49 protein-coding genes (2 of these 49 cut by a window edge) are annotated in these 57671 nt (G+C 63.5%); 26 read left to right on the forward strand and 23 right to left on the reverse strand.

Features of this window, described 5'->3' with window-relative positions; genetic code table 11:
• On the reverse strand, positions 1–2518 hold the 5' portion of the coding sequence (gene leuS, locus A4R29_RS27595) for a leucine--tRNA ligase (protein WP_063173291.1). 107 nt of this gene lie to the left of the window's left edge; only the first 2518 of its 2625 coding nucleotides appear in the window; the start codon lies at positions 2516–2518; its stop codon lies off the left edge, out of view.
• 155 nt (positions 2519–2673) lie between these two features.
• On the opposite strand from leuS, the gene A4R29_RS27600 reads away from it, so the two are divergent.
• Both A4R29_RS27600 and A4R29_RS27605 read left to right on the forward strand, forming a co-directional pair.
• Complete coding sequence (locus A4R29_RS27600; RefSeq protein ID WP_063173292.1) at positions 2674–3336, forward strand: YggS family pyridoxal phosphate-dependent enzyme; 663 nt, start codon at positions 2674–2676, stop codon at positions 3334–3336.
• A 110-nt stretch (positions 3337–3446) separates the two neighbouring features.
• Positions 3447–4496, forward strand: a complete 1050-nt coding sequence (locus A4R29_RS27605) for an aldo/keto reductase (protein ID WP_063173293.1) — start codon at positions 3447–3449, stop codon at positions 4494–4496.
• 44 nt (positions 4497–4540) lie between these two features.
• Here A4R29_RS27605 and A4R29_RS27610 read toward each other — a convergent pair whose 3' ends face one another.
• Positions 4541–5443 (reverse strand): LysR family transcriptional regulator, encoded by a 903-nt coding sequence (locus tag A4R29_RS27610; protein WP_063173294.1) that lies wholly within the window; start codon positions 5441–5443, stop codon positions 4541–4543.
• A gap of 119 nt (positions 5444–5562) precedes the next feature.
• Between A4R29_RS27610 and A4R29_RS27615 the strand changes: the two genes are divergently transcribed.
• Positions 5563–6744 (forward strand): MFS transporter, encoded by a 1182-nt coding sequence (locus A4R29_RS27615; RefSeq protein ID WP_024504216.1) that lies wholly within the window; start codon positions 5563–5565, stop codon positions 6742–6744.
• Positions 6745–6795: 51 nt separating this feature from the next.
• Complete coding sequence (locus tag A4R29_RS27620) at positions 6796–7830, forward strand: aldo/keto reductase (RefSeq protein WP_024504215.1); 1035 nt, start codon at positions 6796–6798, stop codon at positions 7828–7830.
• A gap of 242 nt (positions 7831–8072) precedes the next feature.
• Here the strand turns inward: A4R29_RS27620 and A4R29_RS27625 are convergent, their stop codons facing one another.
• Positions 8073–8345 (reverse strand): usg protein, encoded by a 273-nt coding sequence (locus A4R29_RS27625; RefSeq protein WP_013529022.1) that lies wholly within the window; start codon positions 8343–8345, stop codon positions 8073–8075.
• A gap of 302 nt (positions 8346–8647) precedes the next feature.
• On the opposite strand from A4R29_RS27625, the gene acs reads away from it, so the two are divergent.
• Positions 8648–10603 carry an acetate--CoA ligase gene (gene acs, locus A4R29_RS27630; protein WP_063173295.1) on the forward strand — a complete coding sequence of 652 codons (1956 nt, stop codon included), beginning with the start codon at positions 8648–8650 and terminating at the stop codon, positions 10601–10603.
• Complete coding sequence (locus A4R29_RS27635) at positions 10603–11346, forward strand: MOSC domain-containing protein (protein ID WP_024504213.1); 744 nt, start codon at positions 10603–10605, stop codon at positions 11344–11346. The genes acs and A4R29_RS27635 overlap by 1 nt, the downstream gene beginning before the upstream one ends.
• Before the next feature lies 1 nt (position 11347).
• Here A4R29_RS27635 and A4R29_RS27640 read toward each other — a convergent pair whose 3' ends face one another.
• The 3 genes from A4R29_RS27640 to A4R29_RS27650 form a co-directional block, all read right to left on the reverse strand.
• On the reverse strand, positions 11348–12616 hold the full coding sequence (locus tag A4R29_RS27640) for an SAM-dependent methyltransferase (RefSeq protein WP_027163681.1): 1269 nt from the start codon (positions 12614–12616) through the stop codon (positions 11348–11350).
• Between the two features lie 364 nt (positions 12617–12980).
• Entirely contained in the window at positions 12981–14459 is a 1479-nt protein-coding gene (locus A4R29_RS27645; RefSeq protein ID WP_027163682.1) for a TadE/TadG family type IV pilus assembly protein, read from the reverse strand.
• A 523-nt stretch (positions 14460–14982) separates the two neighbouring features.
• A complete protein-coding gene (locus A4R29_RS27650) occupies positions 14983–15852 on the reverse strand; it encodes a transglutaminase-like domain-containing protein (protein WP_013529017.1) in 870 nt (289 codons plus the stop codon).
• A 165-nt stretch (positions 15853–16017) separates the two neighbouring features.
• Between A4R29_RS27650 and A4R29_RS27655 the strand changes: the two genes are divergently transcribed.
• Positions 16018–16683, forward strand: a complete 666-nt coding sequence (locus A4R29_RS27655; protein WP_027163683.1) for an HAD-IA family hydrolase — start codon at positions 16018–16020, stop codon at positions 16681–16683.
• 7 nt (positions 16684–16690) lie between these two features.
• Here the strand turns inward: A4R29_RS27655 and A4R29_RS27660 are convergent, their stop codons facing one another.
• Complete coding sequence (locus A4R29_RS27660) at positions 16691–16912, reverse strand: DUF1674 domain-containing protein (protein WP_013529015.1); 222 nt, start codon at positions 16910–16912, stop codon at positions 16691–16693.
• Positions 16913–17017: 105 nt separating this feature from the next.
• On the opposite strand from A4R29_RS27660, the gene htpX reads away from it, so the two are divergent.
• The 4 genes from htpX (at position 17018) to purH (ending at position 22997) form a co-directional block, all read left to right on the forward strand.
• Positions 17018–18037, forward strand: a complete 1020-nt coding sequence (gene htpX / locus A4R29_RS27665) for a zinc metalloprotease HtpX (protein WP_027163684.1) — start codon at positions 17018–17020, stop codon at positions 18035–18037.
• Entirely contained in the window at positions 17995–19422 is a 1428-nt protein-coding gene (locus A4R29_RS27670; protein WP_063173296.1) for an RsmB/NOP family class I SAM-dependent RNA methyltransferase, read from the forward strand. Before htpX ends, A4R29_RS27670 begins: the two co-directional genes overlap by 43 nt.
• 147 nt (positions 19423–19569) lie before the next feature.
• A complete protein-coding gene (locus A4R29_RS27675; RefSeq protein WP_013529012.1) occupies positions 19570–21294 on the forward strand; it encodes a heparinase II/III family protein in 1725 nt (574 codons plus the stop codon).
• A gap of 86 nt (positions 21295–21380) precedes the next feature.
• Positions 21381–22997 (forward strand): bifunctional phosphoribosylaminoimidazolecarboxamide formyltransferase/IMP cyclohydrolase, encoded by a 1617-nt coding sequence (gene purH, locus A4R29_RS27680; protein ID WP_063173297.1) that lies wholly within the window; start codon positions 21381–21383, stop codon positions 22995–22997.
• Positions 22998–23247: 250 nt separating this feature from the next.
• On the opposite strand, the gene A4R29_RS27685 is transcribed toward purH, so the two are convergent.
• A complete protein-coding gene (locus A4R29_RS27685; protein WP_027163687.1) occupies positions 23248–24624 on the reverse strand; it encodes an MFS transporter in 1377 nt (458 codons plus the stop codon).
• Between the two features lie 352 nt (positions 24625–24976).
• On the opposite strand from A4R29_RS27685, the gene A4R29_RS27690 reads away from it, so the two are divergent.
• Entirely contained in the window at positions 24977–27121 is a 2145-nt protein-coding gene (locus tag A4R29_RS27690) for a TonB-dependent siderophore receptor (protein ID WP_063173298.1), read from the forward strand.
• 80 nt (positions 27122–27201) lie between these two features.
• Here the strand turns inward: A4R29_RS27690 and A4R29_RS27695 are convergent, their stop codons facing one another.
• Positions 27202–32016 carry an NAD-glutamate dehydrogenase gene (locus tag A4R29_RS27695; RefSeq protein ID WP_063173299.1) on the reverse strand — a complete coding sequence of 1605 codons (4815 nt, stop codon included), beginning with the start codon at positions 32014–32016 and terminating at the stop codon, positions 27202–27204.
• A 136-nt stretch (positions 32017–32152) separates the two neighbouring features.
• On the opposite strand from A4R29_RS27695, the gene A4R29_RS27700 reads away from it, so the two are divergent.
• Both A4R29_RS27700 and A4R29_RS27705 read left to right on the forward strand, forming a co-directional pair.
• Positions 32153–32716: a peroxidase-related enzyme gene (locus A4R29_RS27700; RefSeq protein ID WP_013529007.1), complete on the forward strand. Its 564-nt coding sequence runs from the start codon at positions 32153–32155 to the stop codon at positions 32714–32716.
• Between the two features lie 138 nt (positions 32717–32854).
• A complete protein-coding gene (locus A4R29_RS27705) occupies positions 32855–33178 on the forward strand; it encodes a YciI family protein (RefSeq protein WP_013529006.1) in 324 nt (107 codons plus the stop codon).
• Positions 33179–33187: 9 nt separating this feature from the next.
• Here the strand turns inward: A4R29_RS27705 and A4R29_RS27710 are convergent, their stop codons facing one another.
• Positions 33188–33802: a LysE family translocator gene (locus A4R29_RS27710; RefSeq protein ID WP_063173300.1), complete on the reverse strand. Its 615-nt coding sequence runs from the start codon at positions 33800–33802 to the stop codon at positions 33188–33190.
• Positions 33803–34195: 393 nt separating this feature from the next.
• Here A4R29_RS27710 and A4R29_RS27715 point away from each other — a divergent pair, with 393 nt between their 5' ends.
• Complete coding sequence (locus tag A4R29_RS27715; protein WP_063173301.1) at positions 34196–34822, forward strand: DUF1062 domain-containing protein; 627 nt, start codon at positions 34196–34198, stop codon at positions 34820–34822.
• Positions 34823–34883: 61 nt separating this feature from the next.
• On the opposite strand, the gene typA is transcribed toward A4R29_RS27715, so the two are convergent.
• Complete coding sequence (gene typA, locus A4R29_RS27720) at positions 34884–36713, reverse strand: translational GTPase TypA (protein WP_013529003.1); 1830 nt, start codon at positions 36711–36713, stop codon at positions 34884–34886.
• Between the two features lie 197 nt (positions 36714–36910).
• Between typA and A4R29_RS27725 the strand changes: the two genes are divergently transcribed.
• Positions 36911–37192: a hypothetical protein gene (locus tag A4R29_RS27725; protein WP_244506871.1), complete on the forward strand. Its 282-nt coding sequence runs from the start codon at positions 36911–36913 to the stop codon at positions 37190–37192.
• A 46-nt stretch (positions 37193–37238) separates the two neighbouring features.
• Here A4R29_RS27725 and A4R29_RS27730 read toward each other — a convergent pair whose 3' ends face one another.
• Positions 37239–38798 carry an alkaline phosphatase D family protein gene (locus A4R29_RS27730; protein WP_395316715.1) on the reverse strand — a complete coding sequence of 520 codons (1560 nt, stop codon included), beginning with the start codon at positions 38796–38798 and terminating at the stop codon, positions 37239–37241.
• A gap of 195 nt (positions 38799–38993) precedes the next feature.
• Positions 38994–40277 carry an MFS transporter gene (locus A4R29_RS27735; RefSeq protein ID WP_024504198.1) on the reverse strand — a complete coding sequence of 428 codons (1284 nt, stop codon included), beginning with the start codon at positions 40275–40277 and terminating at the stop codon, positions 38994–38996.
• A gap of 74 nt (positions 40278–40351) precedes the next feature.
• On the opposite strand from A4R29_RS27735, the gene A4R29_RS27740 reads away from it, so the two are divergent.
• Positions 40352–40969 (forward strand): TetR/AcrR family transcriptional regulator, encoded by a 618-nt coding sequence (locus tag A4R29_RS27740; protein WP_013528999.1) that lies wholly within the window; start codon positions 40352–40354, stop codon positions 40967–40969.
• A gap of 45 nt (positions 40970–41014) precedes the next feature.
• Positions 41015–41608, forward strand: coding sequence for a hypothetical protein (locus tag A4R29_RS27745; protein WP_063173303.1), 594 nt, complete (start codon positions 41015–41017; stop codon positions 41606–41608).
• Between the two features lie 9 nt (positions 41609–41617).
• Here A4R29_RS27745 and ppa read toward each other — a convergent pair whose 3' ends face one another.
• The 6 genes from ppa to A4R29_RS27775 form a co-directional block, all read right to left on the reverse strand.
• Positions 41618–42151, reverse strand: coding sequence for an inorganic diphosphatase (gene ppa, locus A4R29_RS27750; protein ID WP_013528997.1), 534 nt, complete (start codon positions 42149–42151; stop codon positions 41618–41620).
• Between the two features lie 112 nt (positions 42152–42263).
• Positions 42264–42770 carry a GNAT family N-acetyltransferase gene (locus A4R29_RS27755; protein WP_013528996.1) on the reverse strand — a complete coding sequence of 169 codons (507 nt, stop codon included), beginning with the start codon at positions 42768–42770 and terminating at the stop codon, positions 42264–42266.
• Positions 42771–42888: 118 nt separating this feature from the next.
• Positions 42889–43527: a TPM domain-containing protein gene (locus A4R29_RS27760; RefSeq protein ID WP_063173304.1), complete on the reverse strand. Its 639-nt coding sequence runs from the start codon at positions 43525–43527 to the stop codon at positions 42889–42891.
• Between the two features lie 8 nt (positions 43528–43535).
• Positions 43536–44414 carry a TPM domain-containing protein gene (locus tag A4R29_RS27765; RefSeq protein WP_063173305.1) on the reverse strand — a complete coding sequence of 293 codons (879 nt, stop codon included), beginning with the start codon at positions 44412–44414 and terminating at the stop codon, positions 43536–43538.
• 4 nt (positions 44415–44418) lie between these two features.
• A complete protein-coding gene (locus A4R29_RS27770) occupies positions 44419–45270 on the reverse strand; it encodes a TPM domain-containing protein (protein ID WP_063173306.1) in 852 nt (283 codons plus the stop codon).
• 177 nt (positions 45271–45447) lie between these two features.
• On the reverse strand, positions 45448–46086 hold the full coding sequence (locus A4R29_RS27775; RefSeq protein ID WP_024504707.1) for a LemA family protein: 639 nt from the start codon (positions 46084–46086) through the stop codon (positions 45448–45450).
• A gap of 161 nt (positions 46087–46247) precedes the next feature.
• Here A4R29_RS27775 and A4R29_RS27780 point away from each other — a divergent pair, with 161 nt between their 5' ends.
• The 6 genes from A4R29_RS27780 to A4R29_RS27805 all read left to right on the forward strand — a co-directional run bounded on the left by A4R29_RS27780 (position 46248) and on the right by A4R29_RS27805 (position 51539).
• Positions 46248–46499 (forward strand): hypothetical protein, encoded by a 252-nt coding sequence (locus tag A4R29_RS27780; RefSeq protein ID WP_024504708.1) that lies wholly within the window; start codon positions 46248–46250, stop codon positions 46497–46499.
• A 13-nt stretch (positions 46500–46512) separates the two neighbouring features.
• Positions 46513–47397 carry a pyridoxal kinase PdxY gene (pdxY, locus tag A4R29_RS27785; protein ID WP_063173307.1) on the forward strand — a complete coding sequence of 295 codons (885 nt, stop codon included), beginning with the start codon at positions 46513–46515 and terminating at the stop codon, positions 47395–47397.
• Entirely contained in the window at positions 47394–48164 is a 771-nt protein-coding gene (locus A4R29_RS27790; RefSeq protein WP_027163001.1) for a DUF429 domain-containing protein, read from the forward strand. Before pdxY ends, A4R29_RS27790 begins: the two co-directional genes overlap by 4 nt.
• 148 nt (positions 48165–48312) lie before the next feature.
• Positions 48313–48957 carry a carbonic anhydrase gene (locus tag A4R29_RS27795; RefSeq protein ID WP_027037320.1) on the forward strand — a complete coding sequence of 215 codons (645 nt, stop codon included), beginning with the start codon at positions 48313–48315 and terminating at the stop codon, positions 48955–48957.
• A complete protein-coding gene (locus A4R29_RS27800) occupies positions 48954–49388 on the forward strand; it encodes a hypothetical protein (RefSeq protein ID WP_013528987.1) in 435 nt (144 codons plus the stop codon). Before A4R29_RS27795 ends, A4R29_RS27800 begins: the two co-directional genes overlap by 4 nt.
• A 96-nt stretch (positions 49389–49484) precedes the next feature.
• A complete protein-coding gene (locus A4R29_RS27805) occupies positions 49485–51539 on the forward strand; it encodes a M3 family metallopeptidase (RefSeq protein ID WP_063173308.1) in 2055 nt (684 codons plus the stop codon).
• A gap of 164 nt (positions 51540–51703) precedes the next feature.
• On the opposite strand, the gene A4R29_RS27810 is transcribed toward A4R29_RS27805, so the two are convergent.
• The 4 genes from A4R29_RS27810 to A4R29_RS27825 all read right to left on the reverse strand — a co-directional run bounded on the left by A4R29_RS27810 (position 51704) and on the right by A4R29_RS27825 (position 56617).
• Entirely contained in the window at positions 51704–53179 is a 1476-nt protein-coding gene (locus A4R29_RS27810; RefSeq protein WP_063173309.1) for a M81 family metallopeptidase, read from the reverse strand.
• Positions 53180–53203: 24 nt separating this feature from the next.
• Positions 53204–54028, reverse strand: a complete 825-nt coding sequence (locus A4R29_RS27815) for a carbohydrate ABC transporter permease (protein WP_013528984.1) — start codon at positions 54026–54028, stop codon at positions 53204–53206.
• Entirely contained in the window at positions 54025–54894 is an 870-nt protein-coding gene (locus A4R29_RS27820) for a carbohydrate ABC transporter permease (protein ID WP_013528983.1), read from the reverse strand. The genes A4R29_RS27815 and A4R29_RS27820 overlap by 4 nt, the downstream gene beginning before the upstream one ends.
• 490 nt (positions 54895–55384) lie before the next feature.
• Positions 55385–56617: an ABC transporter substrate-binding protein gene (locus tag A4R29_RS27825; protein WP_013528982.1), complete on the reverse strand. Its 1233-nt coding sequence runs from the start codon at positions 56615–56617 to the stop codon at positions 55385–55387.
• A 183-nt stretch (positions 56618–56800) separates the two neighbouring features.
• Between A4R29_RS27825 and A4R29_RS27830 the strand changes: the two genes are divergently transcribed.
• Both A4R29_RS27830 and A4R29_RS27835 read left to right on the forward strand, forming a co-directional pair.
• Positions 56801–57589 (forward strand): SDR family oxidoreductase, encoded by a 789-nt coding sequence (locus A4R29_RS27830; protein WP_063173310.1) that lies wholly within the window; start codon positions 56801–56803, stop codon positions 57587–57589.
• Positions 57590–57591: 2 nt separating this feature from the next.
• Positions 57592–57671, forward strand: the start of a protein-coding gene (locus A4R29_RS27835; protein WP_013528980.1) for an ABC transporter ATP-binding protein. Its footprint extends 988 nt past the window's final position; the window shows 80 of its 1068 coding nt (coding positions 1–80); it begins with the start codon at positions 57592–57594; the stop codon falls past the right edge of the window.

Genomic DNA, 57671 nt, shown 5'->3' on the forward strand with positions numbered 1-57671 from the left:
CCGCACCTTGGTCCGCGTCGCGGGCAATTGTCAAATCCCCCCGCTTCTTGCCGTTGACCTGTACCGGATAGGTGACTTCGTTGTCGACGACCAGCGCCGGATCGAAGACCGGCCAGGGCCGTTCGGCAACGAGATCGGTGCCGCCGAGCGTTGCCCAGCACTCCTCGGCCAGATGCGGCATGACCGGCGCGATCAGATGCACGAGAATCTCCACCGCCTGCCGGCATGCGCCTTTCAGCGCTGCATCGGCCTTGCCTTCGGCCACCTCGTTAAGCGGCGTGGTCAGCGCGTTGGCCAGTTCGTAGATGCGGGCGATGGCGCGGTTGAAAGCGAGCTTCTCGATATCCTCTCCGACCGCCTTGAGGATCTTGTGCGCGGCCTTGGAAACCACCGCGGCCTCGCCGCTGCTGGCCGCCACGGGCTTGATGCCGGCCAGTGTTTCGGCCGCCGTCGACACCAGGCGCCAGATGCGCTGGATGAAGCGATGCGCGCCGGCGGCGCCATCGTCGGTCCACTCGACATCGCGCTCGGGAGGCGAATCCGACAGCATGAACCAGCGCGCCGTATCGGCGCCGTAGCCATCGGTGATGTCTTCCGGGCTCACCGTGTTCTTCTTCGACTTCGACATCTTTTCCAGCGGGCCGATGGAGACGGTCTCGCCGGTGGCGATCTCGATGGCGCTGCGCTTGCCGTCGACGTCCTCCAGCCGAACTTCGGTGGGCGCCAGCCAGCGGCCGTTCGATGCCGAGCCAACGCGATAGGTTTCGTGCACCACCATGCCTTGCGTGAACAGGCCCTTGAACGGCTCGGCCAGATCGACATGGCCGGCTTCGCGCATGGCGCGGGTGAAGAAGCGCGAATAGAGCAGATGCAGGATCGCGTGCTCGATGCCGCCAATATACTGGTCGACCGGCAGCCATTCGTTGGCCGCCTTGGGATCGGTCGGTTCATGTGCCCACGGCGCGGTGAAGCGGGCAAAATACCACGACGAATCGACGAACGTGTCCATCGTGTCGGTTTCGCGCCGCGCATCCCTGCCGCATTGCGGACATTTCACATGCCGCCATGTCGGATGACGGTCGAGCGGATTGCCCGGGCGGTCGAAATCGACATCGTCGGGCAGCTTCACCGGCAGGTCCGCCTTCGGCACCGGCACCACGCCGCAAGCCTCGCAATGGATCATCGGGATAGGGCAGCCCCAGTAGCGCTGGCGCGAAATGCCCCAATCGCGCAGACGGAAATTCACCTTGCGCTCGGCCATCGGCCGGTTGCCGATCGTCTTCTGCTCCAGCAGTTTGGCGACTTCGTCGAAAGCCTGATCCGGCTTCAAGCCGTTGAGAAAGCGCGAATTGATCATCACGCCGTCATCGACATAGGCTTCATCGATGATCTGGAACGTCGCCGGATTCTCGCCTTCCGGCATCACCACCGGAATCACCGGCAGGCCGTATTTGTTGGCGAAGTCGAGGTCGCGCTGGTCGCCGGACGGGCAGCCGAAAATGGCGCCGGTGCCGTATTCCATCAGCACGAAATTGGCGACATAGACAGGCAGCGTCCAGTTGTCGTCAAACGGATGGACGACGCGGAGGCCGGTGTCAAAACCCTTCTTCTCAGCTGTCTCCAGCGCCGCCACCGAGGTGCCCATATGGCCGATATCCTCGATGAACTTCGCCAGTGCCGGATTGTGCGCAGCGGCCTTCTTGGCCAACGGATGATCGGCGGCGACAGCCATGAAGGAAGCGCCGAAGATGGTGTCGGGCCTTGTCGTATAGACTTCCAGCTCATGCTCGCCATCAGAGGCGTCGGCCAGAGGCCAACGGATCAGCAGGCCTTCCGAGCGGCCGATCCAGTTCTGCTGCATCAGCTTCACTTTTTCCGGCCATTCGTCGAGGCCTTCGAGCGAATCCAGCAGATCCTGGGCGAAGTCGGTGATCCTGAAGAACCACTGCGTCAGTTCGCGCTGTTCGACCAGCGCGCCCGAGCGCCAGCCGCGCCCGTCGATGACCTGCTCGTTGGCAAGCACCGTCATGTCCTCCGGATCCCAGTTGACCTTGGAGGATTTGCGCGTCACCAGCCCCTTCTCGACAAAGTCGAGGAACAGCATCTGCTGGCGGTGGTAGTAATCGACGTCGCAGGTGGCGAATTCGCGCGCCCAGTCCAGCGACAGCCCCATGACCTTGAGCTGCTCGCGCATGGTGGCGATGTTCTGGTAGGTCCACTCCTTGGGGTGGACCTTGTTCTGCATCGCCGCGTTTTCGGCCGGCATGCCGAAGGCGTCCCAGCCCATCGGGTGCAGCACGTTGAAGCCCTTGGCCCGCTTGTAGCGCGCCACCACGTCGCCCATCGTGTAATTGCGGGTATGACCGATATGGATGCGCCCCGACGGATAGGGGAACATCTCCAGCACGTAGTATTTCGGGCGCGGATCGTCATTGTGCGCTTCGAACAGCTTCTTGGCGTCCCAGGCCTTCTGCCATTTGGGCTCTGACGCGCGCGGATTGTATCGTTCGGTTGCCATGGGACGTTTTTCACTTAAAATCATGCGCGAACTGCGGGCGATGGCTCGGCAGTTCAGGGAATGTGGTCCGGGTGTTCACCATGGTTTGGCAAACCCGTCAACCATATGGGTACCGCGTCTGACAAAAACGCCGGTCAAAACAGCAGGATTTGCATATGGGTGACGCCGTTCAGCAATTTTTCGCGGTCAAGGCGAAGATCGCCGCCGCCGAACGCGAGGCCGGCCGCGAAGCCGGCGCCGTGACCCTGGTCGCGGTCTCAAAGACCTTTGATGCCGCCGACATCGGCCCGGTCATCGAAGCCGGCCAGCGCGTCTTCGGCGAGAACCGGGTGCAGGAGGCGCAAGCCAAATGGCCTGATCTGAAGGACGCATTTCCCGACATCGAACTGCATCTGATCGGCCCGCTGCAATCCAACAAGGCTAGGGAAGCGGTAGCACTGTTCGACGTCATCGAGACGGTCGATCGCGAGAAGATCGCCGCCGAACTCGCCAAGGAGATCGCCAAACAGGGCCGCGCGCCAAAACTCTATGTCCAGGTCAACACCGGCTCCGAGCCGCAGAAGGCCGGCATCGAGCCCCGCGACGCCGTGGCCTTCGTCGCCCGCTGCCGCGAGGTGCATGGCCTCGCCATCGAAGGCCTGATGTGCATCCCGCCGGCCGATGAGAACCCCGGTCCGCATTTTGCGCTGTTGGAGAAGCTTAGCAAGGAAGCCGACGTCGCCAAACTCTCAATGGGCATGTCCGGCGACTACGAAACAGCAATCGCCTTCGGCGCCACCAGCGTCCGCGTCGGTTCGGCGATCTTCGGCACTCGCTGAGACGCAACGGCCTTTGGGCCAATCCGACAGGCTCGTTGCTCCAGGACTGGAAACGAAACGTACCGTTCCTATTTGCTTTGCGTCATCACAAACGCTCTGGAGCCGCCACCATGCGCTACAACCAGCTTGGAAATACGGGGATGTTCGTCTCCGAACTGTGCCTCGGCACCATGACCTTCGGCGCCGCCGGTCAGAATGCCCAATGGGGCCTGATCGCCAGCCTCGACCAGAAGGACGTCAACGAGATCGTTGCCCATTCGCTTGCCGCCGGCGTCAATTTCTTCGATACGGCCGACGTCTACTCCTTTGGCGAATCCGAACGGTTGCTCGGCCAGTCGCTCAGGGATCTCAAGATCAACAGGCAGAATGTGGTCATCGCCACCAAGGCGCATGGCGCCATGGGTGAAGGCCCCAACCAGCGCGGCTCGTCACGCGGCCACATCATGGATTCGGTCGATGCCAGCTTGGAGCGGCTGCAGCTCGACCATATCGATCTCTATCAATTGCACGGCACCGACACGGTGACGCCGATCGACGAGACGCTGCGAGCGCTCGACGATCTGGTTGCCAGCGGTAAGGTCCGCTATGTCGGCGTCTCCAACTGGGCGGCATGGCGCATCGCCAAGGCGCTCGGCATCGCCGAGCGCAAGGGTTTCGCCCGTTTCGAGACCGTGCAGTCCTATTATTCGATCGCCGGCCGCGATCTCGAGCGCGAAATCGTGCCGCTGCTCAATGAGGAGAAGCTCGGCCTGATGGTGTGGTCGCCGATGGCCGGTGGCCTGCTCTCCGGCAAATATGGCCCCGGCGCACCCGGCAATGGCGAAGGCCGCCGCGCGTCCTTCAACTTCCCGCCGGTCAATGAGGACCGCGCCTGGGCGGCCGTTGCCGTCATGCGCGACATAGCCAAAAAACATGATGTGAGCGTCGCCACGGTGGCGCTCGGCTATGTCCTGGCCAAGCCCTTCGTGATGAGCGTCATCATCGGCGCCAGCCGCATGGAGCAGCTGGAGCAGAACCTTGCCGCCACTGAGGTGAAGCTCGACACCGACGATCTGGTTCGTCTCGACGAGGTCAGCGCCCTGCCGTCCGAATATCCAGGCTGGATGCTGGAGCGCCAGGCAGCGGGCCGCCGTCCGGCGGCGTTCACGCCGAAAGCATAAATACAGCCCACGCTGACATCTCGGGAGCCGTGGCTCCGGAGATGTCAGGTCAGCCGGACGCTCTCGCCCAGAAAATCGAGAAAGGCCCGCACTCTGGCCGGCAGGTGCTTGCCGTGGCCGACATAAACGGCATGTGTCGGTTCGACATCGCCAGGGTTGAAGTCTTCCAGCACCGGCACCAGCCGGCCGGCGGCAATATCGGGCTGGACATGCCAGCGCGCCAGCCGGGCAATGCCCGCACCCGCAATCGTCATCAGCCGCATCGCTTCGCCATCGCTGGCCATCGCATTGCCGCTGACGGGAACCGTGAAGGATGTACCGTCCGCGAACGGCCAGCCGTCGCTGTAGCGGGCAAAGCCGAAGGCAAGCCGATTATGACGGTCGAGTTCGGCAGGCAGGCGCGGTGTCCCACGCGCTCCAAGATAGGACGGGGCGGCAACCACCACCATCCGGCTTTGGCCGAGCTTGCGCGCCACCAGCCGTGACTCGCCGAGTTGCCCGGCCCGGATGGCGACATCGGCACGCTCCGCCATCAAATCGATGACGCTGTCGGTCAGCACCAGATCGACCGAGATTTCGGGGTAGCGTTCGAGGAAGCGCGGCAAAAGCGGGATCAGCCGGTGCACGCCGAAGGGCACGTAGGTGTTGACGCGCAGCCGCCCGCGCGGCGCCGCACCCGCCGCAGCCTCGCGCTCGGCCGCCGCCATGTCGGCCAGGATGCGCAGCCCGCTCTCGTAGAATGCGCTGCCTTCCGGCGTCAGTTGCAGCTTGCGCGTCGAGCGGCTGACCAGCCGCGCGCCAAGCCGGGCCTCCAGCCGCGCGATCAGCTTGCTCACCGCCGACGGCGTCATGCGCAACGCGCGTGCCGCGGAGGAGAAACTGCCTTCCTCGACGACGCGCACGAACACTTCGATCTCGCCGGAGCGATTGATGTCGGGCCTGGCCATTTATGAATCTATTTCACAGAAAATATGCCCAAGGCAAGTCTGGTTCACAATGCAGGGAAGCACGATCTCAGGGGTCGGGGCGCGGGACGGCGCTCTTCGCATCGAAGTGGAAAACCGCCATGCCTCTTGCTCTCTACGCCCTCGCCGCCGGTGCCTTCGGCATCGGCGTCACCGAATTCGTCATTATGGGTTTGCTGCTCGATGTCAGCAAGGATCTCGGCGTTTCGATCTCGGCTGCCGGCCAGCTCATTTCGGGCTATGCGCTTGGCGTCGTCATCGGCGCGCCGTTGCTGACCATCGCCACCGGCAACTGGCCGCGCAAGACCGTGCTTCTGGCGCTGATGGCGATCTTCACGCTCGGCAATCTCGCCTGCGCGTTGGCGCCCGACTACTGGACGCTGATGGGCGCCCGCATCATCACCGCCTTTGCCCACGGCACTTTCTTCGGCGTCGGCTCGGTGGTCGCCACCGGCTTGGTCGCGCCCAACAGACAAGCCTCGGCGATCGCGCTGATGTTCACCGGCCTGACCATCGCCAACATCCTCGGCGTGCCCTTCGGCACATGGCTCGGCCAGGCCTTCGGCTGGCGCGCGACCTTCTGGGCCGTGACAGTGGTCGGTGTGGCCGCCTTCGCCGTCATCCTGGCTCTGGTGCCACGCAGCCGGACGGCGCCCGAAAAGAGCGACCTGCGCGCCGATCTCGCCGTTTTGCGCCGCACCCCCGTCCTGCTCGGCCTCGCCACCACCGTGCTCGGCTATGCCGGCGTCTTCGCCGTCTTCACTTATATCGCTCCGTTGCTGACCGAGATAAGCGGCTTCAAGGAAGCAGCCGTGTCGCCGATCCTGCTCGTCTTCGGCGGCGGTCTCATCGCCGGCAATTTGCTTGGCGGCAAGGTCGCCGACCGCTGGCTTGTGCCGGCCGTGCTGGGCAGCCTCGTGGTGCTGGCCCTGGTGCTCGCAACGATGACCTTCGCCATCCACAGCCAGGTGATGGCCGTCATCTATGTCGGCCTGCTCGGTGCCGCCGCCTTTGCTACCGTGGCGCCGCTGCAGATGTGGGTGCTGGACAAGGCGCAAGGTGCCGGCCAGAGCCTCGCCTCGTCCTTCAACATCGCCGCTTTCAATCTCGGCAACGCCGCAGGCGCCTGGCTTGGCGGCGCGGTGATTGCCCAAGGGCTTGGCCTGGGTGCTCTGACCTGGGTCGCCGCCTTGCTGCCGCTCACGGCGCTCGGCGTGGCCGGACTGGCGCTGCGTCTCGATCGTACCCCGGCGCTCGGCGCACCTGCCTCCATCCGCTCGTGACTACCCTCGGCAAACCCTTCCGACACCCTTCATACCACCAGGAGTAAAAAGATGGATTATCGACGTCTCGGTGCATCGGGCTTGAAAGTGCCCGCACTCTCATTCGGTGCGGGAACCTTTGGCGGTTCCGGCCCGCTGTTCGGCGCCTGGGGCAACAGCGACGCCAGGGAAGCGCGGCGGCTGATCGACATCTGCCTGGAGGCTGGTGTCAATTTGTTCGACACGGCCGACGTCTATTCGAACGGCGCTTCTGAACAGGTGCTTGGCGACGCGATAAAAGGCCGCCGCGATGCCGTGCTGATCTCGACCAAGACCGCGCTGCCGATGGGCGATGGGCCGGGCGATTACGGCTCGTCACGTTCGCGGCTGATCAGATCCGTGGATGATGCGCTGAGGCGCCTCGGCACCGACTACATCGACCTTTTGCAGCTACACGCCTTCGATGCCGGCACGCCGATCGAGGAGGTGCTGTCGACGCTGGACAACCTGATCCGTGCCGGCAAGCTGCGCTATGTCGGCGTCTCCAACTTCTCCGGATGGCAAGTGATGAAGTCGTTGGCGCAAGCCGACAGCCAAGGCTATCCGCGCTATGTCGCCCATCAGGTCTACTATTCGCTGGTCGGCCGCGACTATGAGTGGGAGCTGATGCCGCTCGGCCTCGACCAGGGCGTCGGTGCATTGGTGTGGAGCCCGCTTGGCTGGGGCCGCCTGACCGGCAAGATCCGCCGTGGCCAGCTCCTGCCGGAACAGAGCCGGCTGCACGACACGGCAAGCTTCGGTCCGCCGGTCGAGGACGAGCATCTCTATCGAGTGATGGATGCCCTCGATGTCGTGGCCGAAGAAACCGGCAAGACCGTGCCGCAGATCGCCATCAACTGGCTGCTGCAGCGCCCGACCGTATCGTCGGTCATCATCGGCGCCCGCAACGAGGAGCAGTTGCGCCAGAACCTCGGTGCCGTCGGCTGGACCTTGACGCCGGAGCAGATAAGGCAGCTCGACGCGGCAAGCGAAGTCACCGCGCCCTACCCGTACTTCCCGTATCGGCGGCAGGAAGGCTTTGCCCGGTTGAACCCGCCGGTGGTTTGAGCGCATCGGGCCGTCATGGCGCAAGGTTCGCGGGCCAGCGCCCCCCTCTGGCCTGCCGGCCATCTCCCCCTCAAGGGGGGAGATCGGATGTCGCGGCGACTTTCGCCAATCGCAGGCGTAACAAGGGGCGGCGTTGTCGGTGGAGCTGCCAATCTGCCCACTTGAGGGGGAGATGTCCGGCAGGACAGAGGGGGGCGTCGTAGAACGCCGACCTCAAGAAGCCGTTGCTGCGAAACTTGCCCCTAGTGCAGCACAAACTCCCCATCCACCTTGCGCCATTCGTTCGGCGCGATCAGCTTCTGATGCGTATAGCTGATCGAATGCAGCGGCCCGTCCAGCTTGGCCTTCCAGAATTCGATGAACTTGATCAGCACCGGAAACTTCGGCGCGAGATCGTAGTCCTGCCAGATGAAGCTCTGCAGCAGATGCGGGTGATCGGGAAAGTGATAAAGAATCTTGGCAGTGGTCAAGCCATAGCCTTTGAGCATCAGGTCCATTTCGGCATGGTCGCGCATGACGGTCCCCAGGTTGATTCGCCTGTCCTCCCACGGCTGATTGTGCGCGCCGCTGATTAACCGTCTATTGATTTTTTCTTCATCTGAACCGGCTTTAGCATGCGAAAACATGCAGTTAGCAGCGCACCTCTTCGAGTGCTGACAGCCCTGGAGAAGCCCCCTGCGGCATCCCGCCGCGCGAATCCAACGTCTAATGTTGCCGTAACGGCGGAACTGGTAATAATGCCGCCGAATTCGCGGCCGTGTCGCCGCGATCCCGCCGGCATTTCAAGCCGGCGATTGGTTCGGGAGGAAAGTCAGGAATGTCCGAGGTTCATGTCCATCGCGTCCAGCCGGCGTGGAAGAAAAACGCGCTGATCGACAATGACACCTACCTGAAATGGTATGCCGACAGCGTCAAGAACCCGGACAAATTCTGGGGCAAGCACGGCAAGCGCATCGACTGGTTCAAGCCGTTCAGCAAGGTCAAGAACACCTCCTTCGACGGCAAGGTCTCGATTAAATGGTTCGAGGACGGACTGACCAACGTTTCCTACAACTGCATCGACCGGCATCTGAAGAAGCGCGGCAACCAGACCGCCATCATTTGGGAAGGCGACAATCCCTACGACGACAAGAAGGTCACCTATAACGAGCTCTACGAGCATGTCTGCCGGCTCGCCAATGTGATGAAGAAACACGGCGTCAAGAAAGGCGATCGAGTCACCATCTACATGCCGATGATCCCGGAAGCCGCCTATGCGATGCTGGCCTGCACGCGCATCGGCGCCGTCCATTCGATCGTCTTCGGCGGTTTCTCGCCGGATGCGCTGGCCGGCCGCATCGACGACTGCAAGTCGACCTTCGTTATCACGGCTGACGAAGGCCTGCGCGGCGGCAAGCCGATCCCTTTGAAGGAAAACACCGACAGGGCGATCGAGATCGCCGCGAAAGCCGGAACGAAAGTCGAAAAGGTGGTGGTCGTGCGCCGCACCGGCGGCAAGACCGGCTGGGTTTCAGCCCGCGACGTCTGGTATCACGACGAGATCGCGACGGTGAAAGCCGAATGCAAGCCCGAGAAGATGAAGGCCGAGGACCCGCTGTTCATTCTCTACACGTCGGGTTCGACCGGCAAGCCGAAGGGCGTGCTGCACACCACCGCCGGCTATCTCGTCTACGTCTCGATGACCCACCAATATGTCTTCGACTACCATGACGGCGACATCTACTGGTGCACCGCCGATGTCGGCTGGGTAACCGGCCACAGCTACATCGTCTACGGCCCGCTCGCCAACGGCGCCACCACGCTGATGTTCGAAGGCGTGCCGAACTATCCGTCGCAGTCGCGCTTCTGGGAAGTCATCGACAAGCACAAGGTCAATATCTTCTACACCGCGCCGACGGCGTTGCGCGCGCTGATGGGCGCCGGCGATGCGCACGTGAAGAAGACGTCGCGCAAATCGCTGCGCGTGCTGGGTTCGGTCGGCGAGCCGATCAACCCGGAAGCCTGGGAGTGGTATTTCAACGTCGTCGGCAACGGCAAGGTGCCGATCGTCGACACCTGGTGGCAGACCGAGACCGGCGGCATCCTGATCACGCCGCTGCCAGGTGCGACCGACCTCAAGGCGGGTTCGGCGACGCGGCCTTTCTTCGGCATCAAGCCGCAGCTGGTCGACGGCGAGGGCAAGGTGCTGGAAGGTGCGGCCGACGGCAATCTGTGCATCACAGATTCCTGGCCGGGCCAGATGCGCACCGTCTATGGCGATCACGACCGCTTCGTGCAGACCTATTTTTCGACCTACAAGGGCAAGTACTTCACCGGTGACGGCTGCCGCCGCGACGCCGACGGCTATTACTGGATCACCGGCCGCGTCGACGACGTCATCAACGTCTCCGGCCACCGCATGGGCACGGCCGAAGTCGAATCGGCGCTGGTCAGCCATGAGAAGGTTTCCGAGGCCGCGGTCGTGGGCTATCCGCACGACATCAAGGGCCAGGGCATCTACAGCTACGTCACCTTGATGAAGGGTGCCGAACCGACCGAAGAGCTGCGCAAGGAGCTTGTTGCCCATGTCCGCAAGGAGATCGGCGCCATCGCTTCGCCCGACAAGATCCAGTTCGCGCCGGGCCTGCCGAAGACGCGTTCCGGCAAGATCATGCGTCGCATCCTGCGCAAGATCGCCGAGGACGATTTTTCTGCCCTGGGTGACACCTCGACGCTGGCCGACCCGGCCGTCGTCGATGATCTGGTCGCCAACCGGCAGAACAAGAAGAGCTGATGCAGGCCGCGCTGGGCACTGTCAGCGAACTCTGGCGCTATCCGGCGAGTTCGCTTGCCGGCGAGCGCCTGAAAACAATCTCGGTCGACGTCGAGAGCATCGACGGCGACCGCCTGTTCGGCCTTGTCGACGTGTCCGACAACGAGATCGCACGACCGGACCGCGACGCGAAATGGCACAAGGTGCCGCGCATCCGCACCCGGCTGTCGCCGACCCTGGAACTCGAGATTGCCGTTCCCGAGGGCGACTGGCTGGCCGCGCCAAGCATCGAGAGCGACCGCGCGGTGTCGGCCTATCTCGGCTTCGAGGCCTCGCTCCGTCCGTTTCGCCGCGAGAATACCGGGCCTGACTATGCCGGCCCGCTGACCGCGGAGCGCTACCGCAAGGCGCCGATTCATCTATTGACCACGGCTTCGCTGGCACGCCTGAAAGCATTGCACCCGGAAGGGGTCGCCGACCCGCGCCGCTTCCGCCCCAACATCGTTGTCGACATGGCGGCGATCGAAGGCTCGTTTCCCGAAACGGAATGGATCGGCCGCAAGCTTGCCGTCGGCGATCTCCTGCTGACCATCTCGGAACCCTGCCGCCGCTGCGGTTTCACCATTGTCGCCCAGGATGGCTTCGACCATGATCCGGCGATCCTGCGCAACCTGGTCCGTCACAACGCCCATAACCTCGGCGTCTATTGCACGGTCGACAGGCCGGCGCGCGTCGAAGTCGGCGACGCGATGCGCTTCCTGTAAGCTATCGATACAGATCCGCCCGTGTCGGCGGCAGGCCGCTTGGACCGCGCGCGCGCTTGGTCACGACGGTCTGGAAAATCTGTGCCGATGCGCGCTCGAAGGTGATCGAACAGCCCGTCAGGTAAAGCAGCCATAGCCGCGCCCTGGCCTCGCCCACGTCGGCGATTGCCTCATCGAAGCGGGCCTGCAGCCGCTCGGCCCACAGCCTGCAGGTGCGGGCATAGTGCTCGCGCAGGTTCTCGACATCGTAGACGAGAAAACCATGCGCCTCGAGATTGCCTGTTGTCATGCCGATGGTGTCGAGTTCGCCGCCGGGAAAGATATATTTGAGCAGCGCCTTGAACTCCGGCCCCTTGCGCAAGGTCTTCTTGATGTCGCCCTTGCTGCGCCGGGTGATGGCGTGGTGCAGATAGATGCCGCCCGGCTTCAGCAGGCGATGAATGGTCTTGAAATAAGTCGCATGGTTGGCGAGCCCGAGATGTTCGAACATGCCGATCGACGAGATCTTGTCGAAGCTGCCGGTGAGTTCCGCATAGGATTTGATCTCGATGGTGATGCGGTCCTCCAGCCCCTCGGCGCGAATGCGTTCGCGGGCCAGCTCGGTCTGCGCCTGCGACAGCGACACACCGTGGCCGACGACGCCGTAGTTCTTCGCCGCATGGATCAGCATGGCGCCCCAGCCGCAACCGATGTCGAGCAGTCGTTCGCCCGGTTTCAGCCGGAGCTTGCGGCAGATGTGGTCGAGCTTGTCGACCTGCGCCTGGTCGATGCCATTGGCGAAATCCTTGAAGTAGCCGCAGCTATAGACCATGCGCTCGTCGAGAAAGAGCCGGTAGAAGGCGTTCGAGATGTCATAGTGATGCTGGATCGCCTCCTGGCTCGAACCGCTGACATAGGGATTGCGCCCCGACAGATCGGTCCGCGCGCTCATCTGCTTGCGTGCCAAAAGCACGGAAGGCAGGTCGCGCAGGATCGCCATTTTCGGCAGCGACTTGAGCTTGGTTCTGAGCTTGCCTTGCGACGGCAGGGCATAAAAATCGAAGATCGTCCCGTCTTCGATGTCGATGGTCTTGGAAATCCACATCTCGATCAGCGTCGACAGGGACGGTCGCTTCACGATCTGCCAGACGATGTCCTGGTCGTTGATGGTGAGCACCGGACCAGTGGCGGGGCCTATCCGCTCCCCGGTCCACAGCCTGACCGCAAAACCCGGCTTCAATGTTTCGATCACCGTTCGAACGATGCGAGCGGCCTTTTCGGCTGCCTCCATGCGATTCCTCCGAATGCTGGCTCCGGGGCAGAAGTTTGCCCGGTCGGCCTGGCAATCGCAAGCCGGCCCGCACCAGGCCCGCCCGTTGGTTAATTTCAGACCTGCACCTTGTCTTTTGCTGCAATGCACCCCATCATGAGTATGTGTTCAACAAATCGAAAGGAGGTGATCCGATGTCGAGTGATTTCGTTTTCCAGAACGTGGCCTCAGCGGATTGCACTTTCGGGAAGCAGTCTTCCCGTTAAGGCGCGAAATGCGCGGCGGCTGACCTGATAGGTCATCGCTATGGGCCGCGCCACGGACGGAAACACGGAAGGCCGCCGGCTTCGAAAGAAGCGGCGGCCTTTTCCGTTTGCGGACCAGACTACTGGGTCAATGCGACCTTTTCGGTGTTGCGAATGATTTCCTGAAAGGCGTCGTCCAATTCGGCTCCGGTGGACACGTCGAAGAAATGCCTCTTGGCGGCGGAGGTATCCTTCGACGAACAATCCTTCAGCACCGCCTTTGCCTGGTCCCGCTCGGTTGTCGACATATCCTTGTCGTCCAGATCGAAGCCGATGGTGAAAATCTCGATGCCGTCGTTTTTCATGTTGTCGCACAGCGTTTCGGCGTTGCCGCGCGCAAGGGTGCCCTGCCTGTTGTAGCTGTCCCCAGCACCGGCGAAGGCCGTATTGAACTGGCCATCGGTCATCAGGATCGCGACCTTGGCGATCTTCTTCGGATCGGCATCCGAGGCACCCTTGCCAAGACCGGCATTCCTGATCGCAGTGCGCCATTGCGGCGACAGCATATAATAGGTCCACTGAATGGCGATCGCGCCGGCCGTAAACCCATTGGCCCGGAAGTCCTCGATCGATCCAAGCAAGGCATCGGAATCGGCGGTCAGCGGGATCACTTTCGCATCAGGACACCTGTTCATGTCCCCGTCACCGAGATGATCGTCCCGGTTGACCAGGGCATAGTATTTCTTGCCGTTCCCGTCGGTGCGGACAGTATCCGGGCCGTCGGCGCTCATATCCGCGTTGCCGTTCTTGTCCTTGCGCTCGGTGGCGCAATTGTCGGGGCGTGGCATCGCCGCGCCGACAATGGAGATGTAGTCGCTGAAGGACGGCAGCAGATTTTTGCCCGTCTTGGCGACGAGAAGCGGACTGCCGGCGACGGGTGGGAGCTCAGTGCTGGCTTGTTTTTCGGCATAGACGTTTTCCGCCAGCTTGCCGGCGTTGACGCCAGATGCGTAAGGCACAATCGCGACGCGGATGCGGGGGTTCTGCGGATCCTGTTTCTGCAGCATCGTCTGGACGGCGTTTTTTGCAGCTGTTTTCAGATCGCCGATTTTGTCGACCTTGCCGCGCTTGGCCATCGACCCCGTTATGTCGAGCATCATCGCCACTTCGACGGTCTTGTCCGAATAGAGCGCCGTCGTGGAGGCGGCGACGCGTTTCATGTCGCCCGTGCCAAAAATCGGGAAATACAGCCCGACATCGACATGGGCGTCAGCCTGGACCGTCTTGGCGGTCCTGTTGACGATCAGCCTGTCGAGTACGATCTGGTCGGCCTGCAGAATGCCTGCCTGGCTGTTGGCGTCGAGAAAGGCCTGCACCGATTTGTTGGCATCGGCTTCCTTGATGGCGCCGGTCGTTAGGTCGCGTGCCGTCGATGTGACCGCGGCGTCGACGACGCCTTGGAGGCTCGATCTGGCATTGTAGAGCTGCGATACGTTGACCGAGAAGCCAACAGCCAGCGCCAAGACCGAGGCGCTGAGGCCGAACAGGATTGCGAAATTTCCACCGCGATCCCTGGCGAACCCGCCGACCGCGTGAACAAGACCCCCGTAATTCCGCATCCTACAGCCTCCATTCGCCTCGGCCTCGTCGCCGCGGACAGGGCAATGCAGGATTCCCGCCGGATGACGCCGCTGGCTGGCAAAAGGCCGGCCGCTTGCCGCCAAATCATTGTTTTTGTTCGGCTTCAAGCTCCGCAAAGGTGAATGACTGGTAAACAGAAAAGCGCGGCCGCGGCTGCGTTTACGAGCCGGTTACCATGCTCAAGACGAAGCAATCACGGAATCCCGATGACGTCCTGTTGCGGGACAGGGTCCGTGTGCCGAAGCGGGCCAGTTGTCCCGAGACTGCAAGGCGCGAAATGATCGGATCCAACGCCTCCGGCCATCGAAAGACCAAAGCGCCATCACGTTTGAAAACCAGGGCCGCTTTTGGCCGCGCCCCAAGGGGTGTTGAGATTCAGGTAAGGCCAGGTCGAAAATGATGGCTTTCGAGAACCGGAGCGGAGCGGACATTTGGTCCGTGAGCACCGGAAGCTCAGAAAGCCGTCATTTGCAGACCGGCCTCACCTGAATCGACATACCTTTAGGCCAGCATCTGTGCGCCGACGGTCCTGTCGATACCGTGGTAGGGCGGGTTGAACAGATTGCCTTCCTGTTCATAGGTCCATACCTTGAACAGGCTGAGCCGGTGGGCGCCGAAACTATGCAGCAGCGGCACGTCGGTGGCGTCGCGGCCGCGGGCGATGACGATGCGGCCGATTCTTGGCGTGTTGTGGCGAGGATCGAACGTGTACCATTTGCCGTCGAGGAACACTTCCAGCCACGCCGAAAAGTCCATCGGTGCCGGATCGGCTGGCACGCCGATATCACCGAGATAGCCGTTCACATAGCGTGCCGGAATATTCATGCAGCGGCAAAGCGTGATCGCCAGATGAGCGAAGTCGCGGCAGACCCCGACGCGTTCCTCATGCGCCTGAGCCGCCGTGCGGGTCGAGCGCGCATAGCCATAGCCGAACGACAGCCGGTTGTGGACATAGTCGACGATAGCCTGCACGCGCGCCCAACCGGACGGAATGTCGCCGAAGAGCTGCCAGGCCAGGCTGCTCAGATGATCCGTCTCGCAATAGCGGCTGCCCAGGAGATAACCGAGAACTTCGTCCGGCAGGTCCGCCACCGGCACTTCCCTGGCCAGCGTGTTTACCTCGTCCGTCTCGCCGCTGTCCTCGACGACCGCGTCGTACAGGATGCGAAAACCACCGGCGGGCGCTGTGAAGCGCCGGCAGGCATTGCCATGCAGATCGTGGTACAGCCTTGTCGGCACCGCGGGCGAGGTCAGCACCCGCGTCTGCCGCTTGATATCAGCCTGCCTGTCCCGATGGATCTCGAGCACTGAAATCACCGGCGTGGCGGCTACGCATTCGATGGCGATTTCATAGCCGAGCCGGATCAGCATCGTTGGTCCCCCCTTCGATCTTGTGAGAAGCAGTCCTTCCCAAACGCCCGGAGGATACCGTGGTTCCCTGGGCCGATCGAAAAGCCCACCCCGTGTCTTCCCCTGCCGCGGTCGAGACGTTAGGTTCGGCAACCCCACCAGCGCTCCCCGGACTCAAGGAAAATCATGTATTCAGGCAGAAAATTCGCGGCCTTCCTCTTCGACATGGACGGCACGCTCATCAACTCCATCGCCTCGGCGGAACGGGTGTGGAGCGATTGGGCACGCCGCCAGGGCCTTAACGTCGCTGCCTTCCTGCCGACGATCCATGGCGTACGCGCGATCGAGACCATCACCGGCCTGGCACTGCCGGGCGTTGACCCGGCACACGAGGCTGATCTGCTGCTGAAGGCCGAGGCGGCCGATCTCGATGGCATTATCCAGATCGCCGGCGCCGTGGCATTTCTCGACTCGCTGCCGCCCGAACGCTGGGCGATCGTAACCTCCGCCCCACGTGAGCTGGCGCTGTTGCGCATGAAGGCCGCCGGCATCCCCGTCCCGGCGGTCATCGTCGCAGCGGAAGATGTCTCCCGCGGCAAGCCGGCGCCCGATTGCTTCCGGCTTGGTGCGGAACGGCTCGGCTTCGACGCGCGCGACTGCCTCGTGTTCGAGGATGCCCCGGCCGGCATAGCGGCAGCCGAAGCGGCGGGCGCGGCGGTCATGGTCATCAGCGCCACGCACAAGCACCCCTTGCCAACGCAACACGCCGCGATCGCGGGCTACGACATGGTGGGCATCACCGTCGACGAGCGTGGCTGGATCGCGCTCGAGCCGCAGCGCAACGCCGCCTAGGCGGCGTCTAGAAATCGCTGGTCAGGCCCTTTACCTCCCAGTCGCCGTAGCGCCCTGGCTCCTTGCCGCCGCGGCCGCCGATTTCCTTCGGCGCCGAGGCTTCCTTTTCCAGGTACTTTGCACGCCTTGCTTCGGCTTCCGCGAGCGCACGTCTGGCTTCCGGCGTCAGCGCCTTTGGCTCGACATCATGGGCAAGCTCGGCATCGGTTTTACTGGCTTCGTCGTTCATGCGATATTTCCAGCGGATTGAAACGGGAACTGGTGTTTCCCATCATATAGCGATGAGACGAAGCGGATCGACCCCTTTTCGCTATCACCTGGACAGGAGCAGACGATGAACACACTTCGCACCGCCATGCTTCTTGCCGCGATGACCGCGCTGTTCATGGGCGTCGGCTTTTTGATCGGCGGAACCGGCGGCATGATGATCGCGCTGCTGATCGCCGCCGGCACCAATCTGTTCAGCTACTGGAATGCCGACAAGATGGTGCTGTCGATGAACCGTGCCGTCGAGGTCGACGAGAAGAACGCGCCCGAATATTACGCCATCGTCCAGTCGCTCGCCAAACAGGCCGGCCTGCCCATGCCGAAGACCTACCTGATCGACAATCCGCAGCCGAACGCCTTTGCCACCGGCCGCAACCCGCAGAACGCGGCGGTCGCTGCCTCCACCGGCCTGTTGCAGGCGCTGACGCCTGAAGAGGTCGCAGCCGTCATGGCGCACGAACTCGCCCATGTGCAGCACCGCGACACGCTGACCATGACGATCGTCGCCACCTTTGCCGGTGCCATTTCGATGCTCGGCAATTTCGCCTTCTTTTTCAGTGGCAATCGCGACAACAATCCGTTCGGCTTTGTCGGCGTGCTGGCGGCGATGATCGTAGCGCCCTTTGCCGCGATGGTCGTGCAGATGGCGGTCAGCCGCACCCGCGAATACGAGGCCGACCGACGTGGCGCCGAAATCTGTGGACACCCGCTCTGGCTGGCATCGGCGCTTGACAAGATCGCCCGCGGCGCCGAACGCATCCGCAACCCCGATGCCGAGCGCAATCCCGCGACCGCGCATCTCTTCATCATCAATCCCCTTCACGGCGAGCGCATGGACAGCCTGTTCTCCACCCACCCCGCCACTGAGAACCGCATTGCAGCCTTGCAGGCGATGGCGCGCGACATGGCCGGCAGCGAAAGCCGGGCTGCACCGCGCCAGGCCCCAACGCCACGCCAGGCGGACGAACTGCGGCCATCCGGCCCGTGGGATCAGACAGCACGGCCCGAGCAGCCGGCGGAGCCCGCCAAGCCCAAATCCAACCCATGGGGTCGCAATCCGACCGGGCCCAGGGGCCGGTGGTCGTGAGCGTGGCGGACAGAGGACCTCGACGCACGGTTTCAGGTGATCAGGAACACAGGGACGGCGGCGACTTCGTCGCCGGTCTCGCCGCGCGCAAGGCAGCGGCCCGCCTGCTTGCCGCCGTCATCGATGCCAGGACACCGCTTGACGGGCTGACCGATCACGAGAACGGCCACCCGCAATACAAGGCGCTCGATTTGCGCGATCGCGGCCTTGTCCGCGCCATTCTGGTCACCGCGCTGCGCTATCGCATGACCATATCGGGGCTCTTGGCGCGGCGCCTGGAAAAGCCGCTGCCGCCCAATGCCACGGCGCTGTCGCACATATTGCATGTGGCGGCCGCACAGATCCTGTTCCTCGATATTCCCGACAGCGCCGCCGTCGACATTGCGGTGACCCATGCCAAGTCCGATCCGCGCACGGTGCGGTTCTCCGGCCTCGTCAATGGCGTGCTGCGCACACTGGCACGGGCCAAGGAAACGGAATTGCCTGCCGCCCTTGCCGCCACCGACGAGGCGCCCAAATGGTTTTCCGACAGGCTGAAGACTACCTACGGCAACGAAAAGGCCAGACAGATCCTCGAAGCGCATCGCATTGAGGCGCCGGTCGACTTCTCGGTCAAGGCCGATCCCGGACTCTGGGCCGAAAAACTCGGCGGCATCGTCCTGCCGACCGGCACGGTGCGGGTCGAGAATCTTGTCGGTCCTGTCACCGAATTGCCTGGCTTTGCCGAGGGCGCCTGGTGGGTCCAGGACGCCGCGGCCAGCCTGCCCGCCCGACTGTTCGGCGATGTCACGGGATTGCGGGTTGCCGATCTCTGCGCCGCGCCCGGCGGCAAGACCGCGCAGCTGATCGTTGCCGGCGCGAAGGTCACCGCCGTCGACACGTCAAAAAACCGGCTTGCGCGGCTGACGCGGAATCTCGAGCGCCTCGGCCTGTCCGCCGAGATCGTCCAGGCCGACCTGCTCAAATTCGAGCCGAAGGAATTGTTCGACGCCGTTCTCCTCGACGCGCCCTGCTCGTCGACCGGCACGGTGCGGCGGCACCCCGACGTGCCATGGACCAAGACTTCGGCCGATGTCGAAAAACTGGCCGACCTGCAGCGCAGGCTGCTCGCCCGCACTGTGACGCTGGTGAAGCCCGGCGGCAGGATCGTCTTTTCCAACTGTTCGCTCGATCCGCTCGAAGGCGAGGATCTCTGTCGCGCCTTTCTCGCCGGCACGCCTGAAATCACCAATGATCCGCTGCTGCAAGGCGAGATCGCCGGCATCGATCCATTCCTGACGCCGCAAGGCACGCTGCGCACCACGCCCGCCGACCTGGACCTCGGCGCGCCGGAACGCTCAGGCCTCGACGGCTTCTTCGCCGCTCGCATGCGGCGAGCCGGCTAGGGCTTGAACTGCCGGATTTGCTGCCTTTTTTAGGCAGGACCGGGGGCAGAAGCAGGTGAACCGGCCCGGGCTCGTGGAATTCGCCTTCGCACGAATCGTGCAATCATGTAGACTCGGCGCCGGGGTAGAGGACGATCAGGAGGGGTTTTGGCACTGGCTGCCAGCAGCACGACGCGTCTGTGGACGCTTGTCGCGAAGGAGTTCTGGCGCAAAACGCGCCGGCGCCTGCGCGCCGGGCCTGTCTATCGCTGGCGCTATTCCGGCCGCACGCCGGAACGTGTGCTGATCGCACCGCCGGACCTGCGCCTCGCCGACCCGCAGATCGCACTCGAGATCTATTACGGCCGCTATCCCCTGTCGGGGCATCTGGTCGAGACCGGCGGCAAGTCGCCTTTCCAGATCAACGTGCCCAATCACGGGTGGCAGAAGACGCTGCACGGCTTTCGCTGGCTGCGCCATATGCGCGCCGCCGGCACGGAGCTTGCCGCTGCCAATGCCCGCGCCCTGGTCTCCGATTGGATCACCATGCATGGCAGCCATATTTCCGGCATCGCCTGGGAGCCCGGCACGACGGCCAAGCGCATCATCGCCTGGTTGCAGCACTCCTCGGTCGTATTGCAGGGCGCCGAGTTCCCTTTCTACCGCGCCTTCCTGAAGTCGGTTGCCATGCAGATCCGCTACCTCAGGTCGATGGCGCGCGAAATGCCCGACGGCAAGGACAGGCTGCGGGCCCGCATCGCGCTCGCCTTCGCTGCCTTGTCCCTGCCGGCGCCGGCATCGGCGCTGCGTGGCGCGACCCGCAATCTTGCCGAGGAACTCGACCGCCAGATCCTCGCCGATGGCGGGCACATTTCGCGCAATCCGATGGTCGTCCTGGAAATCCTCGCCGACCTCCTGCCACTGCGCCAGACCTATGCCAACCAGGCGGAAACCCCGCCGCAGGCGCTGATCGGCGCCATCGACCGCATGCTGCCGGCGCTGCGCTTCTTCCGCCATCAGGATGGCAGCCTCGCCCGCTTCAACGGCATGGGCGCCACCATCCACGACCGCATCGCCACCATCCTGCGCCACGACGACACCGCTGGCGCGCCGCTGCTGCATGCGCCGCATTCCGGCTATGAGCGCCTGTCTATGGGCGGCACCACGGTCATCGCCGACACCGGCCCGCCGCCGCCAGTCGACGTGTCCAATGCCGCACATGCCAGCTGCCTTGCCTTCGAACTGTCGTCCGGGCGCCAGCACTACATCGTCAATGCCGGCATCGACACCTACGGCGCGGCTGAATTCCGGCCGCTGGCGCGCGCCACCGCCGCGCACTCGACCGCCACCATCAACGACACCTCGTCGGCGCGCTTCAGCCACTCGTTGCGCGTCAACGACCTGCTCGGTTCGCCGTTGATCGGCGGCCCGCAGCATGTGCAGTGCAAGCGCACCGACCAGAAAGGCGTTCAGGGTTTCATCGCCCGCCATGACGGCTATGTCGCGCGCTTTGGTTTCCTGCATGAGCGCGAGCTGAAGCTGTCGTCGAACGGCAATGTGCTGGCCGGCCGGGACCGCTTCCAGCGCCCCGGCAGTGCCGCGATCCGCAACAATGGCCGCGACTTCGTCACCGTCCGCTTCCACGTTCATCCCGATGTCAACCTTTTGCAGGACGAGCATGACCGCCTGGTGCTGGCCGCCGATCAGGCCGACACCTGGGTGTTCACATCGGCCGAAGTGGTGCCGGAGGTCGAGGAATCGATCTATTTCGCCGGTCTTGGCGGCCCGCGCCGCAGCCGCCAGATCGTGCTTGCCTTCAAGGCCTCGGAAATCGCCGAAGTCCACTGGCAGCTGACCCGCACCAGCATCGCCGGTTATCCGGAAAACAACTGACCTACCTGACCGCCGGTTTGATTTCCGGGCGGCATGTGCTACGGGCGCGGGCATCCACCACACCAGTCGTGAAAGGCCGCCAGCCCATGGCCGTCGCCGCCAAGAACATTCCCGCACCAGACCTTGTTCCCGTGCGCCGCGCCCTGCTCTCCGTTTTCGACAAAACCGGCCTCATCGATTTCGCCAAGGCGCTGGCAGCCGCAGGCGTCGAGCTGGTCTCGACCGGCGGCACGGCAAAGGCGATCGCTGACGCGGGCCTTCCGGTGCGCGACGTCTCCGAGCTCACCGGCTTTCCCGAGATCATGGATGGCCGCGTCAAGACCTTGCATCCCGGCGTGCATGGCGCGCTGCTTGGCGTGCGCGACGATCCGGAGCATTCAGCGGCAATGCGCAAATACGGCATCGAGCCGATCGATCTCGTCGTCTCCAATCTCTATCCGTTCGAGGAGGTCCGCCGCTCCGGCGCCGACTACGCATCGATCGTCGAGAACATCGACATTGGCGGCCCGGCCATGATCCGCGCCTCGGCCAAGAACCACGCCTATGTCGCCATCGTCACCGATCCCGGCGACTATGCCTCGGTGCTGAACGCGCTGGAGATGAACATCGGCTCGCTGTCGCTGGATTTCCGCAAGAAGCTGGCCGCCAAGGCCTTCGCCCGCACCGCCAGCTATGACGCGGCGATCTCCGGCTGGTTCGCCGAAGCGCTCGAGATCGAACACCCGACGTGGCGTGCCTTTGGCGGCAGGCTGGTCGAGGTGATGCGCTATGGCGAGAACCCGCATCAGAGCGCCGGCTTCTATATCGATGGCGACAAGCGGCCGGGCGTCGCCACGGCGCGTCAGTTGCAGGGCAAGCAGCTGTCCTACAACAACATCAACGACACCGACGCCGCCTTCGAGCTGGTCGGCGAGTTCGATCCGGCGCGTTCCGCCGCCGTCGCCATCATCAAGCACGCCAACCCGTGCGGCGTTGCCGAAGGCGCCTCGCTGAAAGCCGCCTACGCCAAGGCGCTCGCCTGCGACCCGGTTTCGGCCTTCGGCGGCATCATCGCGGTCAACCGCACCCTCGACGCCGAGGCGGCGGAAGAGATCGTAAAAACCTTCACCGAAGTCATCATAGCGCCCGGCGCCACTGACGAGGCAGCGGCCATCGTCGCGGCGAAGAAGAATTTGCGCCTGCTGGTCACCGGTGGGCTGCCGGATCCGCGCACGCCGGGCACGACGGTCAAATCCGTCGCCGGCGGTCTGCTCATCCAGGGCCGGGACAACGCCGTCGTCGACGACCTCGAACTGAAGGTGGTGACCAAGAGGGCGCCGACGCCGGTCGAAATGGCCGACCTGAAATTCGCCTTCCGCATCGCCAAGCACGTCAAGTCCAACGCCATCGTCTACGTCAGGGACGGCGCCACCGTCGGCATCGGCGCCGGCCAGATGAGCCGGGTCGACTCCTCACGCATCGCTGCCCGCAAGGCACTCGACGCCGCCGAGGCCGCCGGCCTTGCCGAACCGCTGACCAAGGGCTCGGTCGTCGCCTCCGACGCCTTCTTCCCCTTCGCCGACGGATTGCTGTCGGCGATCGCCGCCGGCGCCACTGCCGTTATCCAGCCGGGTGGCTCGATGAACGACAAGGACGTCATCGCCGCTGCCGACGAGCACGGCATCGCCATGGTGTTTACGGGCGTCCGGCATTTCAGGCATTGACGCACTTCTTCCTTCTCCCCTTGCGGGGTGAGAAGCGGTTCGCGCAGCGAACGAAAAGCCAATTGCTTGGCTTTTCGAGCTTCGAACGCCCTGAGCCTGCGAAGGGCCGGGCGGTGGCCGATCCGCCCTGCCGGGTCCCCGCTGCTCCGCAGCGTCCCGGCGTTCGCCAGCCTTTCATCGTGCCACTGGCACGATGAATTCGCTTCGCGAACCGGCCGCTCACCCCACAGGGGGAGAAGGAAGAAAGAACTCACTCCGCCGGCCGGTCCGCCGGATAGGGCGTCTTGACCAGGATCGCTATGCCGATCCCGAGGAACAGCACGATCACCGCCATGCCGAGCCGTGCCGAGCCGCTGGCCAAGGTGACGGACGCGACCATGAACGGCGCCAGGAAACTGGTCGCCCGTCCGGCCAGCGCATAAATGCCGAAATAGCGGCCGGATTCTGCCGCCGTGACGCTGCGCGCCATGTAGGATCGCGACGACGCCTGCACCGGCCCGAAAGCCACACCGATCAACAGGCCGAAGAAGATGTAGGCCTTTTCCGCTGCGGTGCCGAACAGGCCGCCACTGTCCGGTCCAGGCATCATCCAGAGGCCGAACAAAGTATAGCCCGGTCCGGTCGAGACGATGCCGATCGTGGCGATGCTGAGCAGGACCAGCGAGATCATGACGATGGTTTTTGAGCCAAGCGCCGTGTCGAGACGGGCCGCAACCAGGCAGCCGAAGATGGCGACGACGTTGAGAATGATGCCGAAAATACCGATTTCGGTGATCGACCAGTGGAACATCGCTGCTGCGAAAGTGCCCCCCAGCGCCAGCACCGCATTGACACCGTCCTGATAGATCATGCGGGCGACAAGGAAGCGGAAGATGCCGCTGCGCTTGCGCACTTCGCCCAGCGTCACTTTCAGCTCCGCCAACCCCTCTCGCACCGCAGGGCCGATCGGCAGGCCCTTGATGGCATCGGGGGTGAAAAAGAACATCGGCAGGATGAACAGGAAGTACCAGCCGGCTGACAAAGGCCCGGTTGCGCGCGCGTCCTCGCCGAGCTTCGGGTCGAGCCCAAAGAGCGGGTCGGTGCCGATGATCGTCTTGCCGGTCTCCGGCGAACCGGCCAAGCAAGCGACGACGAAGATCAGCGCGATCATGCCGCCGAGATAACCAAGGCCCCAGGCCATGTTGGAGATTCGGCCGATCTCGCTCTTCGGCACCAGGCGCGGCATCATCGAATCGTTGAACACGGTCGAAAACTCGGCCGCGACCGACGCCAGCGAAAAGAACAGCACGACCAGGAAAAGGTTCGAACCGGGGGCCGCGAACCAAAGCATGCAAAGGCAGGTGACCTTGACCGCGGCAAAGAATGCGATCCAGGGCTTGCGCGGGCCGGTCTGGTCGGCAATCGAGCCGAGGATGGGCGACAGCACGGCGATGACAAGACCTGCCGCGGCAATGCCGTAGCCCCAGGCCGCCTGGCCGGTCTCCGGATCGCTCGCCATGCGCGAGACGAAGTAAGGTCCGAAGATGAAGGTCGTCACGACCGTGAAGAACGGCTGCGCCGCCCAGTCGAACAGCATCCATCCCCAGATGCCGCGCCCGGACGCACGCTGCACTGTCTCTACCGTCATCATGATCCCTCGGCACCCGTTCCGTGTCGGGCGCCATGTCTGCATGTTTCATGCCCTCATGCAATGAACGAAGCTCGGTGCCGTACCCTTGACGCTGCCGGGCGTTCACTGTTCGAAAGCCATGCAACCGGCTTTCGTCCGCTACGCGAACCAAGCCCGTATTTTTCTCGTGGGAAGTCGGACCGCAGGTCCGGCGCCGTCCTCCACCCCCTGCTTCGCAACGATTGTCGCCGGCGTGGATCTCTTGATTATTAAGTTGACTCTTTTTGTCCGCTTTGACTAATTGCGCTCGCGCAGGGCCGGAACGGTGACCGGCCGAACTGCTCGAAATTGGTCTGATAGGGAATAAGAGATGACGATTGGTCGACAGGCATTGCTGCGCATTCAGGCAAGGCGATTGATTGCGAGCAGTGCCTTGATAGCGGCATCTTTTGGAATGGTGGGGACCGGCCGGGCCCAGGACGTTTCGCCGGACGATGCAACTCAACTGGAAACGATCGTCGTCACCGGCAAGTCGGACCGCGTTGGCGGGCCCGATCAAACGATCGTCGCCAAGGATACGGCGACCGCCACCAAGACCGATACGCCGATCGTCGACGTTCCCGCCTCGGTTTCAGTTGTAACCCAAAAGGAACTGGAGGCGCGCCATGTCGAAAGCCTCCAGCAGGCCGTGGCCTACACATCCAGCGTCCTCACCGACGAGTTCGGCAACGATGACCGATACGACTATATTCGCATCCGCGGTTTCGACCAGACATCGCTCGGTACCTATCGCGACGGCTTGACGGCGCGCATCCCAGCCTGGTTCACGGCCAGCCGTCTCGAACCTTACGGACTTCAGCGCGTGGAGGTCCTGAAGGGATCGACATCGACGCTTTTTGGTCTCAACGGCCCTGGCGGATTGGTGAACGCCATTACCAAGCGGCCGCTGGACCAGAAGCAGGGGGAGATTTACACGTCCTATGGCGACGCCACCAAGGAGATTGGCGTTGATTTTGGCGGACCGATCGGCCCCGATGGCGTGTGGACCTATCGGCTTACCGGGCTGGCCAAGGATGGCGATCAAGGATGGGATTATTCCAACGACGACCGGCTTTACATCGCACCCGCGTTGACCATCAAGCCCGAGGAAGGAACCTCGCTCTCCATCCTGACTGACTATTACAAGCGAGATGGCACAGGCGCACGCGGCACCCCGGCCGGCGCCAATATCGACATCGGCACCTTCCTGGGCGAGCCGGATTTCAACCGCTTCAACACCGAGCAGGTCGATATCGGCTACCAGTTCGAGCATGAGTTCAACGAGAACCTCACCTTCCGCTCCAATGCCCGCTACACGCATTTGAGCCTCGACTACGCCGAGGTCTACGGCGCGTCGCTTGACCCCACGGCGGACCGCACGGCATTTTCGGTCGGCGGCCTGTCCAACCGCTATGCCTTCGACAATCAGTTGCAATACGATACGGGCTGGGACCGGGTCGCCAGCAAGACGCTTGTCGGCGTCGACTACGCCAACGACAACACCCATGAAAACATCCTCTTCGGCACTGCCGGCCCCATCGACATCGACAACCCGACCTATTGCGGTCTGTCCTGCATCAACCTCGGCCCCTATGTGAACTGGCGGGTCAAGCAGCAGGCGGTCGGTGTCTATGCCCAGGAGCAATTGACGTTTGACGACCGCTGGATCGTCACCTTGGGCGGGCGCTGGGACCGCGTGCAGACGACAGCTGATTATCTCGACCTGGGAACGCAGGACGACGACACCGCATCGGCCTTCACCAAGCGCGCCGGCCTGACCTACAAATTCACGCCGAACCTCGCGGTCTACGCCAACTATTCGGAAAGCTTCCAGCCGCTCGTGTCGCCAAGCGCCAACGGGTATGCGGTCTCGGGCTCGTTGAAGCCTCAGGAGGGCAAACAGTATGAGGCAGGCATCAAGTACAAGCCCGACGGCTTCGACGGCCTGTTCACAGCCGCGGTCTTCGACCTTACCCAAACCAATGTTCCGACCTATGTCACGCCTGTTGTCCAGCAGCAGATCGGCAAGGTTGGCGTCCGCGGCATCGAACTCGAGGGCAAGGCCGCCATCGCGGAAAACCTGAACCTGACGCTTGCCTATTCCTACTGGGATGCCGAGATCCTGGAAGACGGCATTGGCGGGAATGCCGGCAATCGGCCGCAGCGCGTTCCTCGCCACCTGGCGTCAGCCTGGGTTGACTATACGCTTCCCGAGGAAGGACCGCGTGGCGACCTGACCATCGGCGGCGGCCTGCGCTATATCGGACAAACCTACGGGGATGACGCGAACACCATTTCGATTGGCGGCTACGCACTGGTGGATGCGGCGATTAGCTACAAGATGACCAAGGACGTGACGTTGGCCTTGAACGCAACGAACCTGTTTGACCGGAAGTATCTGACAACCAGCTATTACGGGACCGAATTCTACGGCGACCGGCTGAAAATCGTCGGCACCCTCAAACATTCCTGGTGAGCTTGCTGAACGCCAAGCGCCGATAACATTGGAAAAGGCGCCACACGCACCCGACAACGCGTGTGGCAATCATGGACGGTTCACATCCCCGTCAGATCGCTCATCAGCCCCGACGCCACCGACAGCCGCGACACGGTGATGTCGCCGCCCTCGGTCAACGCCTGCAGCCGCTCGCGGATGCGCGCCACCCGCTCGCCGCCGGCGTCCAGCCAGGCAGCCACCGGATCGGCCGTCTTGGCGTGGCCGGTGAGCGCCGCCACCGCGATGCCGCGCCGTGCCGCATCGATCGTGTCGGTGGCGCGCGAAAGCGCCAGCTGATCGTAGTAGTCCGATGGCGTGATCGAGCGTGCGGCATCCTCGACACGCGGAATGCGGAAGGCATCGCTGACGGCGAAGAACGCCTTGGCCGCGGCGACGATATCGGCGCCGGCGGTGCGCGCCGTCAGCGCGATGTCGGGGATGAGTTCCGCCACCTCGCTCAGTGCCAGCTGCCCGGCCAAGCTTTCCGGCGCGCCGGCCTTGAACAGCCCATGCCGCTTCTCCTCGATGCGCTCGCGTGAAAAGGCCGGCAGCAGCGAAACGAGCTTGGGCTCCAGCGCCTTGCGGGCTTCCTGCAACTCGGCAATGCGCTGGCTGAGGGGTGCCGTGCCGGCATCGTTCTTCAGATACCAGCCGCTGGTCACATACATCAGCCGGCTGACCATCTGATAGAGATCAAGCTGCACCTGGCCGTCGATCTGGTTGTCGAGCGCGTCGATCTCGCGATAGAGCGCCGGCAAGGCAAAACCGTCACGCACCACCGCGAAGGTCCGCACCACGTCGGCGGCGGTGCGCCCGGTGGCCTCCTGCAGCCGGTTGACGAAGGATGGGCCGCCGCGATTGACCAGATCGTTGGCGACGACCCGTGTGATGATCTCCCGGCGCAGCCTGTGGCCATGGATCTCGGCGGCGTATTTCTTCGCCATCTGGTCGGGAAAATAGCCCATCAGGTCGCGGTCGAAATGCGCGTCATCAGGCACGTCGCTGGCGACGATGTCGGAAAACAGCACAATCTTGGCATAGGCGAGCAGCACGCCGAGTTCGGCTCTGGTCAGCGGTTCGCCACGCGCTTCGCGCTCGGCCAGCGCTGCCGGCGACGGCAGCGTCTCGACGGCACGGTCGAGCAGGCCGCGCGCCTCCAGCGCTGTCATGAAACGGCTCTGATGCGCGATGTCGGCGAGGCCACGCTTGCGGGCGATCGAAAGCGCCAGCGTCTGCTGGTAGTTGTTGGACAGCACCAGCGAGCCGACCTCCTCGGTCATCTCGGCCAGCAGCTTGTTGCGTGCCGGGCGTGTCAACGACCCCTTGCGCATGGCGGAAGCCAGCGCGATCTTGATGTTGACCTCGACGTCGGAGCAGTTGACGCCGCCCGAATTGTCGATGGCGTCGGAGTTGCAGCGGCCGCCATTCATGCCGAACTCGATGCGCGCCCGCTGCGTGACGCCGAGATTGGCGCCCTCGCCGATCACTTTCGCCCGGACGTCGAGCGCGGTGATGCGAATGGCATCGTTGGCGCGGTCGCCGACCTCGGCATTGGTCTCGGTCGATGCCCTGAGATACGTGCCGATGCCGCCGAACCACAGAAGATCGACCGGCGCTTTGAGAATGGCGGTCATGATCTCGACCGGCGTGGCGGTGGTCTTGGCCAGGCCGATCGCCGCCGCCGCCGCCGCCGGCAAGGTGATCGATTTCTGGTTGCGCGAGACGATGATGCCGCCTTCCGACAGTTTCGCCTTGTCGTAGTCCTGCCAGCTCGAACGCGGCAGCGCGAACATGCGCTCGCGCTCGGCCATCGAGGCTGCCATGTCGGGATCGGGATCGATGAAGATGTCGCGATGGTCGAAGGCCGCGATCAGCCGGGTTTTCGGGGACAAAAGCATGCCGTTGCCGAACACGTCGCCTGACATGTCGCCGACCCCAACGACGGTGAAGGACGAGGTCTGGATGTCGCGGTTGATCTCGCGGAAATGCCGCTTGACCGCTTCCCAGGCGCCCTTGGCGGTGATGCCCATCTTCTTGTGGTCATAGCCGGCCGAGCCGCCGCTGGCGAAGGCGTCGTCGAGCCAGAAGCCGTGCTTCTCCGAGATCGCGTTAGCGGTATCGGAGAAGGTCGCCGTGCCCTTGTCGGCGGCAACGACGAAATACGGATCGTCCGGGTCGCGTCTGATAACGCCGGCCGGCGGGATGACGCCGTCGAGGCCGATATTGTCGGTGATCGACAGCAGGCTGGAGACGAAGTTCTTGTAGGCCGAAGTACCGGCCTCGAAGATCGCGTCGCGGCCGGCGCTCATCGGCAGCTTCTTCGGATAGAAGCCGCCCTTGGCGCCCACCGGCACGATGACGGCATTCTTGACCTGCTGTGCCTTGACCAGGCCGAGCACCTCGGTGCGGTAGTCCTGGGCGCGGTCGGACCAGCGCAGGCCACCGCGCGCCACCGGACCGAAGCGCAGATGCAGACCTTCGACCTCGGAGCCGTAGACGAAGATCTCCCGCCACGGCCGCGGCGCCGGCAAGCCCTCAACCGCGTGCGAGTCCAGCTTGATCGCCAGCGACTGGCCCTTTTCTTTCGTATCGGCAACGAAATGATTGGTGCGCAGCGTGGCTTCGATCAGATTGAGGTAGCGCCGGATGATGGTGTCGTCGTCGATATTCGGCACATCCTCCAACGCATCCTTGATCTTGGCCTTGAGGTGCTTTGCGGCCACCACGCCTTCGGTCTCCGCTGTCGGGCCAAGCCGGGCGATGAACAGCGCATGCAGGCCACGCGCTATGTCGGGATAGCGGTTGAGCGCGGCGGCGATGAAATCCTGGCTTTGCGGAATGCCGACCTGCTGCAGATAACGGCCATAGGCGCGCAGGATGGTGATCTCGCCAGACCACAGGCCGGCGGTCTGGGCGAGGCCGTTATAGCCGTCATTGTCGACGTCGCCGCGCCAGACGGAGAGGAACGCATCTTCGAACAGCGCGCCGCCATCGGTCAGGTCGATCGGCTGGCCGTAGCTGTTCTCAAGCTCCATGTCATGAATAAAGACTAAGCCGGGCCGATCACTATTGATCGTGCCGACCTGGTCGTCGCCGACCTCGAAAGTGCGCTCGCTGATGACGCGGAAGCCGATGTTTTCCAGCACCGGCACCCGGCGCGACAGCGCCACCGGGCTGCCATGGTGATAGATTTTCAGCGACGCCTGATGCGGCTTCTGCTCGGCATGGCGATAATAGTCGATGGCGATCGGATTGCCGGCGCTGATCTTGGCAATGCGCCCGGCATCGGCCAGCGCCACCGCCGCGCTGAACGAATCGCGGTAGCTTTCCGGCAGCCGCGCGGCGATCGCCTTCAAAGCCTGGTCGCCGCCACTGGCCTCGGCCGCATCGGAAAGGGCGTCCTCCCAGGTACGCACGATGTCGCGGATCGCCGCCTCTATCGTCGCTTGCTCGACCTTCGGCGTCTTGCCGCCGGAGCGGCCGATGATGAAGTGCACGCGCGCCAGCCCGCCCTCGGGAAAGGCCGGGTAGTAGGCCGACAGCCGGCCTTCGAATACGGTTTTCAGATAGGAGCCAATCTTCTCGCGCACGACGCTGTCGTAACGGTCGCGCGGCACGAAGACGAGGATTGAGACGAAACGGTCGAACTGGTCGGCGCGCACCAGCGCCCGCACGCGTGGCCGCTCGACCAGGCCCAGAATGGCGGCGGCATGTTTGCGCAGGATCGGCACCGGCACCTGGAACAGCTCGTCGCGCGGATAGCTTTCCAGCACGTTGATCAGCGCCTTGCCGGAATGATCGTGCCGGTCGAAGCCGGACTTGGCGATGATGGTTTCGGCCTTGGACCTAAGATACGGGATCTTCATCACCGAGCGCGTGTAGGCGGTCGAGGTGAACAGGCCGACGATGCGCAATTCGCCCGCGAGCGTACCCTTGGCGGTGTAGGTCTTGATGCCGATGTAATCGAGATAGATGCGGCGGTGCACGGACGACTTGGCATTGGCCTTGGTGACGATCAGCGGCTCCGGCCCATGCAGGAAGGCGCGGATCTCCGGCGTCGTCGTTACCGCTTCGGTGCCGCGCCTGAGCACCAGCACGTCGGGATCGGACAGGATGCCGAGGCCAGGCTTTTCAGCGCGCTCCAGCGTGCCGCTTTCCTCGCCGCCGGTGTATTTGAACTCGCGCATGCCAAGGAAGGTGAAATTGTCGTCGCGCAGCCACTCTAGGAAGGCGAGAGCCTCGGCAACGCTCTTCTTGTCGAGCGGCACGGCCGTATAGCGGAATTCCGAGATCGCCTGATCGAGGCGGGCCAGCATTGGCCTCCAGTCGTGAACGGCGGCATGAACCTGGCCAAGGATCTTGCGCAGCCGCTCGCTCAATCCGCTCGCCTGCTCGGATGTCAGCCGCGGGATGTGGACATGGATGACGCTCAGCCGGTCGTGGCTGCCATCGTCCTTGGCGAAATTGCCGTCGCCGAGGATTTCTTCCACGCCGCCCTTGCCGTGGCGCACCACGATAACCGGATGGGTGACCAGGGTCGGTTCGCCCGATGTCTCGGTGATCTCGCCGAGGATGGAATCGAACAGGAACGGCATGTTGTCGTTGACGACCGTGACAACCGTCATCGGGCGGCCGTCTCGCACAACGCCCGAATCGGCATCGACGGCGACGACGCACTCGCCTTTCTTGTGAGTGGCGACTGCCTGGCCGGCGAGATCGGCAGCCCGCTCCAGGTCGGCCACATCGTAGGGAGCAATGTCTTCAGCTGGCGCGCGGGCGAGCAGATAGTCTGCAAGCCTGGCTGGCCTTTCCTCCGCTTTAAGCGCTGCCGTGGCTTTTTTCTTCGGCTTGCTCGCGGATTTCACGCTGGCCATGACGCACGTCCCTCCCGTCGAATGCTTTTACGACTATGGTAGCAGATGACCGCTGTTTGGCGACAAAGGTTTGACGGCTTGCCAAGAATTATCGGAATTTGGCGACAAGATGCCGCGCAACGAGGAGAAATGACCCATGACCGGCAAAATCAGCGCGCTTGATCTTGGCCAGGGAGAGCTGAGCGAGGCGACAAAAACCTATTTCGCCAAATGCGAGGAGAAGCTCGGCCTCGTCCCCAACGTGCTCAGGGCCTATGCCTTCGACGACAAGAAGCTGCGCGCCTTCACCGACATGTACAACGATTTGATGCTGGGTGAGTCCGGCCTGTCGAAGCTGGAGCGCGAAATGATCGCGGTCGCCGTCTCCTCGATCAATCATTGCTATTATTGCCTGACCGCGCACGGCGCGGCGGTGCGCCAGCTCTCCGGCGACCCGCCGCTCGGTGAAATGATGGTGATGAATTTCCGCGCCGCCGATCTTTCGCCCAGGCAGACGGCAATGCTCGAATTCGCCGTCAAGCTGACGCAAGAGCCGGCCAAGATCGTCGAGGCCGACCGGGCCGCGCTGCGTCAGGCCGGCTTCACCGATCGCGACATCTGGGACATCGCCTCGACCGCGGCCTTCTTCAACATGTCGAACCGCGTGGCTGCGGCAATCGATATGCGGCCGAACGACGAATACCACGCCATGGCAAGGTGACGGATTGCGGCAGGGGCCAGACCGGGGCGTTATATTAGCAGTGTCGCATTCTCGTTGCTTGTTTGCCGGTTTGGTCCGATGATCGGCAGGCGGCATGACCGCATGCCGGTTCGATGCCGCTCACCAAGGGAGGAGAACATGGCGAAGTATCTCTACGTCTATCATGGCTCGGGCAAGATGCCGACCGACGAGGCCGAGCGGAAGGCCGCAATGGACGCCTGGAACGGCTGGTACGGCAAGCTCGGCTCGGCCGTGGTCGACGGCGGCAATCCGGTCGGCATGTCGAAGATGGTGCTGCCCGGCGGCAAGGTCGAGAACAATGGCGGCAGCAATCCGGCCGCCGGCTACACGATCGTCGAAGCGAAAGACATCGACGATGCCGTCGCCAAGGCCAAGGACTGCCCGATCCTGATGAACCCGGCCTTCAGCGTCGAGATCGCGCCGATCATTGAAGTGATGTGACGCGCCGGCTCAGGACCGCGTCGCTATGGCGGCCGCCGCACCGGCCATCGTCGTGGCGCTGATGCGATTGGCGATCTTCATGGCGCGCTTGCTCTTCAAAAGCTTGCGCGCCTGTGATGCGGCGAGCACCCAGGCGAGATCGATGGCGACCAGCACCACGGCCATGGTCGCCGTCAGCTCGACCCAGCCGACGATGCTGACCGAAGCGAGGTCGATGATGGTCGGCAGCAGCGCCAGGTAGAACATCATGATCTTGGGATTGCCGAGCGTCACCGCCATGCCGGCGAAGAACAGTTTTATCGCCGAATCCTCGCGCGGCATCTCGCCCTCTTTTGCATCGACAGGCGCGGTCCACATCTTCCAGGCGAGGTAAGCGAGATAGGCAACGCCGACCCATTTCACCACGACGAAGGCGAAATGGAAGGTCTGCGCCACGACAGCCAGCCCGAACACCGCCAGCGATAGCCAGATGCCCTCGCCGATCCACATGGCGAGCAGGAACGGGAACACGTCGCGAAACCCTTTCGAGATGACGCGGGCGACAAGCGCCGCGATCGATGGCCCGGGCGAGCCCGCGGCAACGAACAGAGCGGCGGCGAAAATCAGGAGCGAGGTGGAGTGCATAACCGGGTCTCTGTTGAAAACCTTCGATTTCGGATATTAACGCAAGTGGCTCGGCTGCGGTAGCACCGACAAAAGACCCTTGTCGGTCCGGCATGTCGCGGCTAGAAAGGCCGCCGCGAAACAATTTTGAGCTTCACTTTGCCTACGTAACCGCCGGTCTCGCCAACTCCCCCGACACACTGCATGACACCGCATTCGCGGTGTCTGTTTTCATGTTCATGTGTTCTTCTGGGCGGCGGTTCGAGACCGGTTTGGCACTGCTGAACCGTTGTTGCGCGCTGCCGCCCGTGACATCTGATTTCCGATCATAGCAAGCGACCGCCACGCCGCGCCCGCATGGGCATCTCGACATCGCCGGCCTGATGAACTTCCCGACGGGAAGGGCTTATCGGCATGTCTGGACTTCTGCGTATCCACTGGGCAATCGCGGCCAAGACCGCACCTCGACCGCTCATCAATTGCAACCGCTGCGGCACCGTGAGGGCCTATTGCAGCAGCGGAAAGTTCCGCGTCAACGCCAATGGCAAACGCATCGACGTGTGGCTGATCTATCGCTGCATCGACTGCGACAATTCCTGGAATTTCGGCATTTTTGAACGCTGCAACCGCCGCGACATCGACCCGGCGCTGCTGGCGGCGCTCGAAAGCAACGATCCTGCACTCGCTCACCGTCATGCCTTCGATGCGGTGGCGTTGCGCAACCGGATCGGGCGCGTCGAGGAGTTCTCCGATGTCAGCGTTCACAAGCGCAGGCTCGGCGACACCAGGGAAGCCGCGACCGTGTTGGAACTCCAGCTTGGGCTCGAAATGCCGACATCGCTGCGGCTCGACCGGCTGCTCGCAAGCGAACTCTGCATCTCGCGATCACGGCTTCAGGCGCTGGAGGAGAAGCGGCTGCTCATCGTTGACCCGGATGGAGCAAAGGCCCTGCGCAAGCCGGCCCGTGCGGGAAACACGATCCGCATCGATCTGGCCGGCGAGGCCGATCGGCAGGCCATCATCGCGGCTGCCGGTGGATGAACGAAAAAGGGGCGGAACACTGGTTGCTCCGCCCCTCTCCGCTGTTGGAAAAAATAAGAGCTTACGCCGCGCCGACCACCTTGGACGACTTCTCGAACCGCTTGCGCTCGTTCGGATCGAGATAGAGCTTGCGCAGCCGAATGGTCTTCGGCGTCACTTCGACCAGCTCGTCGTCCTGGATCCAGGCCAGCGCGCGTTCCAGCGTCATGCGGATCGGCGGGGTCAGCTTGACCGCCTCGTCCTTGCCGGCGGCACGGATGTTGGTCAGCTTCTTGCCCTTGAGCACGTTCACTTCAAGGTCATTGTCGCGGCTATGGATGCCGATGATCATGCCCTGATACACCTTGACGCCCGGATCGATGACCATCGGGCCGCGATCTTCCAGGTTCCACATGGCGTAGGCGACCGATTCGCCCTGTTCGTTGGAAATCAGCACGCCATTGGTGCGGCCTGGCAGCTCGCCCTTGTAGGGCTCATAGGCATGGAAAAGCCGGTTCATCACGGCGGTGCCGCGCGTGTCGGTCAAAAGCTCCGACTGGTAGCCGATCAGGCCACGGGTCGGCGCATGGAAGACAATGCGCTGACGATTGCCGCCGGATGGGCGCAGTTCGACCATCTCGGCCTTGCGCTCGGACATCTTCTGCACGACGACGCCGGCATGCTCCTCGTCGACGTCGATGACGACTTCTTCGACCGGCTCCAGCAATTCGCCATTCTCGCCCTTCTGCATGACGACGCGCGGACGCGACACGGCGATTTCAAAGCCTTCGCGCCGCATCGTCTCGATCAGCACGGCCAGCTGCAATTCGCCGCGGCCGGAGACGAAGAACGAATCCTTGTCAGGCGATTCCTCGATCTTCAGCGCGACATTGCCTTCGGCTTCGCGCAGCAGGCGGTCGCGGATGACGCGGCTGGTCACCTTGTCGCCTTCGGTGCCGGCCAGCGGACTGTCGTTGACCAGGAACGACATGGTCACGGTCGGCGGATCGATCGGCTGCGCATGCAGCGGTTCGCTCACGCTCGGGTCGCAGAACGTGTCGGCGACGGTGCCCTTCGACAAGCCGGCAATGGCGACGATGTCGCCCGCCTGCGCTTCTTCGATCGGCTGGCGCTCAAGGCCGCGGAAGGCCAGGATCTTGGAAATACGGCCGGTTTCGATCTGGGTACCGTCATGGTGCAGCACCTTGACCGGCTGGTTGGCCTTCAGCGTGCCGCTCTCGATGCGGCCGGTGATGATGCGGCCGAGAAACGGATTGGCTTCCAGGATGGTGCCGATCATGCGGAACGGACCGGGATGAACGGTCGGCTCCGGCACATGCTTGATGACGAGGTCGAACAGCGGCGCCAACTGCTGGTCCTTCGGTCCTTCCGGATTTTCCGAAACCCAGCCATCGCGGCCTGAGCCGTACAGAATCGGGAAGTCGAGCTGCTCGTCGGTGGCGTCGAGCGCTGCGAAAAGGTCGAACACCTCGTTGACCACCTCGACATGACGGGCGTCCGGGCGATCGATCTTGTTGATGACGACGATCGGCTTCAGGCCGACCTTGAGCGCCTTGCCGACGACAAATTTGGTCTGCGGCATCGGCCCTTCGGCGGCATCGACCAGCACGATGGCTGAGTCGACCATCGACAGGATGCGTTCGACCTCGCCACCGAAATCGGCGTGGCCGGGGGTGTCGACGATGTTGATGCGGGTATCCTTCCAGTCGACCGAGGTCGCTTTGGCCAGGATAGTGATGCCGCGCTCCTTTTCGAGGTCGTTGGAATCCATGGCGCGCTCGGCCACGCGCTGATTGTCTCGGAAGGAGCCGGACTGCTTCAAAAGCTGGTCGACCAGGGTGGTCTTTCCATGGTCGACGTGCGCGATGATCGCGATATTACGGATTTTCATGTTCTGGTCTCGGAAGCGTTGCAGGCAGCAGGCCAAAAGGCGCTGCCTCTTTCGGTTGCGCGGCTCATACAGGGTTTTTCGCAGTTGCGAAAGAGGAGGCGCGTCACCAAATACTCATCAAATCTTAAGCATCTGCGTGTGAGATGATTTTGTTAACCAAGGCGGGAACCCTTCGGGGCCTGGGCAGTTCGAACGTCATGACCGATAAACTCAACCGATTCTGGCCGCTCATCGCCTCTGTTGCCTTCGCCGTCCTGCTGGCGGCCAACGCCGCGCAGTCGGCCGCGACGACGAAGGAATCACGGCCTGCCTTGCCGTCAGAGGCACAGTCGGCCGAGCAGATTTTCGCCGACGCGCCCGACGGCGTCGACCCGGTGGTGACCGGCCCGGTCAGCGCCGCCTTCAAGCAGCGGCAGGACGCCGCCAACTGCGACAGCGCCGTCTGGCCGAATATCTCCATGGTCTGCTACCCGGACTAAGACATCGCGCGCCCTAGACGCGCGACACCTTTCCATCAGCGCGCGCTTATGCCGACCGTACCGGGTCGAGCGTCACCTTGTAGAGTTCATTGTCGTCGCGATCCATCAGCCGCACCGTCATCTGCTCGCTGGCGCCTGAAATATCGACCAGCCCGAAGAATTGCAGACCTGCCGAGGGCGGCAGGTTCTGTCCCTGTTCGGCGGTCGGCGCCTTGATGAACTTCAGCTCCGGACCGAACGTCATGTCGAAATCGTTCGGCCCGAATGTTCCGGCATGGATCGGACCCGAAACGAATTCCCAGAACGGATTGAAATCCTGGAACTGCGCCTTGTCCGGGCTGTAATAATGCGCGGCCGTGTAATGCACGTCGGCGGTGAGCCAGACGGTGTTGCTGATGCCGGCATTCTTGATGAAGCGCAGCAGGTCGGCGATCTCGAGCTCACGCCCTTTTGGCAAGCCATTGTCGCCATTGCTGACTGCTTCGGCACCAACCTTCTTGGTGCCGTCGTCCCAGACGACGAGGCCGAGCGGCATGTCGGCGGCGATGATTTTCCAGGTCGCCTTCGAATTCGCCAGTTCGCGCTTCAGCCATTTCGTCTGCTGTTCGCCGAGCATGCGCGATTGCGGCGTCATCTCATCCTGCATGTCGGGACCATTGGGGCCGCGATAGGAGCGCATGTCGAGGAAGAACACGTCGAGCAGCGGCCCGTAGGCGATCTTGCGATACACGCGGCCGGGCTCGGAAGGTTCGTAGCGGATCGTCGTCATCTCGTGGAAAGCCCGCGCCGCACGGGCCGCCAGCACGTGGATGGATTTTTCCGTATAGCGGCTGTCGGCGCTGAGATCCTTCGAATCCGACCAGTTGTTCAGGACTTCATGGTCATCCCACTGGTAGAAAGTCGGGCAGATGGCGCTGAGACCGAGCACGTTCCTGTCCATCATGTTGTATTTCCACTGGTCCCGGTATTCGTCCAGCGTCTCGGCAACCTTGCGCTTGCCGTCGATCAGCACGACGTTCTTCCACTTGCCGCCGCCGGGCAGGTCGACCTCGTCCTTCATGGCGCCGTCGGCATAGATGGTGTCGCCCGAATGCAGGAAGAAGTCGGGCGTGTGCTTGCCGATCGTGGCGTAGGTCTTCATGCCGGTCTCATCGATGCCCCAGCCCTGGCCGGCGGTGTCGCCCGACCAGGCAAAGCGGATGTCGCGCTTCGAGGCCGGCGCCGTCCTGAAGCGCCCGGCGATCGGCTCGGAAACGGCGTTGATGTCGGCGAGATCGGCTGCCGTCATGCGATAGAAGATATCCTGGTCCGAAGCGAGGTCGGTGAGCAGCCGCTTGACGGTGTAGTCGCTGGCCGGCGACGTATCGAGCGACGCCAGGCGTGTCGCAGTGGCGAAGTTCTCCGTCGACGACACTTCGAACATGACGCGCGACGGGCGATCGGTGCGCGTCCACACCATGCCGCTGGTTGCGTCGACATCGCCGGACTGGACGCCATGGGTGAAGGCCGGCCGCTGACTGGCGCGCGAATAGTAGGGCAGCGCCAGGCTCGAGACGCCAGCCAGGCCAACGGCGCTGGCGGAGGTGACGAAAGCACGGCGAGTCATCGAAAGCTTGTTCACGGCTGTCTCCTGGATGGCTTGAACGGTGCCACCAAAATCCAGCGTCAATGTTTCAGGGACATCTCGGGATCATGAAGTTTTTCTGACGATCAACACGCGGGTGGGCGTTTGCGCGGACGGCGAAGCTGCCGATCTTCCTCCGTGTGGGGGAGATCGCAGCTTGACCGGTAGCGCCTCTCCCTACGCCGCCTGCGGCTCCGGCTCGAATGCCGGCTTGCTGGTGTTGATCAGCAGCGAGATACAGGCAGCGGCTATTGCCGTCATGCCGGCGATCAGGAAGGCCAGTTCGTAATTGCCCTGCAACTCGCGCATGGTGCCACCGAAGGCGGCGGCGGTCGCCGCACCGATCTGGTGGCCGGCGACGATCCAGCCGAACACGATCGGCCCACTGCGATCGCCGAACGCCTCATTGGCGAGCCTCAGAGTCGGCGGCACGGTGGCGATCCAGTCGAGACCGTAGAGCACGGCGAAGATGATCAGGCTGGTCGCTGAGAAGCCGGAATAGGGCAGGTAGATCAGCGACAGGCCGCGGATGCCGTAATAGACGCCGAGCAGCTTGCGCGGGTCGAAACGGTCGGTGAGCCAGCCCGACAATGTCGTGCCGATCAGATCGAAAATGCCCATCATCGACAGCAGGCCGGCGGCCTGCACCTCGCCAATGCCCATGTCGCCGCAAAACGCGATCAGATGCGTGCCGACCAGCCCGTTGGTGGTGAAGCCGCAGACGAAGAAGGTGGCGAACAGATACCAGAACACCCGCGTGCCGGCAGCACGGCGCAGCGTCGAGAACGTATGCGCCAGAAAGTTGCCCTGTGACGCAGGCGGGGTCGGCGGCACATCGTCAGCCTCGGCGCCATAGCGCACCATGCCGATCGATGCCGGCCGCTCCGGCACCAGCAGCCAGACCAGCGGTATCAGGGCAGCGGTCGCGATCGCGACCGCAATGACAACCGGCTGCCAGCCGCCCGACTGTGCCAGAGCGGCGATCAGCGGCAGGAACACCAGCATGCCCGAGGCACTGGAGGCCGACATCAATCCCATGACAAGGCCGCGATTGGTCTTGAACCAGCGATTGACGATGGTCGCGCCGAGCACGCTGGCGACGGCACCGGAACCAATGCCCGAGAACACGCCCCAGGTGATGAACAGATGCCACGGCTTGGTCATCAGCAGGCTGAGCATGGTCGAGCCCGACATCACCACCAGCGAGGCGAGCAGCGTGCGGCGCAGCCCGATGCGCTCCATCAGGGCTGCGGCAAATGGCCCCGTCAAACCGTAAAGCAGAATGCCGACACCGGCGGCCAGGGAGATGATGTCGCGGCGCCAGCCGAAACTGTTCTCGAGTGGCAGCATCATGACCGAGGGTGCGGAGCGCAGGCCAGCCGCGACCAGCAGGCTGAGGAAGATGACGCCGACCACGACGAAAGCGTAGCGCTGGCCAAAGGGGCGAGATTGAGTTATCATGTTACTGACCGGTACGTTGCAGGGTGGGAACATGTATACGTACCGATCGGTAACATTGTCAATCGAGTCACACGATGCCAACCGACAAAAATATTGAACTGACCATCAGCGACGGTCATGCATCCGCTCCGCCGAAAGCCGCCAAGAAGATCCTCGATGTGGCCTATGACCTGTTCTACCGGCGCGGCATCAGGGCGATCGGCGTCGACGAGATCGTCAAGCGTGCCGGCGTCACCAAGCCCAGCCTCTACCGCAGCTTTCCGTCCAAGGACGAACTGGCCGCTTCCTATCTCAGGCAATATGACCGTGAATACTGGGAGCGCTTCGACGAAGCGGTCGCCGCTCATCCCGGCGACCCGCGCGCTCAGATCAAGGCTTTCCTGACCCGCATCGGCAAGCGCACGCAGGTGGCGGACTATCGCGGCTGCGGCATGACCAATGCGGCGGTCGAATATCCCGACCACAGCCATCCGGCCCGCGTGGTCAGCGAGGCCAACAAGCAGGAACTGCGCCGCCGCCTGCGCGCCATGGCGGCTGCGATGGGCGCGCAAGACCCAGACACGCTCGGCGACGGCCTGCTGCTGCTGATCGAGGGCGCCTATATCAGCGGCCAGTTGTTCGGCCTCGGCGGTCCGGCGCAAGCGGTTGCCCGCAATGCCGACCTGCTGATCGAAGCCAGCTTGAAGAAATAGCGTTTGGCGCTACGCTGCAATGGCTTGCAACGGAGATTGACCGCCATGCGTGCCATTCTGATCCCGCTTGTCCTGGTCGGTCTCGGTCAGGCGGCGCAAGCCGACGGCATTTCCAGCGCCTACACCGATCTGGATTCGAAAACGGACTGCGTGACCTACGCGCAGGCAGAAGAAGGCGACGGCGACTGGGCCGAACTCGCCTGTTCAGGCTATCGCGGCTATCCCGTACTGATCGCCTATGACGACGCCCGTGAATCGCTGTTCTACGGTTTTCCGCCCGGCAGCGACATGACGACGGTCTGGGAAAGCTTTTCCGGCCTCAATTCGTCGGGAGCCAAAGTCGAATGGCGCATCGAAACCAAGGGCGACACGGCAGTGCCCTATGCCGTCATCCATCGCCGCTCGATCAGCAATCCCGAGGACGAGAAAAAGCCGACCGAGGTGCTGCTCGTCGCCAAGGTCGGCCAGATGGACGCCCGCGACGGCTGCACCGTCGGCCTGGTGCTGGCCACCGGCAATCCCGCCGCCAACGACCAGGCGCGCAAGCTTGCCGACGACAAGGCACGCACCTTCGCCTGCGGCAAGGACAGACACACCGTCATCGGCAAAGTGCCGGCCTTCGGCCGGGTCGATAACTGACCGGTCGGGCTACTTGCTCGCCTTGGCCCGCTCGATCGCGTCGACGATCATCTTCTTGGCGTATTTGGAATCGTGCCAGCCTTCGATCTTGACCCATTTGCCGGGCTCGAGATCCTTGTAGTGCTCGAAGAAGTGCTGCACCTGCTGGCGCGTAATGTCGGGCAGCTGAGTGTATTCGGTGACGTTCTCGTAACGCAGCGTCAGTTTTGGCGACGGCACGGCGATGATCTTCTCATCCTGGCCGGCATTGTCTTCCATGATCAGCACCCCGATCGGCCGCACGTTGATGACGCAGCCCGGCACCAGCGCGCGCGTGTTGCAGACCAGCACGTCGATCGGATCGCCGTCGCCCGACAGCGTGTGCGGCACGAAGCCGTAATTGCCGGGGTAGCGCATCGAGGTGTGCAGGAAGCGGTCGACGAACAGCGTGCCGGCCTCCTTGTCCATCTCGTACTTGATCGGCTCGCCGCCGATCGGCACCTCGATGATGACGTTGACGTCCTCAGGCGGATTCTTTCCGCTGGCTATGGCTTCAATGCGCATGGCTTAAATCCCTCTCTCGATGGACGATCGATAGCGGGCGGCGCGTCATGGTGCAATGCGGCGAATGGTGCTGGGTGCGAATGGAACGCCCAATTGCCGAAAGGCCGGGTTGTCATTCCCAGACGAAAGCGACCTTCTTGAGCGCCTTCTGCTCGAAGATCTCGACGCCCTCGGCGACATCGCGGCCACCGGCGCCGGCATAGAAGGCAAGCGCGTTCTGGTTGTCCTCCAGCGCCCACACGACCATGCCTTTCAGCCCGTGATCGGCCAGCCGCGCCTTGGCCGCCGAAAACAGGCGGCTGCCGAGCCCGATGCCCTGATATTCCGGGCGCAGGTACAATTCGTAGATTTCGCCCTGCTGGCGCAGTTCACGGGCGCGGTTCTTGCCGATCGTCGCATAGCCGGCGATCTTGCCGCCGATTTCGACGACCAGAACGGTGGCGGCGCGGCGAATCGCATTCGCCCACCAGTCGGCGCCTCGACGGTTGATCATCGATGTCAGGGTCCGGTGCGGAATGATGCCGGAATAGGCGCCGCGCCAGGCTTCCAGATGCACCTCGGCGATGGCACTGGCATCGCGCGGGTCGGCTTTCCGGATGTCGATCGTCAGCGTATTCATGATTTGTTAACCATAAACCCGCATCGCCCGATTGCAAGGGTCCGGGCCGCCCGCCGACTGCTTTCTCACAGGCGATCACCGCGCTGGTGAGGGGCCTTCAAGACTTCTGTGGAAAGGCTCAAATCTCGACGAGATGGTCGTCGAGCTCGTTGCTGTCGCCCGCAGTGACCGGGAAATGCTCGGCCAGCACCGCACCCACCAACTCGATCGCCTTGACGAAGCCGTCGGCAAGCCGGTCGTCGCCGGCATGCGCGGTAAGGTCGCGCACGACGCGGTCCCAGACATGCTGGCCGACCTTGGCGTCGATACCCGAATCGGCGACCACCTCGGCATAGCGCTCGGCGATCGAGACGAAGACCAGCACGCCGGTGCGCGCCGTGGTGCGGTGGACGTTGCGGGCGAGGAACTGCTTGATCGCGTTGGCGTGCGCCGCCTGATAGCGCAGCCGCCTCGGCACCAGGTGGATGCGCATACCAGGCAGCGCCCACAACAAGGCCAGCACGCAGGCAAGCGCCAGGAGCTGGGCGAGGACGAAATGCGGCAGCCGGATCGACAGCCACCAGGCCTCCAGACCGTAGCCGACCGCCAGGCTGACGAACAGCATGCACATGGTCGCCATGAAGGCGGCCGGGAAGAAATAGCCGTCGCTGCCATGCGCCACGACACAGTAGATTTCGCCGTCGGTTTTCTCCTCGGCGGCGCGGATCGCGGTTGCGATGCGCTCATGATCCTGCGGGCTGATTGGTCGTGTTGCCATGATCTGTCTCACCAGCCTCCTGAAGAACCGCCACCACCCGACGAGCCGCCGCCACCGGAAAACCCGCCACCGCCGCTTGACCCCGAGGACCAGCCACTGCCCGAACCCGAAGACCAGCCGCCGCCCGACGACGAACCGGTTGTCCAGCCACTGCCCGAGTACCCGCTCGGCCCGCGGCCATAACGAAACGTCATGCCCAGCCATTTGTACACGCCCGGCGACAGTTTCGTGCCGAACATCGGCGGCAGGAACGCCATCGCCATCCCGCCGAAGAACATCGTCGCCCACAGGATCAGGAACACGGCAAAGATCGGATCGATGGACGTGCCGTCATCGGCGGGATTGCGCTTGCCCCGCGCTTCCAGTTCTTCGGGATTGCCCTCCAGCACCATGACCATGTCATCGACGGCTTTGCTGATGCCGCCGGAGAAGTCCCCAGCGCGGAAGGCCGGCACCATGTCATTTTCGATGATCAGCTTGGTGTGCAGGTCGGTCAGCGTGCCTTCCAGCCCATAACCGACCTCGATGCGCATCTTGCGGTCGTTCGGGGCAACCAGCAGCAGCACGCCATTGTTCTCGCCCGCCTGGCCGAGCTTCCAGAAGCGGAACAGCCGGTTGGCGTAAGGCTCGATCTCCTCGCCATCGAGGCTGGGAATCGTCGCGACGACGATCTGGTCGGAGCCTTTCGTCTCGAAATCGGCGAGTTTTTGGGTCAGCGCCGCCCTGGTCGCGGCGTCGATGATGCCGGCATTGTCGACGACACGGCCGGTCAGCGCCGGCAGGTCGGCCGCGTAGGCCATGACGCAGGAGAACAGCACGACCGCAGCAATCAGGACGGCCGAGGCGAGGCGGTCGCGTTTCGACAGGCTGATGCTGGATACCATCATGCCATCACCAGCTTCCCGACGAGCCGCCGCCGCCGGACGAACCGCCGCCGCCGGAAAAGCCTCCACCGCTGCTTGACCCCGAAGACCAGCCGCCGCCGGAACTCCCCGACGACCAGCCGCCACTGGAGGATCGCCGGCTTGGCTCGAAGGTCATGCCAAGCCAGCGGTAGCGGCCGGGGCCAAGCTTCTGGCCGAAGATCGGCGGCAGCACGGAAGCCGCAATGCTGCCGAAGAAGATGATCGCCCAGATGCTGATGAAGACGGCGAAGAACAGGTCGTCGGAATCGAAAGGCGCTTGCTGGTTGCGCTCGCCGCGCGCCTCCAGTTCTTCGGGATTGCCCTCCAGCACCATGACCATGTCATCGACGGCTTTGCTGATGCCGCCGGAGAAGTCCCCGGCGCGGAAGGCCGGCACCATGTCATTCTCGATGATCAGCTTGGTGTGCAGGTCGGTCAGCGTGCCTTCCAGCCCATAGCCGACCTCGATGCGCATCTTGCGGTCGTTCGGGGCCACCAGCAGCAGGACGCCATTGTTTTCCTTCGCCTGGCCGAGCTTCCAGAAGCGGAACAGCCGGTTGGCGTAAGGCTCGATCTCCTCGCCATCGAGGCTGGGAATCGTCGCGACGACGATCTGGTCGGAGCCTTTTGTCTCGAAATCGGCGAGTTTTTGGGTCAGCGCCGCCCTGGTCGCGGCGTCGATGATGCCGGCATCGTCGACGACACGGCCGGTCAGCGCCGGGAGATCGGCCGCGAGGGCGGTGAAGGGGAGGAAGAGGAGGCTTAGAAGAGCGAAAAGGAACCCTAGGCTTGCGTTCCGGAGCGCCCCCCTCTGCCCTGCCGGGCATCTCCCCCTCAAGTGGGGAGATTGGCCGCCATCTCCACTTTCACCAATTTTCAACGTCGCAAGATGGGCGTCAGCGCCGAAGCTGCCAATCTCCCCCCTTGAGGGGGAGATGTCCGGTAGGACAGAGGGGGGTGTTTGCACGCCAGCAGCCCGTCATTTCGCGGGATTTATTCCGATGACAGTGGACGTTCACCCGCCCTGCTTCGTGCCGAAATCGACCTTCGGCGGCTGCATCTTGTCTTCGGCGACGGTGAAATTGGCGAAGGGCTCGTTGCCGCGGAACCAGAAGGTCGCCCACAGCACCGAGGGGAACGTCCTCAGCGTCAGATTGTAGTCCCTGACCGCCTGGATGTAATCGCGCCGCGACACCGCGATGCGGTTCTCGGTGCCTTCGAGCTGCGCCTGCAGCGCCAGGAAGTTCTGATTGGCCTTGAGGTCCGGATAGGCCTCCGAGACCGCGATCAGCCGCGACAGCGCGCTGGTCAGCCCCGCCTGGGCATCCTGGAACTTCTTGAGGGCTTCGGGATCCTTCAGCGTTTCCGGTGTTACCGTGATCTGCGTTGCCTTGGCGCGCGCCTCGACCACCGCGTCGAGCGTATCCTTTTCATGCGAGGCATAGCCCTTGACCGTCTCGACCAGGTTGGGGATGAGGTCGGCGCGGCGCTGATACTGGTTCAGCACCTCGCTCCATGCCGCCCTGGCATTTTCTTCCGCCGTCGGGATGGTGTTATAGCCGCAGCCTGCAAGCAGCGGCAGCACGATCGCCATCATCAGGAAGGCGGGCAGCGTGCGGAACGTGGACGGCAAGGCAAGGCGCTGGGCAAACATGATGGGTCCCTCGGTAGAAGTTGCACGCGAAGCTTTACCACAATCAGCGCGCAAGAAAACCGCCCGCGCCGGCAGCCCCTCGCCTGGCACGCCGGTGCCGCTGCAAGGCTCTGTGATTGGCCGTGCGAACGCGATAAGGTCCGGCAAAACGGGACATCATCATGGCGGGACGCCAGGACAGCGACAAGGAATCGCGCCGTATCCTCGAGCGCATTGCGCGCGAGACGGATCCGGCCGGCAACTCGTTTGTAGCGCGGGCAGCGAAAGGCATGCACGATCACGTCACCGCGGCCGATGCCGATCGTGCCGATCCGATCGAAGTCTGGGGCACCCGCTTTGGCCGCACGCTGGGCCTGCTGCTGGCGCTGGGCCTGATGGTCTGGCTCGTGCTTTACGTCATCCGGGGCAGTTAGGAATCAAACGACAATGAGCGCCGAACAAACCGACGCGCCGCGTGCGGTCATCGTCATTTCCAGCCATGTCGCGCGTGGCTCGGTCGGCAACCGTGCCGCCGTCTTTGCGCTGGAGACCCTGGGTTTCCCGGTCTGGGCGGTGCCGACCGTCATCTTGCCCTGGCATCCCGGCCATGGGCGTGCGACGCGCATCGTGCCGCCGCTCGGCGAGTTCAAGGCTCTGATGGCCGATCTCGAGCGGGCGCCATGGCTGGGTGAGGTCGGCGCCGTGCTGTCCGGCTATCTCGGCGAGGCGGGCCAGGCCGAGGCCGTCGCCTCGCTGGTCGCCGCGGTCAAGGCAAGGACGCCCGGCGCCGTCTATATCTGCGATCCGGTGATGGGTGATTCGGGCGGCCTCTATGTGCCCGAACCGACCGCCATCGCCATGCGCGATCGGCTGATGCCGATCGCCGACATAGCCACCCCTAACCGCTACGAACTGGAATGGATGGCCGGCGCCGCGTTGCCAGACATGAAATCGGCGATCGCGGCGGCGCTGCACGCCGGACCATCGACCATGCTGGTCACCTCGGCGCCGTCGATGATGACGGGCGGCACCGGCAACCTCCTGCTCGATAACAGCCAGGCGCTGCTCGCCGAACATCGCCTGATCGACAAGCCGCCGAATGGCCTGGGCGATCTGACGGCGGCCGTTTACCTGGCACGCATCCTGTCCGGCCAGCCACCGATCAAGGCGCTGCAATCGACGACGGCGGCGGTCTACGAGATCCTGGCACGCACCGCCAAGCGCGGCGGCGACGAACTGCAGCTCGAAACCGATGCGCAGAGCCTGTCGCATCCGATGGCGATGGTCCAGCTTCGCCACCTCACACATCCAGGGCGGGGCCGCCGGGCGTGACATCGACTGAGGCCGTACTTGTCGGCGTCGATGGCTGCAAGGCCGGCTGGATCGCCGTCCGACGAACTTTTGGCATGGCACCGTCGGTCGGTGTCTTTGCAACCTTCACTGCCCTGCTCGCATCCCTTCCCGTAGACGCTGTCATCGCCGTCGACATGCCGATCGGCCTGCCCGGCTTTTCGGGCAAGGGCGGGCGCGGCCCCGAAGCCCTGGTGCGGCCGCTGCTCGGGGCACGCCAGTCCAGTGTCTTCTCGATCCCGTCCCGTGCCGCGCTCTATGCCGACACCAACGGCTTCACCACCATCGAAGCCTGGTATGCCGCGCACGTCAGGGCAAGCGCGGTGGCCCTGACCACATCCGATCCGCCGCGCGGCGTCTCGATCCAGGCGTTCGGCATTTTTGCCAAGATCCGCGAGATCGACGCCGTGCTGATCGCGCGGCCCGATTTGCGCAGCCGCGTGTTTGAATCGCACCCGGAAGTCGCTTTCTGCCGCTTGAACGGCGATCAAGCCATGCAACTGCCGAAGAAGATCAAGGGCAGCATCAATCCGGCCGGCATGGCGGAACGCAAGGCGCTGCTCTGCCGGCACGGCTATGATAAGGGCTTTCTCGACCAGCCGCCGCCCCGCGGTGCCGCCGCTGATGACTTCCTCGACGCAGCCGCGATGACGCTGATCGCCGGTCGCATCGTCGGCGGTGAGGCGCGGCCGTTTCCCGACCCGCCGGGCCGCGACAGCTTTGGCATTCCCGTCGCCATCTGGGCGTGACGCTGTTGGCCACGGTTGCGCTCGATGCATGGCATTTCTAGCCAGCCCTCATAATTCTGCATTGCTCGCGACCGGCTTTTGCCGCTAGAGCCTCTCTAGACCGCAACGAGCTGCCGCATCCAACCCGGAAAGGCTCCAGACGCCGCCCATGTCCCATCTCCCTGAACATCTTCTCGCCGGCTATCGCAATTTCATGAATGGCCGCTATCTCACCGAGAGCGGGCGCTATCGCGATCTCGCTCGCGAAGGCCAGGCGCCGGAGACGATGATCGTCGCCTGCTGCGATTCACGTTCGGCGCCCGAGGCGATCTTCGACGCTGGGCCGGGCGAACTCTTCGTTCTGCGCAATGTCGGCAATCTGGTGCCGCCCTATGCACCCGACGGCGAGTTCCATTCGACCTCGGCGGCGCTTGAATTCGCCGTACAGAGCCTCAAGGTCAAGAACATCGTCGTCATGGGCCATGGCCGCTGCGGCGGCATCCGGGCGGCGCTCGACAGCAATTCCGCGCCGCTGTCGCCGGGCGACTTCATCGGCAAGTGGATGAGCCTGATCGCGCCGGCGGCCGAAACCGTCTCCTCCAGCACCTTCATGACCGCTTCGGAGCGCCAGACCGCGCTGGAGCGCATCTCGATCCGCTATTCCATCGCCAACCTCAGAACCTTTCCCTGCGTCTCGATTCTCGAAGGCAAGGGACGGCTGTCGCTGCATGGGGCCTGGTTCGATATCTCGACCGGCGAACTCTGGACGATGAACAAGGAGACTGGCGATTTCGAACGGCCGGAGCTGGGATGAACGCGGCGGCGCGCAAGCTGGTGAACATCAGGTCGGTCGCTTTTGTGGCGGCCGCACTGCTGCTGGCGATTATTGCCGCCCGCGCCGATGATCGTGCCCTCATCAGCCGCTGGTATTCGGCGCTGCTGGTCGCCGACCGCACGGAACTGTCCGACCTGCTCGCCGACGATGTCCGCATCAAGCTGGACGACCTCGGCATCGTGCAAAGCAAGCAGGAATTCATCGCTTCGATCGACGAATGGAAAGGTGCCGTTGCCGGTGCTGCGATCCGGCACCGGATCGAGAAAAGCGAAGGCGGCGTCACCACGGTGGTCGCCTGCTACGATTTCCCCAACAACGACATGCTGATGCAGGAAACTTTCGCGGTCACCGACAACCGCATCACCGCCAGTTCACAAGCGGCGATCGCCGAAAACTGCGACGGCTTTTGAGGGCGATATCGGCCAAATCCGCATATTGCGGGTCCGCCGGCGGCGCCCTACATCGGGTACGACCCACCTGCCCGCCCCACCAACGAAAGACTGTCCATGCCTTCCACGAAAGCCGTCGACCTCGCCGCCCATCCGCTGACCGCGTGGCAGGGGCCGCTCGGCCTGCCCGATTTCACGCGCATTGGCGACGGCGACTTCTCCCCGGTCTTCGACGCGGCGCTGAAGGCGCACGAGGCCGAGATCGAGGCGATCGCCGGCAACAAGGATGCGCCGACCGTCGAGAACACGCTTGCCGCGCTGGAACTTGGTGGCGAAGCGCTCGATCGTGTCTCGTCGATCTTCTGGTGCCGCGCCGGCGCCTACACCAATGAGACGATCCAGGCGCTGGAGCGCGACATCTCGCCGAAAATGTCCAGGCATTTCTCGGCGATTTCAATGAATGAGCGGCTGTTTGCCCGCATCGACGATCTCTACCAGCGCCGTGAGAGCCTGAAGCTCGACGCCGAGACCTTGCGGGTGCTGGAAAAGACCTGGAAGGGCTTCGTCCGTTCCGGCGCCAAGCTCGACGCCGACGGCAAGAAGCGGCTGGCAAGCATCAGCGAGGAATTGTCCTCGCTCGGCACAGCTTTCGGCCAGAATGTTCTGGCCGACGAGCGCGACTGGGCGCTGTTCCTCGATGAAGCCGACCTTGCCGGCCTGCCGGACTTCGTGAAAAGCTCCATGGCCGAGGCCGCCGAAATGCGTGGCCAGAAGGGCCGCTATGCCGTCACTCTGTCGCGCTCGATCTATGAGCCGTTCTCGACCTTCTCCGAACGCCGCGATCTGCGCGAGATCGCCTTCCGCGCCTTCACCATGCGCGGCCAGAATGGCGGCGCCACCGACAACACGAACGTGGTGCGCGACATGCTGCGCCTGCGGGCGGAAAAGGCAAAGCTGCTCGGCTACGCCTCTTTCGCCGCGCTGAAGCTCGACGACACCATGGCCAAGACGCCGAAGGCCGTGCACGCGCTGCTCGATCCGGTGTGGGAGAAGGCGCTTGAGAAGGCAGCAAGCGACCAGATCGAATTGCAGCGGCTGGCCACCGCAGCCGGCAGCAACGAAAAATTCGCTGCCTGGGACTGGCGCTTCTACCAGGAAAAGCTGCGTGCGGAAAAATTCGCCTTCGACGAGGCGGAGCTGAAGCCCTATCTGCAGCTCGACCGGATCATCGACGCTTGCTTCGACGTGGCGACACGGCTGTTCGGCATCACCTTCGAAGAGAAAAAGGGCATCGCGGCCTGGCATCCGGACGCCCGCGTCTTCGTGGTGAAGAATGCCGACGGCAGCGAGCGCGGCCTGTTCCTGGCCGACTATTTCGCCCGGCCGTCAAAGCGATCCGGCGCCTGGATGAGCGCGTTGCAATCCGGCTATAGGCTCGGCCACGGTGCAAGCCCGGTCATCTACAACATCATGAACTTCGCAAAGCCGCCGGTGGGCGAGCCGGCTCTGCTGTCGGTCGACGAGGCGAAGACGCTGTTCCACGAATTCGGCCATGCGCTGCACGGCATGCTGACCGACGTCACCTGGCCCTCGGTTTCGGGCACTTCGGTCAGCCGTGATTTCGTCGAATTGCCCTCGCAGCTCTACGAGCACTGGCTGACCGTGCCGGCAGTGCTGGAGAAGCACGCGCTGCACGTCAAGACCGGCAAGCCGATGCCCAAGGCGCTGCTCGACAAGATGCTGGCCGCGCGCACCTTCGGCGCCGGCTTCGCCACGGTCGAATTCACCGCCTCCGCCTTGATGGACATGGCCTATCACGCGCGGGCGGAGGCGCCTGAAGCGCCGCTTCGTTTCGAAGCCGAAACGCTTGCAGAACTGCATATGCCGGACACCATAGCCATGCGTCACCGCACCCCGCATTTCGGCCATGTCTTTTCCGGCGAAGGCTATTCGGCCGGCTACTATTCCTACATGTGGTCGGAAGTGCTCGATGCCGATGCTTTTGCCGCCTTCGAGGAAACCGGCGACCCCTTCAACCCGGCGCTCGCCGAGCGGCTGCGCAAGAACATCTACGCCGCCGGCGGCTCGAAGGATCCGGAAGAACTCTACACCGCCTTCCGCGGCAAGATGCCGTCGCCGGAAGCGATGATGGCCAAGCGCGGGCTGGCGTGATTGGCTTTCCCTTCCCCCCTTGTGGGGGAAGGTGGATCGGCGCGTAGCGCCGAGACGGATGAGGGGTGTTCCAGGAAATGCCAACGCCTCACTCCGCTGGAACCCCCCTCATCCGACCTCGCTTCGCGAGGCCACCTCCTCCCACAAGGAGAGAAGGGAGAACCCTACACTTTCCACGGATCCGCAACCCTCGGCCACACCGGCCTTGTCAGCTTCTTGTAATCGGTCACCGCCGGATTGCTGGGATACGAACTCGGCGCCGAGACATAGATGATCTCGGCGGCGATCGGCTCGAAGCCGGCGTAGAAATGATTGGTCGACTTGATCAGCAGCATGTCCTTGGCTAGCGGATCGACGCCGATGTTGGAAAAGATATCCGGCTCGAAGGTCTGCGTGCGGTTGGTGTTGAGGATGATGTCGACCTCGGTGCCTTCGAGGCGGACCAGCGCCGTCGGCCCAAGCGTCACCCGGCTTGGCCCGAAACTCTGCCAGCCCTCCGCAACCGCCTTCAGCACGCGCACGCGCGCATCGATCGGCTCGCCGGCTTGCGGCCCGGCCTTGCCGCCGAAGCGCAGGTCGATGACTGCGCCCTCGCCTGCCGCCAGGCAGAAGGTGACCGCGATCGGATCCCAGATGGTCGCGACGGCGAACCTGTCCAGGCCACGCGCCAGCATCTGGCGCAGCACGAAGGTGCCGTCGCCGGGCACACCGCCGCCGGGATTGTCCCAGATATCGGCGATGACCACCGGCTTGCCCGGATTTTCTGTGCGCACGGCCAGCGCCCGATCGATGCCGTCGGCAGCACTCAGCATCGTCATCGCCGTCTTTTCGCGCAGCGCGTAGAGTTCCCGCCCGAGCCGTTCCGCCAGCGCGTCGCCCTTGGCCTTGTCATTGTCGGTGACGACCAGGATGCGCGTGCCCATCTCGGGCACATCGGCCGCCATGAAGCCGTGGATGACGGAGACCGACAGCACGCCGTCCTTGCCGTGCAGCGCCTTGATGCGATCGACGAAGGACCGCATCGGCTCGCGGCTGGTCGGCAGCACCTGGATCATGCGGCAGTCGAAGGTCGAAATGACAGGGTTGATCTCACCACGCACTGCTGCCAGGCCAAGCTCGACGACATGTTCGCCGCGCTCGTAGAAATCGGTGTGCGGAAATTCGAGGAAATAGGCGAGAATGTCGGAGGCCGCGACGCGCTTCGGTGTCAGATGGCTGTGCGGATCGAGTTCCACGGCGATCACCACCTCCGGCCCGACCATTGCGCGAACCCGTTCGAGCAGATCGCCTTCGCAATCGTCATAGCCTTGCGCCACCATGGCGCCATGCAGGCCGAGGATGACAGCATCGACCGGCAGCGCCGCCTTGAGCTGGCCCAGAATCTCGTCGCGCAAAGCCTCATAGGTCTGCCGCTGCACCAGGCCGCCCGGCTCGGCCCAGGTGGCGGTGCCTTCGATGACATCGAGGCCTTCGGCCACCGCACGCCGGCGTAGCGCCACCATCGGCGAGGAGCACAGCGTCGGCGTTTCCGGGTGCTTGCCGGGCCCGGCATAGAAGGCCATCTCGAACGAAGCCCTATCGGTCGGCACCGGCGAGAAGGTGTTGGTTTCCGTCGCCAGCGAGGCGGTGAAAATGCGCATGAAAGCTCCGTCCGTGAATAGGCGCTATTTGACCGCCCCGAGCGCCAGGCCTCTGACGAGGTAGCGCTGCAGCCAGATGAACAGGATGGCCACCGGCAAGGTCGCCAGCAGCGTCGCGGCCATGACGTGATGCCATTCGATGGTGTAGCGGCCGGCGACCAGCGAAAACACCTGGATCGGCAGCGTGTAGCTTTCCTGGCTGCGCAGCATGGTGAGCGCCACGACGAACTCGTTCCAGGCGTTGATGAAGGTGAAGATCGCCGTCACCGCGATCGCCGGCAGGCAGAGCGGCAGGAACACCTTGCGCAAGGTCAGCCAGCGGCCGGCGCCCTCCATCCAGGCGGCTTCCTCGAGATCGCGGGGGATGGTGTCGAAATAGCTCTGCAGCATCCACACTGTGAAGGCGACGTTGAAGGCCATGTAGATGAAGCCGAGCGCCGTCGTGCTCTCGACCAGGCCCCAGGCGGCCATCAGCCGGAACAGGCCGAGCACCAGCACGATCGGCGAGATCATCTGCGAAATCAGCAGGAACTGGCGCAAGGCGCCGTAGCCGGCAAAGCGGAAGCGCGACATCGCATAGGCCGCCGGAACCGAGATCAGGATGGCGCCGACGGTGGCGATCACAGACACGTAGAGCGAATTGAGCAACGCCTGGCCGAAGCCCGTCGCCACCCACATGTCGGAAAAATTCGACCAGCGGAATTCGCTCGGCCACCAGGTCGGCGACAGCACTTCCTGTCTCGGCTTGACTGCGGTCAGGAACATCACCGCGAAGGGAAAGAGCGTCACCACAATCAGCGGCGCCAGCAGCAGCCAGGCGATGATCGAACGCTTGAGCTTGCTCGTCATGCGCGTTGCTCCCGCATCGCCAGCCGCACATAGATCATGGTGAAGACCAGCAAGATGGCGAACATCACCAGCGACACCGCCGATGCTTCGCCCAGCTTGCCGATGCGGAAGGCCAGCTTGTAGAGATGGGTGACCAGGATATCGGTCGAGTTGGCCGGACCGCCCTGCGTCATCACCCAGATGATCGGGAAGGAATTGAAGACGTAGATGGTGTTGAGCACGATGGCGATGTTGATGAACGGTTTCAGGAGCGGAAAGGTGATTTCGCGGAACTGCTGCAGCGGCGTCGCCCCTTCAAGCGCCGCCGCCTCGTAGAGATCGTCCGGGATCGACGACAGCCCGCCGAGGAAGATCGTCGTCGTGAACGGCACCGTCACCAGGATGCCGATCAGCACTTGCATCGGAAAGGCGGTTTCGGCACTCGCCAGCCACTGGATGTTGTGATCGATGAGGCCGAGGCCGATCAGCGCCGAATTGAGCATGCCGCTTTCGCCGCTCAGCGCCCAGCGCCAAACCACCGCGGTCATGGTCAGCGACACCGCCCAGGGCAGCATGATGATGACGCGGGCAATGCCGCGGCCATAGAAATCGGTGTTGAGGATCATCGCCACCGGGATCGACAAGAGAAGCGCGCCGCCGACCACCATCACCGTCCATTGGCCGGTGCGCCAAAGCGCGGCCGTGAAATCGGGATCGGCAGCGAGTGCCGCGAAATTGGCGAGGTCGTTGAAGTCACGAAGCTGGCCGAAGCGGCTGACGTCATGCGTCGAGATCTGGATCAGGTCCCAGACCGGCCAGAAGATGACCACCGCCGCCAGAAACAGGCTGGGCAAGGTCAGGAGATAGGGCAAGAAACGATTTTGCATCGGCTGGCTTTGTACCGCGTTGCGGGGAGATTGGATTTCGCTGGCTTAACAGATTGACTTGGTCCGGCCTCGTTCTTCTCAGGGCACCGCTTCAGGATTCCTTGCAACCGTCGGCGCTGCCCTCACCTGCTCGTCCGTTCTCCGCAGCAGTTGCGGAAGGGCCCCTTTCCTCTCCCCCGTCGATCGGGGGAGAGGTGTCGAGCGAAGCTCGACGGAGTGGGGGTCGACCCCTTGGGCGCAAGGCGAGACTTGCGCCTGGTGCTCTTCCTATATCCGTTCGCGGTGGCTGCCAGGTGGTTCCCCCACTCCGTCTCGGCTTCGCCGAGCCACCTCTCCCCCCTCCGGTGGGAGAGGAAAGGAGCCTCGCTGGGCGGCGTTGACATCGACGAACTATCTTTCTGCTCGAGGCTGCAAGATGTGGCGCGCCCCGCCTGAATCTGGGGCGCGCCACGGGCGCAGGGAGATACGCCCTATTCCTTCAGCACTGCCCCTACTTCTTCAGCACCGCATTGGCCTTGGCCGCCGCGTCCTTCAGGCCTGCCTCGGGGTCGCCGCCGAGATAGATCTTCTGCATGGCGTCCGACGTGATCTGGGCGACCTCTTCCCAGCCCGGGATGACCGGCGCGAAGCGGGCGTCGGGCAGCAGAGCGGTGAACGCGGCCAGATCGGCATTGTTGACGTAGTAGTCCATCTTGGCCTCTTCCTTGTTCACCGGCAGGAAGCCTTCGCCCTGTGTGAACTTGGCACGCTGCTCCGTGGTGAACAGGAAATCGAGCAGCTTCCAGGCCTCGTCCTTGTTCTTGGAGTTCTTGAACATGATGATGGAATCGGTGACGCCATAGGTGCCGCGCGCGCCGGTCGGTCCGGCGGGAATGGCCGCAACGCCGTATTTCAGGTTCGGCGCCTCGTCCTTGATCTGGTTGGACAGGAAGGGTGCGGTGATCATCATGCCGACCTTGCCCTGCTTGAACAGGTTCTGCACGTCCTCGCGGTTGTTGGAGGTGACGCCGGGTTCGGTCAGGCCTTCGTCGATCATCGACTTGTAGAGTTTGGCGGCTTCAAGCGCGCCGGGCGTGCTCAGGCCCGAAGTGCCGTCCTTGTTGAGGATTTCCGTGCCGTAGGACCACATCGCATAGTAGTAATAGACGTCGGTCTCGATCTCCTTGCCCTGCAGGCCGAAGCCGAACGTGCCGGACCCCAGAGCCTTGATCTTGCGCGCATCTTCCTGCAACTCGGTCCAGTTTGCCGGTGGCTTGGCGATGCCGGCCTTCTCGAACAGCTCCTTGTTGTAGTACATGGCGCGCGCCGAGGCAGCGATCGGCAGGCCGTAGGTCTTGCCATCCATGATCGAGGGCGACAGGAAGGTGTCGATGAAGCGGTCCTTGAAGTCGGGCTTGATGTAGCCGTCGAGCGGCTCGGCGACATCCTGCTGGACGAAGTCGATCAGCCAGCGCGTGCCGATGATCGACAGATCGGCATTGGTGCCGGCGGTGATGTCGGTGGTCAGCTTCTGCAGCAGCACATCCCACGGCACCACTTCGAACTTGACCGTGATGCCGGGGTTCGCCGCCTCGAATTCCTTCTTGACGCTGTCGAAATATGGGCCAGTCTTGGCGCTGTACTCGGCCACGGTGACCCGCACCTCGCCCGCATCCGCCTGCGCCGCAATTGCCAGCATGCTCATTCCGGCCATCAGGCCGACAGTCCATTTTGCAAGACTCATTTGAACTCTCCCATTTTGATTTTTGCGCCTGCGCGCCTCTTCGTTACCCAAGCAGAAGATTTATGTGACTTTCCTACATTATCGAGGATTTGAAGGCTTGCAAGCAGATTATTCTGTTGCTTAATTACATTTCGTGGATTAGGCCTGATCCGACCTGTCGAAGATCCCGGAGGATGACGCACGGTGGTTTCGCAAACGGAACTCAAAGGCAGGGCCGAATTCGAGGGCAAGACTGTCGTTGTGACGGGTGCGGGCGGCGGCCTCGGCACGGCCATCGTGGCGCTGATGGCGCAAAGGGGCGCCAGGGTCGTAGGCTGCGACCAGTCGAGCGAGGCGTTGAAGAGCCCGCATTTTGCCGCCCGCCACGTCTTCGATCTTCTCGACAAGGCGTCGATAGCCACGGCGATCGCCGCCATCCTCGACCGGGACGGTGTGCCCGACATTCTCATCAACAATGCCGGCTGGACGCGCGCCGAGACGCTCCCCGCGCTCAACCCCGACAGGATTGAGCAGGAACTCGACCTCAACCTGACCGGCGTGATGAATTTCGCCGATCCGCTGGTCAAGGCGATGGCCAGCCGTGGCTCCGGCAGCGTCGTCTTCATCTCCTCGGTCAACGCCATCGCGCATTTCGGCAATCCCGCCTATGCCGCGGCCAAGGCCGGCATCAACGCCTATGCCAAGGCGATCGCCGTCGAGCTCGGCCGCAGCGGCCTGCGCGCCAATGTCGTCTGCCCCGGATCGATCCGCACCGCCGCCTGGGACCACCGCCTTGCCAAGGATCCCGAAATCCTCGGCAAATTGCAGCGGCTCTATCCGCTCGGCCGCATCGTCAACGCTGCGGAAGTGGCGGAAGCCGTCGCTTTCCTTGCGTCCGATCGCGCATCGGGAGTAACAGGCGTGGTGATGCCCGTGGACGCGGGACTGACCGCCGGTTGCCTGCCCTTCATCGACGACATATTGGGAGCGTGAGCATGACCGACGTCGAGTTCCGCGACCTGTCGAAATCCTTCGGGCAGCACAAGATCCTCGAGAACATCAGCCTCGATATCAA

The organism is Mesorhizobium ciceri biovar biserrulae, from assembly GCF_001618845.1.
Lineage (GTDB): Bacteria > Pseudomonadota > Alphaproteobacteria > Rhizobiales > Rhizobiaceae > Mesorhizobium > Mesorhizobium ciceri.

Bases quoted from the DNA above. Each gene is read 5' to 3' on its own strand.
- A4R29_RS27600 (WP_063173292.1), top strand. From the start codon at position 2,674: ATGGGTGACGCCGTTCAGCAATTTTTCGCGGTCAAGGCGAAGATCGCC.
- A4R29_RS27605 (WP_063173293.1), top strand. From the start codon at position 3,447: ATGCGCTACAACCAGCTTGGAAATACGGGGATGTTCGTCTCCGAACTG.
- A4R29_RS27610 (WP_063173294.1), bottom strand. From the start codon at position 5,443: ATGGCCAGGCCCGACATCAATCGCTCCGGCGAGATCGAAGTGTTCGTG.
- A4R29_RS27615 (WP_024504216.1), top strand. From the start codon at position 5,563: ATGCCTCTTGCTCTCTACGCCCTCGCCGCCGGTGCCTTCGGCATCGGC.
- A4R29_RS27620 (WP_024504215.1), top strand. From the start codon at position 6,796: ATGGATTATCGACGTCTCGGTGCATCGGGCTTGAAAGTGCCCGCACTC.
- A4R29_RS27625 (WP_013529022.1), bottom strand. From the start codon at position 8,345: ATGCGCGACCATGCCGAAATGGACCTGATGCTCAAAGGCTATGGCTTG.
- acs (WP_063173295.1), top strand. From the start codon at position 8,648: ATGTCCGAGGTTCATGTCCATCGCGTCCAGCCGGCGTGGAAGAAAAAC.
- A4R29_RS27635 (WP_024504213.1), top strand. From the start codon at position 10,603: ATGCAGGCCGCGCTGGGCACTGTCAGCGAACTCTGGCGCTATCCGGCG.
- A4R29_RS27640 (WP_027163681.1), bottom strand. From the start codon at position 12,616: ATGGAGGCAGCCGAAAAGGCCGCTCGCATCGTTCGAACGGTGATCGAA.
- A4R29_RS27645 (WP_027163682.1), bottom strand. From the start codon at position 14,459: ATGCGGAATTACGGGGGTCTTGTTCACGCGGTCGGCGGGTTCGCCAGG.
- A4R29_RS27650 (WP_013529017.1), bottom strand. From the start codon at position 15,852: ATGCTGATCCGGCTCGGCTATGAAATCGCCATCGAATGCGTAGCCGCC.
- A4R29_RS27655 (WP_027163683.1), top strand. From the start codon at position 16,018: ATGTATTCAGGCAGAAAATTCGCGGCCTTCCTCTTCGACATGGACGGC.
- A4R29_RS27660 (WP_013529015.1), bottom strand. From the start codon at position 16,912: ATGAACGACGAAGCCAGTAAAACCGATGCCGAGCTTGCCCATGATGTC.
- htpX (WP_027163684.1), top strand. From the start codon at position 17,018: ATGAACACACTTCGCACCGCCATGCTTCTTGCCGCGATGACCGCGCTG.
- A4R29_RS27670 (WP_063173296.1), top strand. From the start codon at position 17,995: ATGGGGTCGCAATCCGACCGGGCCCAGGGGCCGGTGGTCGTGAGCGTG.
- purH (WP_063173297.1), top strand. From the start codon at position 21,381: ATGGCCGTCGCCGCCAAGAACATTCCCGCACCAGACCTTGTTCCCGTG.
- A4R29_RS27685 (WP_027163687.1), bottom strand. From the start codon at position 24,624: ATGACGGTAGAGACAGTGCAGCGTGCGTCCGGGCGCGGCATCTGGGGA.
- A4R29_RS27690 (WP_063173298.1), top strand. From the start codon at position 24,977: ATGACGATTGGTCGACAGGCATTGCTGCGCATTCAGGCAAGGCGATTG.
- A4R29_RS27695 (WP_063173299.1), bottom strand. From the start codon at position 32,016: ATGGCCAGCGTGAAATCCGCGAGCAAGCCGAAGAAAAAAGCCACGGCA.
- A4R29_RS27700 (WP_013529007.1), top strand. From the start codon at position 32,153: ATGACCGGCAAAATCAGCGCGCTTGATCTTGGCCAGGGAGAGCTGAGC.
- A4R29_RS27705 (WP_013529006.1), top strand. From the start codon at position 32,855: ATGGCGAAGTATCTCTACGTCTATCATGGCTCGGGCAAGATGCCGACC.
- A4R29_RS27710 (WP_063173300.1), bottom strand. From the start codon at position 33,802: ATGCACTCCACCTCGCTCCTGATTTTCGCCGCCGCTCTGTTCGTTGCC.
- A4R29_RS27715 (WP_063173301.1), top strand. From the start codon at position 34,196: ATGTCTGGACTTCTGCGTATCCACTGGGCAATCGCGGCCAAGACCGCA.
- typA (WP_013529003.1), bottom strand. From the start codon at position 36,713: ATGAAAATCCGTAATATCGCGATCATCGCGCACGTCGACCATGGAAAG.
- A4R29_RS27725 (WP_244506871.1), top strand. From the start codon at position 36,911: ATGACCGATAAACTCAACCGATTCTGGCCGCTCATCGCCTCTGTTGCC.
- A4R29_RS27730 (WP_395316715.1), bottom strand. From the start codon at position 38,798: ATGACTCGCCGTGCTTTCGTCACCTCCGCCAGCGCCGTTGGCCTGGCT.
- A4R29_RS27735 (WP_024504198.1), bottom strand. From the start codon at position 40,277: ATGATAACTCAATCTCGCCCCTTTGGCCAGCGCTACGCTTTCGTCGTG.
- A4R29_RS27740 (WP_013528999.1), top strand. From the start codon at position 40,352: ATGCCAACCGACAAAAATATTGAACTGACCATCAGCGACGGTCATGCA.
- A4R29_RS27745 (WP_063173303.1), top strand. From the start codon at position 41,015: ATGCGTGCCATTCTGATCCCGCTTGTCCTGGTCGGTCTCGGTCAGGCG.
- ppa (WP_013528997.1), bottom strand. From the start codon at position 42,151: ATGCGCATTGAAGCCATAGCCAGCGGAAAGAATCCGCCTGAGGACGTC.
- A4R29_RS27755 (WP_013528996.1), bottom strand. From the start codon at position 42,770: ATGAATACGCTGACGATCGACATCCGGAAAGCCGACCCGCGCGATGCC.
- A4R29_RS27760 (WP_063173304.1), bottom strand. From the start codon at position 43,527: ATGGCAACACGACCAATCAGCCCGCAGGATCATGAGCGCATCGCAACC.
- A4R29_RS27765 (WP_063173305.1), bottom strand. From the start codon at position 44,414: ATGATGGTATCCAGCATCAGCCTGTCGAAACGCGACCGCCTCGCCTCG.
- A4R29_RS27775 (WP_024504707.1), bottom strand. From the start codon at position 46,086: ATGTTTGCCCAGCGCCTTGCCTTGCCGTCCACGTTCCGCACGCTGCCC.
- A4R29_RS27780 (WP_024504708.1), top strand. From the start codon at position 46,248: ATGGCGGGACGCCAGGACAGCGACAAGGAATCGCGCCGTATCCTCGAG.
- pdxY (WP_063173307.1), top strand. From the start codon at position 46,513: ATGAGCGCCGAACAAACCGACGCGCCGCGTGCGGTCATCGTCATTTCC.
- A4R29_RS27795 (WP_027037320.1), top strand. From the start codon at position 48,313: ATGTCCCATCTCCCTGAACATCTTCTCGCCGGCTATCGCAATTTCATG.
- A4R29_RS27800 (WP_013528987.1), top strand. From the start codon at position 48,954: ATGAACGCGGCGGCGCGCAAGCTGGTGAACATCAGGTCGGTCGCTTTT.
- A4R29_RS27805 (WP_063173308.1), top strand. From the start codon at position 49,485: ATGCCTTCCACGAAAGCCGTCGACCTCGCCGCCCATCCGCTGACCGCG.
- A4R29_RS27810 (WP_063173309.1), bottom strand. From the start codon at position 53,179: ATGCGCATTTTCACCGCCTCGCTGGCGACGGAAACCAACACCTTCTCG.
- A4R29_RS27815 (WP_013528984.1), bottom strand. From the start codon at position 54,028: ATGACGAGCAAGCTCAAGCGTTCGATCATCGCCTGGCTGCTGCTGGCG.
- A4R29_RS27820 (WP_013528983.1), bottom strand. From the start codon at position 54,894: ATGCAAAATCGTTTCTTGCCCTATCTCCTGACCTTGCCCAGCCTGTTT.
- A4R29_RS27825 (WP_013528982.1), bottom strand. From the start codon at position 56,617: ATGAGTCTTGCAAAATGGACTGTCGGCCTGATGGCCGGAATGAGCATG.